Origin of the sequence: Jiangella muralis, from assembly GCF_001270745.1 — a bacterium.
GTDB classification, from domain to species: Bacteria; Actinomycetota; Actinomycetes; order Jiangellales; family Jiangellaceae; genus Jiangella; species Jiangella muralis.
The window spans coordinates 227,156-274,905 of the sequence record NZ_KQ434756.1 but is presented as its reverse complement, the minus strand read 5'-3'; the positions used below and the strand labels follow the sequence as shown (position 1 = coordinate 274,905).

44 protein-coding genes, 1 tRNA gene and 1 pseudogene (1 of these 46 cut by a window edge) are annotated in these 47,750 nt (G+C 72.2%); 23 read left to right on the top strand and 23 right to left on the bottom strand.

All coding sequences use genetic code 11. From position 1 onward, the window contains the following. The 3 genes from ACW62_RS13195 to rhaI all read right to left on the bottom strand — a co-directional run. The coding region (locus tag ACW62_RS13195) for a class II aldolase/adducin family protein (protein WP_205629317.1) at window positions 1-864 on the bottom strand (864 nt) is incomplete at its 3' end. Beyond that, window positions 861-1,211: an L-rhamnose mutarotase gene (locus tag ACW62_RS13190; protein ID WP_053204554.1), complete on the bottom strand. Its 351-nt coding sequence runs from the start codon at window positions 1,209-1,211 to the stop codon at window positions 861-863. The genes ACW62_RS13190 and ACW62_RS13195, both read right to left, overlap by 4 nt. 2 nt (window positions 1,212-1,213) lie before the next feature. Beyond that, window positions 1,214-2,380: an L-rhamnose isomerase gene (rhaI, locus tag ACW62_RS13185; protein ID WP_053204553.1), complete on the bottom strand. Its 1,167-nt coding sequence runs from the start codon at window positions 2,378-2,380 to the stop codon at window positions 1,214-1,216. Between the two features lie 125 nt (window positions 2,381-2,505). Between rhaI and ACW62_RS13180 the strand changes: the two genes are divergently transcribed. Continuing rightward, window positions 2,506-3,510, top strand: coding sequence for a LacI family DNA-binding transcriptional regulator (locus ACW62_RS13180; RefSeq protein WP_053204552.1), 1,005 nt, complete (start codon window positions 2,506-2,508; stop codon window positions 3,508-3,510). Window positions 3,511-3,544: 34 nt separating this feature from the next. Here ACW62_RS13180 and ACW62_RS13175 read toward each other — a convergent pair whose 3' ends face one another. The 4 genes from ACW62_RS13175 to ACW62_RS13160 all read right to left on the bottom strand — a co-directional run bounded on the left by ACW62_RS13175 (window position 3,545) and on the right by ACW62_RS13160 (window position 6,833). After that, window positions 3,545-3,925 (bottom strand): RidA family protein, encoded by a 381-nt coding sequence (locus ACW62_RS13175; protein WP_083459710.1) that lies wholly within the window; start codon window positions 3,923-3,925, stop codon window positions 3,545-3,547. A 16-nt stretch (window positions 3,926-3,941) separates the two neighbouring features. After that, window positions 3,942-4,820, bottom strand: a complete 879-nt coding sequence (locus ACW62_RS13170) for a threonine ammonia-lyase (protein ID WP_169792049.1) — start codon at window positions 4,818-4,820, stop codon at window positions 3,942-3,944. Between the two features lie 532 nt (window positions 4,821-5,352). Continuing rightward, window positions 5,353-6,282, bottom strand: coding sequence for a hypothetical protein (locus ACW62_RS13165; protein WP_053204549.1), 930 nt, complete (start codon window positions 6,280-6,282; stop codon window positions 5,353-5,355). Then, on the bottom strand, window positions 6,276-6,833 hold the full coding sequence (locus ACW62_RS13160) for a hypothetical protein (RefSeq protein ID WP_157574721.1): 558 nt from the start codon (window positions 6,831-6,833) through the stop codon (window positions 6,276-6,278). Before ACW62_RS13160 ends, ACW62_RS13165 begins: the two co-directional genes overlap by 7 nt. A 171-nt stretch (window positions 6,834-7,004) precedes the next feature. On the opposite strand from ACW62_RS13160, the gene ACW62_RS13155 reads away from it, so the two are divergent. The 5 genes from ACW62_RS13155 (at window position 7,005) to ACW62_RS13135 (ending at window position 14,433) form a co-directional block, all read left to right on the top strand. After that, on the top strand, window positions 7,005-9,281 hold the full coding sequence (locus tag ACW62_RS13155; protein WP_053204547.1) for a 5'-nucleotidase C-terminal domain-containing protein: 2,277 nt from the start codon (window positions 7,005-7,007) through the stop codon (window positions 9,279-9,281). Window positions 9,282-9,382: 101 nt separating this feature from the next. After that, window positions 9,383-11,986, top strand: a complete 2,604-nt coding sequence (locus ACW62_RS13150; RefSeq protein ID WP_053204546.1) for an ExeM/NucH family extracellular endonuclease — start codon at window positions 9,383-9,385, stop codon at window positions 11,984-11,986. An 80-nt stretch (window positions 11,987-12,066) separates the two neighbouring features. Further along, entirely contained in the window at window positions 12,067-13,407 is a 1,341-nt protein-coding gene (locus ACW62_RS13145) for a dipeptidase (RefSeq protein ID WP_053204545.1), read from the top strand. A 10-nt stretch (window positions 13,408-13,417) separates the two neighbouring features. Next, window positions 13,418-13,975, top strand: a complete 558-nt coding sequence (locus tag ACW62_RS13140; RefSeq protein WP_053204544.1) for a DUF1697 domain-containing protein — start codon at window positions 13,418-13,420, stop codon at window positions 13,973-13,975. A 32-nt stretch (window positions 13,976-14,007) separates the two neighbouring features. Then, window positions 14,008-14,433: a hypothetical protein gene (locus ACW62_RS13135; protein WP_053204543.1), complete on the top strand. Its 426-nt coding sequence runs from the start codon at window positions 14,008-14,010 to the stop codon at window positions 14,431-14,433. A 35-nt stretch (window positions 14,434-14,468) separates the two neighbouring features. On the opposite strand, the pseudogene ACW62_RS36515 reads toward ACW62_RS13135, so the two are convergent. Further along, window positions 14,469-14,603: pseudogene (locus tag ACW62_RS36515) on the bottom strand (MerR family transcriptional regulator); the annotation flags it as partial. Between the two features lie 29 nt (window positions 14,604-14,632). Next, window positions 14,633-15,466 (bottom strand): SDR family NAD(P)-dependent oxidoreductase, encoded by an 834-nt coding sequence (locus ACW62_RS13130; protein ID WP_053204542.1) that lies wholly within the window; start codon window positions 15,464-15,466, stop codon window positions 14,633-14,635. A 78-nt stretch (window positions 15,467-15,544) separates the two neighbouring features. Between ACW62_RS13130 and purF the strand changes: the two genes are divergently transcribed. Together purF and ACW62_RS13120 are read left to right on the top strand one after the other, a co-directional pair. Next, window positions 15,545-17,125: an amidophosphoribosyltransferase gene (gene purF / locus ACW62_RS13125; protein WP_053204541.1), complete on the top strand. Its 1,581-nt coding sequence runs from the start codon at window positions 15,545-15,547 to the stop codon at window positions 17,123-17,125. A gap of 136 nt (window positions 17,126-17,261) precedes the next feature. Beyond that, window positions 17,262-18,185 carry an SH3 domain-containing protein gene (locus ACW62_RS13120; RefSeq protein ID WP_053204540.1) on the top strand — a complete coding sequence of 308 codons (924 nt, stop codon included), beginning with the start codon at window positions 17,262-17,264 and terminating at the stop codon, window positions 18,183-18,185. A gap of 65 nt (window positions 18,186-18,250) precedes the next feature. On the opposite strand, the gene ACW62_RS13115 is transcribed toward ACW62_RS13120, so the two are convergent. Further along, window positions 18,251-19,204: a GNAT family N-acetyltransferase gene (locus ACW62_RS13115; RefSeq protein ID WP_053204539.1), complete on the bottom strand. Its 954-nt coding sequence runs from the start codon at window positions 19,202-19,204 to the stop codon at window positions 18,251-18,253. 144 nt (window positions 19,205-19,348) lie between these two features. Between ACW62_RS13115 and purM the strand changes: the two genes are divergently transcribed. Beyond that, a complete protein-coding gene (gene purM / locus ACW62_RS13110) occupies window positions 19,349-20,419 on the top strand; it encodes a phosphoribosylformylglycinamidine cyclo-ligase (RefSeq protein WP_205629316.1) in 1,071 nt (356 codons plus the stop codon). Between the two features lie 83 nt (window positions 20,420-20,502). Here the strand turns inward: purM and ACW62_RS13105 are convergent, their stop codons facing one another. Together ACW62_RS13105 and ACW62_RS13100 are read right to left on the bottom strand one after the other, a co-directional pair. Beyond that, window positions 20,503-20,724, bottom strand: a complete 222-nt coding sequence (locus ACW62_RS13105; protein ID WP_053204538.1) for a DUF3073 domain-containing protein — start codon at window positions 20,722-20,724, stop codon at window positions 20,503-20,505. A 144-nt stretch (window positions 20,725-20,868) separates the two neighbouring features. Further along, a complete protein-coding gene (locus ACW62_RS13100) occupies window positions 20,869-21,963 on the bottom strand; it encodes a Glu/Leu/Phe/Val dehydrogenase dimerization domain-containing protein (RefSeq protein WP_053204537.1) in 1,095 nt (364 codons plus the stop codon). Window positions 21,964-22,055: 92 nt separating this feature from the next. On the opposite strand from ACW62_RS13100, the gene ACW62_RS13095 reads away from it, so the two are divergent. Further along, entirely contained in the window at window positions 22,056-23,693 is a 1,638-nt protein-coding gene (locus tag ACW62_RS13095) for a DHA2 family efflux MFS transporter permease subunit (RefSeq protein ID WP_053204536.1), read from the top strand. 192 nt (window positions 23,694-23,885) lie between these two features. Next, on the top strand, window positions 23,886-24,107 hold the full coding sequence (locus tag ACW62_RS13090; RefSeq protein WP_026874431.1) for a BldC family transcriptional regulator: 222 nt from the start codon (window positions 23,886-23,888) through the stop codon (window positions 24,105-24,107). A 442-nt stretch (window positions 24,108-24,549) separates the two neighbouring features. On the opposite strand, the gene ACW62_RS13085 is transcribed toward ACW62_RS13090, so the two are convergent. The 6 genes from ACW62_RS13085 to ACW62_RS13060 form a co-directional block, all read right to left on the bottom strand. Further along, on the bottom strand, window positions 24,550-25,617 hold the full coding sequence (locus ACW62_RS13085; RefSeq protein ID WP_053204535.1) for an aldo/keto reductase: 1,068 nt from the start codon (window positions 25,615-25,617) through the stop codon (window positions 24,550-24,552). Between the two features lie 398 nt (window positions 25,618-26,015). Beyond that, window positions 26,016-26,088: transfer RNA gene (locus ACW62_RS13080), tRNA-Phe, on the bottom strand. A 61-nt stretch (window positions 26,089-26,149) separates the two neighbouring features. Next, window positions 26,150-28,159 (bottom strand): bifunctional copper resistance protein CopD/cytochrome c oxidase assembly protein, encoded by a 2,010-nt coding sequence (locus tag ACW62_RS13075; protein WP_053204534.1) that lies wholly within the window; start codon window positions 28,157-28,159, stop codon window positions 26,150-26,152. Further along, a complete protein-coding gene (locus tag ACW62_RS13070; RefSeq protein WP_053204533.1) occupies window positions 28,159-28,794 on the bottom strand; it encodes a copper resistance CopC family protein in 636 nt (211 codons plus the stop codon). The genes ACW62_RS13075 and ACW62_RS13070 overlap by 1 nt, the downstream gene beginning before the upstream one ends. Continuing rightward, window positions 28,787-29,524 carry a YcnI family copper-binding membrane protein gene (locus tag ACW62_RS13065; protein WP_053204532.1) on the bottom strand — a complete coding sequence of 246 codons (738 nt, stop codon included), beginning with the start codon at window positions 29,522-29,524 and terminating at the stop codon, window positions 28,787-28,789. The genes ACW62_RS13070 and ACW62_RS13065 overlap by 8 nt, the downstream gene beginning before the upstream one ends. An 80-nt stretch (window positions 29,525-29,604) precedes the next feature. Continuing rightward, window positions 29,605-30,156: a hypothetical protein gene (locus ACW62_RS13060; RefSeq protein ID WP_157574719.1), complete on the bottom strand. Its 552-nt coding sequence runs from the start codon at window positions 30,154-30,156 to the stop codon at window positions 29,605-29,607. Window positions 30,157-30,295: 139 nt separating this feature from the next. On the opposite strand from ACW62_RS13060, the gene ACW62_RS13055 reads away from it, so the two are divergent. The 4 genes from ACW62_RS13055 (at window position 30,296) to ACW62_RS13040 (ending at window position 34,622) form a co-directional block, all read left to right on the top strand. Continuing rightward, window positions 30,296-31,075 (top strand): ABC transporter ATP-binding protein, encoded by a 780-nt coding sequence (locus tag ACW62_RS13055; RefSeq protein WP_053204530.1) that lies wholly within the window; start codon window positions 30,296-30,298, stop codon window positions 31,073-31,075. Next, on the top strand, window positions 31,068-32,438 hold the full coding sequence (locus ACW62_RS13050) for an FtsX-like permease family protein (protein ID WP_205629315.1): 1,371 nt from the start codon (window positions 31,068-31,070) through the stop codon (window positions 32,436-32,438). Before ACW62_RS13055 ends, ACW62_RS13050 begins: the two co-directional genes overlap by 8 nt. Window positions 32,439-33,106: 668 nt before the next feature. Further along, window positions 33,107-33,850, top strand: a complete 744-nt coding sequence (locus ACW62_RS13045) for a DUF72 domain-containing protein (protein ID WP_053204628.1) — start codon at window positions 33,107-33,109, stop codon at window positions 33,848-33,850. Window positions 33,851-33,866: 16 nt separating this feature from the next. Continuing rightward, window positions 33,867-34,622, top strand: a complete 756-nt coding sequence (locus tag ACW62_RS13040; protein ID WP_053204528.1) for an endonuclease/exonuclease/phosphatase family protein — start codon at window positions 33,867-33,869, stop codon at window positions 34,620-34,622. On the opposite strand, the gene ACW62_RS13035 is transcribed toward ACW62_RS13040, so the two are convergent. Continuing rightward, window positions 34,623-35,072: a Fur family transcriptional regulator gene (locus tag ACW62_RS13035; RefSeq protein WP_053204527.1), complete on the bottom strand. Its 450-nt coding sequence runs from the start codon at window positions 35,070-35,072 to the stop codon at window positions 34,623-34,625. It lies immediately after the preceding gene. A gap of 52 nt (window positions 35,073-35,124) precedes the next feature. Continuing rightward, entirely contained in the window at window positions 35,125-35,835 is a 711-nt protein-coding gene (locus tag ACW62_RS13030; protein ID WP_205629314.1) for a TetR/AcrR family transcriptional regulator, read from the bottom strand. 126 nt (window positions 35,836-35,961) lie between these two features. Between ACW62_RS13030 and ACW62_RS13025 the strand changes: the two genes are divergently transcribed. Both ACW62_RS13025 and ACW62_RS13020 read left to right on the top strand, forming a co-directional pair. Beyond that, window positions 35,962-36,354, top strand: coding sequence for a VOC family protein (locus ACW62_RS13025; RefSeq protein ID WP_053204626.1), 393 nt, complete (start codon window positions 35,962-35,964; stop codon window positions 36,352-36,354). Between the two features lie 73 nt (window positions 36,355-36,427). After that, on the top strand, window positions 36,428-37,837 hold the full coding sequence (locus tag ACW62_RS13020) for an MFS transporter (RefSeq protein ID WP_083459709.1): 1,410 nt from the start codon (window positions 36,428-36,430) through the stop codon (window positions 37,835-37,837). Between the two features lie 105 nt (window positions 37,838-37,942). Here the strand turns inward: ACW62_RS13020 and ACW62_RS13015 are convergent, their stop codons facing one another. Beyond that, the gene (locus ACW62_RS13015; RefSeq protein WP_053204526.1) at window positions 37,943-38,773 is read right to left on the bottom strand and encodes a PP2C family protein-serine/threonine phosphatase; all 831 of its coding nucleotides are present in this window, start codon (window positions 38,771-38,773) and stop codon (window positions 37,943-37,945) included. Between the two features lie 192 nt (window positions 38,774-38,965). On the opposite strand from ACW62_RS13015, the gene ACW62_RS13010 reads away from it, so the two are divergent. The 6 genes from ACW62_RS13010 to ACW62_RS12985 all read left to right on the top strand — a co-directional run bounded on the left by ACW62_RS13010 (window position 38,966) and on the right by ACW62_RS12985 (window position 46,178). Next, window positions 38,966-39,799, top strand: coding sequence for an IclR family transcriptional regulator (locus ACW62_RS13010; protein WP_053204525.1), 834 nt, complete (start codon window positions 38,966-38,968; stop codon window positions 39,797-39,799). Then, window positions 39,796-41,091: an FAD-dependent oxidoreductase gene (locus ACW62_RS13005; RefSeq protein ID WP_053204524.1), complete on the top strand. Its 1,296-nt coding sequence runs from the start codon at window positions 39,796-39,798 to the stop codon at window positions 41,089-41,091. The genes ACW62_RS13010 and ACW62_RS13005 overlap by 4 nt, the downstream gene beginning before the upstream one ends. Further along, on the top strand, window positions 41,088-42,398 hold the full coding sequence (locus ACW62_RS13000; protein ID WP_053204523.1) for an ABC transporter substrate-binding protein: 1,311 nt from the start codon (window positions 41,088-41,090) through the stop codon (window positions 42,396-42,398). Before ACW62_RS13005 ends, ACW62_RS13000 begins: the two co-directional genes overlap by 4 nt. Continuing rightward, window positions 42,395-43,324: a carbohydrate ABC transporter permease gene (locus tag ACW62_RS12995; RefSeq protein WP_053204522.1), complete on the top strand. Its 930-nt coding sequence runs from the start codon at window positions 42,395-42,397 to the stop codon at window positions 43,322-43,324. Before ACW62_RS13000 ends, ACW62_RS12995 begins: the two co-directional genes overlap by 4 nt. Before the next feature lie 68 nt (window positions 43,325-43,392). Next, a complete protein-coding gene (locus ACW62_RS12990) occupies window positions 43,393-44,175 on the top strand; it encodes a carbohydrate ABC transporter permease (RefSeq protein ID WP_053204625.1) in 783 nt (260 codons plus the stop codon). Window positions 44,176-44,219: 44 nt separating this feature from the next. Then, the gene (locus tag ACW62_RS12985) at window positions 44,220-46,178 is read left to right on the top strand and encodes a hypothetical protein (RefSeq protein WP_157574718.1); all 1,959 of its coding nucleotides are present in this window, start codon (window positions 44,220-44,222) and stop codon (window positions 46,176-46,178) included. Between the two features lie 165 nt (window positions 46,179-46,343). Here ACW62_RS12985 and ACW62_RS12980 read toward each other — a convergent pair whose 3' ends face one another. Further along, window positions 46,344-47,192 carry a ChbG/HpnK family deacetylase gene (locus tag ACW62_RS12980; protein ID WP_053204520.1) on the bottom strand — a complete coding sequence of 283 codons (849 nt, stop codon included), beginning with the start codon at window positions 47,190-47,192 and terminating at the stop codon, window positions 46,344-46,346. Between the two features lie 232 nt (window positions 47,193-47,424). Further along, window positions 47,425-47,750, bottom strand: the 3' portion of a protein-coding gene (locus ACW62_RS12975) for a LysR family transcriptional regulator (protein WP_053204519.1). Its footprint extends 568 nt past the window's final position; the window shows 326 of its 894 coding nt (coding positions 569-894); its start codon lies off the right edge, out of view — the gene reads right to left on this strand; its stop codon occupies window positions 47,425-47,427.

Sequence of the window (47,750 nt, the reverse complement as noted above, 5' to 3'; positions counted from 1 at the left end):
GAAATGATCCGGGCACGACGTCCCCCGCCCGGCCAGGTCGGGGTGCTTCTCCCGGGCCAGGAAGTCCAGCACGGTGTCGGTGTCGGTGAAGTGCCCGACCTGCGGCCGGTCCGTCGACACCAGGCCACGGATCAGCGGCGCGAGCGCGGCCGCCCGCGCCCTGCGTTCGGTCTCGGGCAGCGCCGCGTACCCGTCGACGACCGGGCCGAACGGGTCCGGCTTCCCGCGGGTGGCCAGGAAGTCTTCGGCGGTGCGGATCATCCACAACGAATTCTGTTCGCACTCGCCGGAGGTGGCGCCCCACGCGGTGATCCCGTGCCCGCCCAGCACGCAGCCGATCGCGTCCGGGTTCGCCTGCTTGATCGCGGCGATGTCGAGGCCCAACTGGAACCCCGGGCGCCGCCACCCCACCCACACCACCCGGTCGCCGAAACACTCCTTCGTCAACGCCTCCCCATCGGCCGCCGTCGCCAACGCGATCCCCGAATCCGGGTGCAGATGATCCACATGCGCCGCGTCCACCAGACCGTGCATCGCGGTGTCGATCGACGGGGCGGCGCCGCCCTTGCCGTGCAGGCAGTAGTCGAACGCGGCGACCATGTCGTCCTCCCGCTCCACCCCCGGATACACGTCCACCACCGCCCGCAGCCGATCCAGCCTGAGCACCGCCAACCCCGGCCCGGTCAGGGTGCCGAGGTCACCACCGGACCCCTTCACCCACAACAGCTCGACCTCACCACCGGTCACCGGATCCACCCCGGCACCCTTCGCCGACGTGTTCCCACCGGCATAATTCGTGTTCCGCGGATCCGACCCCAGCCGGTGACTCCGCCCGATCAACTCGGTGACGACAGGGTGGTTCATCGGTCCTCTTCTCGGGCGGCGGCGGCCAGTTGGTCGTCGAGGTTGAAGGCTTCGTCGAGGTACTGCCAGTTCTCGTCCGGACGGGCGCCGTGGGCGAACAGCCGCGCCATCTCGTCCTGCCAGCGGCGGTTGACGTCGGTGGCCTGGACGGCGGCCTGAGCCGCGTCGAGATCGTCGACCTCGGCGTAGCCGACCAGCAGGCCGTCGTCGCCGACGAAGATCGAGTAGTGGCGCCAGCCGGCGTCGCGCAGTGTCTCCAGCAGCTCCGGCCAGACCGCCGCGTGCCGGCGTCGGTACTCGTCGAGCTGGTCGGGGCGGACCTGCGACACGAAGCAGTACCGCGGCATCGTCAGGCTCCCCAGCCGGCCTGGGCACCGCCGACCCGCTCGGCGCTGATCGACGCGAAGTAGCCGGAGCGCTGGTAGGCGGCGATGGGGTCGGGGTCGAGGCCCTGCTCTTCGCGGAGCGTGGCGAGGAGCGGGCGGACGTCGGTGTTGTAGGCGTCCATCAGCACCGCGTTGGCGCCGAGCACGTCGCCGTCGGCCTGCGCCTTGGCCAGCGCGTCGGCGTCGACCAGCAGCGCCTTGGCCAGCGCCTCCTGGACGTTGAGCACCGAGCGGATGACCGCCGGGATCTTCGGCTCGATGTTGTGGCACTGGTCGAGCATGAAGTTGACGTGCGACTCGGGCCGGTGCGCGTCCTGCGCGACGATCTCGTGCAGGATGCGGAACAGCTGGAACGGGTCGGCGGCGCCGACCATGAGGTCGTCGTCGGCGTAGAACCGGGAGTTGAAGTCGAACGCCCCGAGCCGCCCGGCCCGCAGCAGCATCATCACGATGAACTCGATGTTCGTGCCGGGCGCGTGGTGGCCGGTGTCGAGCACGACGGTCGCGCGGTCGCCGAGCGCGAGGCAGTGCGTCAACGACGTGCCCCAGTCGGGGATGTCGGTGGCATAGAACGCCGGCTCGAAGAACTTGTATTCGAGCAGGATGCGGTGGTCGTCGTCGAGGGCGGCGTAGATGGTGGCCAGGGACTCGGCCAGCCGTTCCTGCCGGTCGCGCAGGGAGTCCTGGCCGGGGTAGTTGAGGCCGTCGGCGAGCCAGATCTTCAGGTCCGTCGAGCCGGTGGCGCGCAGGACGTCGATGCAGCGCAGGTGGTGGTCGACGGCCTTGGCGCGGACGCCGGGGTCGGGGTTGGCCAGCGAGCCGAGCTTGTAGTCGTCGTCCTGGAAGACGTTGCTGTTGATGGCGCCGATCTCGACGCCGAGGTCGTGGGCGTGCGCGGCCAGCTCGCCGAAGTCGTCGACGAGGTCCCACGGGATGTGCAGGGACACCCGCGGCGCCGAGCCGGTGTAGCGGTGCACCTGCGCGGCGTCGGCGATCTTCTCGAACGGGTCGCGCGGCACGCCCGGCTGGCCGAACACCTTGAACCGGGTGCCGGAGTTGGCGAACGCCCAGGAGGCGGTCTCGACCCCCAGGCCGCGGACGGCCGACCTGACCTCGTCGTGGGTTCTCATCTGCTGCCTCCAGCGGCCGTCTTTGAACCGATTCAGTGCTTCCGCCAAGCTACGTGATCCGGCGTCGGTGCGTCAACCGAGTGGGACGCCCCTTCGGGCCGCTGGCCAGCCGGTAAGCTGCGGCGATGGCTGGAGCCCCGAACATCCGCGAGGTGGCGCTGCGGGCCGGCGTGTCGGTGGGCACGGTGTCGAACGTCCTCAACCGGCCGGAGCTGGTCGCCGAGCCGACCCGCGAGCGGGTCCACGCCGCCATCGCCGAGCTGGGCTTCGTCCGCAACGACTCCGCCCGGCAGCTGCGGGTCGGCCGCAGCCGCACCCTCGGCCTCGTCGTGCTGGACGTCGCGAACCCGTTCTTCACCGACGTCGCCCGCGGCGTCGAGGACACCGCGAACCAGCACGGGCTCGCCGTCATCCTCTGCAACACCGACGAGGACCCGCTCAAGGAGGCATCCCACCTCGACCTGCTCGCCGAGATGCGGGTGCAGGGCGTGCTGATCAACCCGATCGACACCGACGGCCGCATCGCCGCGCTGCGCGACCGCGGCATCCCGGTCGTGCTGTTCGACCGGCGCGGCGACCCCGCGCTGGAGTGCTCCGTCGCCGTCGATGACGTGCTCGGCGGACGGCTCGCCGCGACCCACCTGATCGAGACCGGCCACCGCACCATCCAGTTCGTCGGCGGGCCGCTGACGCTGCAGCAGGTGCAGGAACGGTACGAGGGTGCGTCCGCGGTCGTGGCGGCGCACGACGACGTCGAGCTGACCGTCCTGACAACGACGGGGCTCAACGTGGCGGCCGGACGCGCGGCCGGCGACCGGCTGGCCGCCGCGGGCCGCGACGCGCTGCCGTCGGCGGTGTTCTGCGCCAACGACCTGGTGGCGCTCGGCGTGCTGCAGGCGCTGACCCACGCCGGGCTACGGGTGCCGCACGACGTCGCGATCGTCGGCTACGACGACATCGACTTCGCCGCCGCCGCGGCCGTCCCGTTGTCGTCGGTGCGCCAGCCCCGGCAACAACTCGGCCGGACGGCGGCTGAGCTGCTGCTCGCGGAGACCACGGAGGCCGAGCACGAGCATCGGCAGGTCGTGTTCGAGCCGGAACTGATCGTCCGCGACTCGTCGGCGCGCTAGCCCGTTCGCCGGTGTCCGTCCTCGATAGCGGGGGTCACGTTTCGGCGACCACGGCGATGCACTCGATCTCCACCTTGACACCCAGGGGGAGGGCGCCTGCCTGCACCGTGGTGCGCGCGGGGTAGGGGGTACTGAAGAAGGACGCGTAGATCTCGTTGACGGCGGCGAAGTCGTCGATGTCGCTGAGGAAGATCCGGCAATGTGTCACCGAGTTCCGGTCGGTGCCGGCCTGCTCGAGGAGATCGGCGATGTTCTCCAGCGTCATCCGCGTCTCGTCCTCGATGGTGCCGGGGTGGTAGGCGCCGTTCCGGATCGCGCCCTGGCCGGAGATGAAGACGAAGCGTCCAGTGGCGACGGTGGCGGGTGAGTAGGGCCCGACCGTTGCGGCGGTCTGGATGGCTGTCACTGGGCTCATGGTGGTGTTCCTCCTGTTACGCGTCGGCGCCCGTCAGGATTCGAGCGACGACGTCGTGGTCGATGTTGCCGCCCGAGCCGACGACGACGATCCGGGCGTGGGTGTCCTGGAGCTTCCTCGCGGCGGCGACCGCTGCCGCTGCCGCGCCTTCCACCAGCAGCTTGGTCTCCCGGGCAACGAGCCGCAGAGCAGCCGCGGTCTCGGCGATGCTGACGACGACCGAACCGGCCAGGTTCTGCTCGGCATGTGGCCAGATCTGGGCGAACACGGCGCGGCCGCCGATGCCGTCGACGAAGCTGCGAGCGCGGTCCGGCTCCACGGGGTGACCAGCCGCCCGTGCGAGGGCGAAGGGCGCGGCCGTCTCGACCTCGGCTGCGTACACCGGAGCCGTGCACCCGGCGGCCCGCAGACCCAGGTACACCCCCAGCACCAGGCCGCCACCGCCGAAGGGGACGACAACGGCGTCGACGCCGGGCTCCTGAGCGGCGATCTCCAGGCCGATCACCGCGTTGCCGGCGATCACCGCCGGATCGCAGAAGGGGTGGACGAACAGTCCGTCGGCGAACGCGGCGGACCCGCCGTCCACCATCGCCTGCCACCACGCGTCGAACGGAACCGAGACGACCTCTGCCCCCAGGTCGGCGATCCGGGCGGTCTTGGCCGCCGGCGCGGTCTCGGGAACGATGGCGACCGCTCGAATGCCGAGGCGCTCGGCATGCCAGGCCATCGCGAGTGCCATGTTGCCCGCGCTCGCGGTGTAGACGAACGGCGGCCGATCGCCCGGCAGGTGGGACAGGAGGTTGCCCGCCCCCCGGACCTTGAACGAGCCGGTGGGCTGCAGGCACTCGGCCTTGATGGCGATGGACGAATCGGGGGCACTGGCGAGGCGGAGCATCGGGGTGTGGTCGGCGACTCCGGCCAGCCGGTCGGCGGCACGTCGTATCTCGGCCACACCCGGCAGCCCGAGTGCTTCCATGGAGATCCTCCCATTGGTTGCCCGCAGACGCTAAGCCCTAGGTGATGCCGCCGTCCGCTTCACTACGTTGAGATCTGCCGCCCGCAGCCTCGACAAATGTCGAACCGGCGGGTGGCTGTCGCGCTGCTGCACGGGTTCCCGGGATGGGAACGCAGCGGCGACATCGCGCAGGCGCTGCGCCGGGCCGGATTCGGCGTGCTCGTGTTCCACTAGCGCGGGTGCTGGGGCATGCCCGGCGCGTGGTCGTGGGCGAACACGCTCGCCGACACCGTGGCGGTGCTCGACGCGGTGCTCGGCTCCGACGCGACCGGCTATCCGCGTCGTCGCCTCGATCGCCGGATTCGACTTCGGCGCGGTCGCCGCCCGACTCCGCGCCGACCGCTGGAGCCTGCGGGCGCTCTCACCCGTCTACGCCGGCCGGCACGTCCTGCTGGTCGGAACCGGCCGTTGGTCAGTCCTCGACGATGGCCTGGATCTCGGCTACCGGGATGGGGGTCGCCTGCCACGGCGTCTCGAACACGGCCGGTACGCCGGGGATGTCCATGACCGTGCCGTTGAACTCGAACCGCACCGTGTAGACCAGCCGCGCCTGACCCTCGTACGCCGGCTGTCCGTCGACCGTCGCGGTGCCGTCGACCGACGCCTTGGGGTAGACGTAGCTGCAGGCGTCGCTCTGGGCGACCGTGAACGGGCAGGTCAGCATCGCCGAGCCGTCGCCGGGCTGCACTTCGAGCCGTTCCGGCGTCGCGATGGCGACCAGCCCGGCCGCCGACGTGCCGGTGATCTCGCCGTCGGTGGCGCCCTCGGCCCAGTACCAGGTGTCGAGCGTGACGTACGCGCGCTGCGGCGGGTTGAAGGCGAGGTCGAAGTCGGGCGCCACCAGCGCGCCGAAGGCCTGGATGGCCTCCTGCTCCCAGTTGATGACGTCCTCGGGTGGGTCGAGCCAGAGGTACTCGTTGCTGACGAGGGCCTCCTCGGGGGGCTGCGTGAAGCAGGCCTGGTTGGCGTAGACCGCGTCCTCGGGCGCGTCGGCCGGCTTCTCCGGCCAGTCCTCCTCCTCGGGCGCCGACGGCGGCGGGCTGAAGACGTAGCAGCTCAGCTCGCCGTCGCAGAAGGACCAGTCGTAGTTGAACTGCTCTTCGCGGCCGAGATAGCACTCGGGCTCGGTGTTGCCGTCGCCGCCGCCATCGCCGTCGTCCTCTTCTTCACCACCGTCGTCGCCGGTGCAGGTGTTGATGTACTCCCAGACACCGGGACTGGTCTCGACGTGCTGCATGCAGTCGTCGGCGGCCGCGGGGGTCACTTGTACGGCGGTGATCACCATGGTCCCCACCACGGTGACGGCCGCCAGCAGCAGGCCGGTGAGCCGGCGGGTCAGCATGAGACGTCGCCCTCCACTTCGATCGGGTCGCCGATCAGCCATGAGTCGTCGAGGAACAGCACCTGGAACTGCACGGGATACACCGTCGGCTTGTCCGGGTTGGCGGGCAGCGGCTCGCCGTTCTGTGACCCCACCCACGCGCTGTCGTCGACGCACGAGGTGACGGTGCCCGTCTCGCCGTCGATCGAAACCGTGGTGTCGTACACACGCGGCTCGCCGGAGAAGACGATGCCCTCCTGCTCGTACGTGCGCGCGGTCTGCTGGTGCAGCGCGATGGTCGACTCGGTGGCGACGCCGGCGAACGCGGCGGGGCTGTCGTCGGGGCCGTTGACCGACTGGATGCGGGCGTCCCAGTACCGCTCGTACGCGTCGACGACGGCGGCCTCGGCGTCGCCGCCCGCGGGGGGATCGCCGGACGGCTGGTCCGTCGGCGCCGCCGTGGGGGTGTCGTCGAGACCGGCCGGCTCGTCGCCGCCGGACGAACACGCGGCGAGCACCGCGACGGCGGCCGCGGCGGCCAGCGTGCGGGCGAGGATCGGGGACGTCGTCACGACCCCGACCATAACGGAGCCGACCGACAGCTTGTCACGAATACATCTCGAAGGCCGGACCTGTTGACGGGTGGCCGGGGTCACGACCAGCCTGTGCCGTGGTGTATGCCCTCCGTTCACCCTGCGGAGATAGCGTCACCGCCGTCAAACTGCCATGTAGGGGGTAGAAATATGCGCCTGAACAGGCGTTTCCACCGTGCCCTTGGTGCTGCTGCCGCTCTGGGGCTGGCGGGGGTCGGGCTCACCGCCGTCCCCGCCCAGGCTGCCGAGGTCCAGATCGACGTTCTCGGCATCAACGACTTCCACGGCCGCATCAGCGCCGACGGACAGGCCGCGGGCGCCGCAGTGCTCGCGGGCGCCGTCGCCGAGGTGAGCGGCCCGAACACCGTCTTCGCCGCCGCGGGCGACCTCATCGGCGCGTCGACGTTCACCTCGTTCATCCAGCAGGACAACCCGACCATCGACGCGTTGAGCGACGCCGGGCTGGACGTCAGTGCCGTCGGCAACCACGAGTTCGACCAGGGCTACTGCGACCTCATCGACCGCGTCATCCCGCGCGCGGGATGGGAGTACATCGGCGCCAACGTGACGGTCGCCGACGGCGCCGCCACCGGCTGCGAGACGGCCAACGAGATCGCGCCGACCTGGACCGAGACGTTCGACGGCGTCACCGTCGGCTTCGTCGGCGCGGTCACCGAGCACCTGCCCGAGCTGGTCAGCCCGAGCGGCATCGAGGCGCTCGAGGTCGGCGACATCGTCGAGGCGACGAACGCCTCCGCGGCCGAGCTGAAGGCCGGCGGCGCCGACATCGTCGTGCTGCTCGTCCACGAGGGCGCGGCCACGACGTCCGTCGAGTCCGCCACCGACCCGGCCAGCGACTTCGGCGCGATCGTCACCGGCGTGAGCGCCGACGTCGACGCCATCGTCTCCGGCCACACCCACCTCGCGTACAACCACGCGATCGAGGTGCCGGAGTGGGCCGACCGTGAGGTCACCACCCGCCCGGTCGTGAGCGCCGGCCAGTACGGCTACAACCTCAACAAGCTCAGCTTCACCTACGACACCGACGCGGGCGCGGTCATGGCTGTCAGCTCCGACATCATCCCGCTGACCGAGCAGAACGAGGACGGCTCGTGGAGCCCGCTGTTCCCGGCGGACCAGGCGATCGCCGAGGACGTCGCGGCGGCTGAGGACGCGGCGGCGGAACTGGGCGCGCAGCCGCTCGGCGACATCACCGCCGACTTCAACCGCGCCGTCCAGAACACGCCCGAGGGTGAGGACGAGGCGCCGGAGAACCGCGGCGGCGAGTCGACGCTCGGCAACTTCGTCGCCGACGTCCAGCTGGCCGCGGCCCGCGTGACCGACCTCGACGCGCAGATCGCGTTCATGAACCCGGGCGGCCTGCGCGCGGACATGGAGTTCGCGAGCACCGGCGAGAACGACCCGGACGGCAACGTCACCTACCAGGAGGCGGCGCTGGTCCAGCCGTTCGCCAACACGCTCGTCACCACGACGCTCACGGGCGAGCAGATCGCCCAGGTGCTGGAGGAGCAGTGGCAGCCCGCGGGCGCGTCGCGTCCGTTCCTCAAGCTGGGCGTCTCGCGGGAGCTCACCTACACCTACGACCCGGCCGCGGCGCCGGGCGAGCGCATCACGTCGATGTCGTTGGTCGGCAACCCGGTCGAGCCCGACGGGGAGTACCGCGTCGTCGTCAACTCGTTCCTGGCCTCCGGCGGCGACAACTTCGCCACCCTGGCGCAGGGCAGCAACCCGACCGACACCGGCCAGGTCGACCTGCAGGCGATGGTGTCCTACCTGGGCGAGAACTCGCCGGCCTCGCCGGACCTCGCCCAGCGGGCCGTCGGCGTCAGCTGGGTGTCCGACCCCGAGGCCGTCTACGAGACCGGCGACGAGATCGCCGTCGACCTGTCGTCGCTGCTGTTCAGCAACGGCGAGCCGGTCGACGCGACGGCGACGGTGACGCTGGCCGGCCAGGAAGTGGGCAAGGTCGACGTCGACCCGGCCATCGTCGACACCACCGACGAGGTCGGCCGGGCGCAGGTTCGCGTCACGGTCCCGGCGATCACGGCCGACTCCGCCAAGGAGGCGGCCGAGACGACCCTCGTGGTCGAGCTGGCCGAGACCGGTACGACGGTCACCCTGCCCGTGACGGTCGACTTCGGCGACGACCCCGGCACCGATGACGGTGACGAGAACGGCGACGAGAACGGCGCCGAGAACGGCGATGAGAACGGCACCGACAACGGCGCCGACGAGAACGGCACCGAGGACGGCACCGAGAACGGCGAGGAACTGCCCGACACCGGTTCGTCCGGCGTGCTCTGGTGGGTCATCGGCGGCGTCGTGGTGCTCGCGCTGGGTGGCGGCCTGTTCGCCCTCTCGCGGCGCAAGAGCGCCGGCACCGGCTCCGGCGACCCCGAGGCCTGACGGCCGCACCGGCCGAGCCACACCGATCGTGGCGCCCCGCACACCCCGGCGGGGCGCCACGTCATCCGAGGTCCGATCCCTCGACCCGAAAGGTGCGATCGATGCACTCGACCCGACGCCCTCTCCGCTGGCTCGCGGCGGTCGCCGCGGCCGGCCTGGCCGGCGCGAGCCTGGCCGCGGTGCCCCTCCTCCCGGCCGGCGCGGCCGAAGGCGACCCGTTCATCAGCGAGCTCCACTACGACAACGCCGGCGCCGACACCGGTGAGGCGATCGAGATCCAGGCCGACCCGGGCGCCGACCTCTCCGGCTGGCAGCTCGTCCTCTACAACGGCAACGGCGGCGCGCCGTACAACACCCGCACGCTCAGCGGCGCCGTCCCGGCGGCCGGGGTGGTCGTCGCGACGTACCCCACCGACGGCATCCAGAACGGCTCGCCCGACGGCATCGCGCTGGTCCGGCCGGACGGCAGCGTCGCGGAGTTCCTCTCCTACGAGGGCGGCATGACGGCGGTCGGCGGCCCGGCGAACGGCATGGCCGCCGTCGACATCGGCGTGTCCGAGGCCAGCTCGACGCCGGTCGGCCAGTCGCTGCAGCAGGTCCAGGGCGCCTGGACCGGGCCGCTGGCGCACACGTTCGGCGCGCTCAACAGCGGCGGCGGCGACCCGGATCCGGACCCGGAGCCGGCCACGATCGCGCAGATCCAGGGCACCGGCGCCGCCTCCCCGCTGGCCGGAACGACCGTCGTCACCAGCGGCGTCGTCACGGCCACGTACCCGAGCGGCGGGTTCGGCGGCTACTACGTCCAGACGCCGGGCAGCGGCGGCGACGCGGCGCGGACGGCGTCCGACGCGGTGTTCGTCTTCTCGCCGTCGACCGCGGGCCAGGTCGAGATCGGCGACCACGTTCGGGTCACCGGCGAGGTCACCGAGTACTTCGGGCTGACCGAGATCGAGCTGGCCGCCGACGGGCTGGAGACGCTCACCGAGCCGGCCGAGGCGGTCAAGCCGGTGCCGTTCACGCTGCCCACGACGGACGCCGGCCGCGAGGTCTACGAGGGCATGCTGGTCCGCCCGGCCGACGGCTACGTCGTCTCCGACACGTTCCAGCTGGGCGGCTTCGGCAGCACCGCGTTCGGCTCGATCGGCCTGGGCTTCGGCGGCCCGCTGGTGCAGGAAACCGAGATCGCCGCCCCCGGGACGCCCGAGTTCGACGAGGCGGCCGCCGACAACGCCGCCCGCGCCGTCACGCTCGACGACGGCCAGTCCAACCGGACGGCGACCAGCAGCCAGGTGCCGTACCTCACGAACGCGGACCCGGCCCGCACCGGGGCCGGGGTCGCGTTCCAGGACGACGTGATCTTCGACTTCCGGTTCCAGTGGAACTTCCAGCCCACGTCGCCGGTGAACGGCCCGGCGCCGGACGTGGTGAGCTTCGGCACCGGCAACACCCGCGAGGCGAACGCCGCCCCGCAGGAGGTCGGCGGCGACCTGAAGATCTCCGCGTTCAACGTGCTGAACTACTTCACCACCCTGGGCGTCGACGTGCCCGGCTGCCAGGCGTTCACCGACCGCGCCGGCACCCCGATCACCGTCTCCGGCGGCTGCGACGCCCGCGGCGCCTGGGACGAGACGAACCTGGAGCGGCAGGAGGCGAAGATCGTCGCGGCCATCAACGGTCTCGGCGCCGACGTCGTCTCGCTGCAGGAGATCGAGAACTCGGCCGTGTTCGGCCAGGACCGTGACGTCGCGCTGGCCACGCTGGTCGACGCGCTCAACGCCGACGCCGGCGCGGACACCTGGGCGTTCGTGCCGTCGCCGGCCGCACTGCCGAGCGACGAGGACGTCATCCGCACCGCGTTCATCTACCGGACGGCCGTGGTCGAGCCGGTCGGCGAGTCGGTGATCCTCATCGACGACCCGGCCTTCCACAACGCCCGCGAGCCGCTGGCGCAGGAGTTCCGGGCGCTCGGCACCGGCTACGAGTTCAACGCGATCGTCAACCACTTCAAGTCCAAGGGCGGCGACTGCGGCGACCTGCCGGAGGGCTGCTTCGACGCCGACCGGACGGCGCAGGCAGCGGCCCTGGTGGCGTTCGCCGGCGAGCGGGCCGCGGCGACGGGGACGGACGACGCGTTCCTGCTCGGCGACTTCAACTCCTACAGCGGTGAGAACCCGATGCGGGCGCTGTACGACGCCGGTTACACCGACCTCAACAACGAGTTCGCCGGCGAGCACACCTACGTGTTCGACGGCAGGGTCGGCTCGCTGGACCACGTGCTGGCCAGCCCGTCGGTCACCGACGCGGGGCTGGTCACCGGCGCCGACGTGTGGAACATCAACTCGGTGGAGTCGGTGCTGTTCGAGTACTCGCGGTTCAACTACTTCGCCAGCGAGCTGTTCCAGCCGGGCGCCGTCTACCGGGCCAGCGACCACGACCCGATCCTGGTCGGCGTCCAGACGCCGGTCACGTTCGACGGTGTCCGCTCGGTGGTGGAGGACTACGCCGAGGACGGCGTCGTCAACCGGTCGCTGGCGGCCCAGTTGCTCGCGCACCTGGCGACCGCCGAGCGGCTGGCCGGCCGCGGCCTGACCGGGGCCGCCGGCACGTCGCTGGACCGGTTCGTCGCGGTGGCCGAGCGGGTGAGCGACGCGGACGCCCGCGCCGCGCTCGTCGCGGCCGCCGAGGAGCTGCGCGACCAGCTCTGACGCACGCGCACGACCGGGGCCGTCCTTCCGTCTGGGAGGGCGGCCCCGGCCTGTCGGTGACGGCACCTAGGGTGTGTGGCATGACCGATCTCCGTGCCGCCGTCGAGGCCGTCCTCCCGTCCGTGCGCGCCGACCTCGAGCGGCTGGTGCGCATCCCCAGCGTCAGCGCCGACCCGGCCCGGGCCGGCGACGTCCTCGCCAGCGCCGAGGCCGTGGCCGAGCTGGCCCGCGGCGCCGGAGCCGCGCAGGCCGACGTCGTCAGCGCGGCCGGTGGGCGACCCGCCGTCATCGCCAGCTGGCCGGCACCGGAGGGCGCGCCCACCGTCCTGCTGTACGCCCACCACGACGTGCAGCCCACGGGCCCCCGCGACGGCTGGACCAGCGACCCGTTCGAGCCGGTCGAGCACGACGGCCGGCTCTTCGGCCGCGGCGTCTCCGACGACAAGGCCGGCGTCGCCACCCACATCGCGGCGCTGCGCGCGTTCGCCGCCCCCCCGCCGGTCGGTGTCGTGCTGTTCGTCGAGGGCGAGGAGGAGATCGGCTCGCCCACGTTCACGCCGTTTCTCGAGGCCCACCGCGACCGCCTGTCCGCCGACGTCATCGTGGTCGCCGACTCCGCCAACTGGACCGCCGAGGTCCCCGCACTCACCACCAGCCTGCGCGGCGGCGTCGACTGCCTGGTCACGCTGCGGGTGCTGGAGAAGTCGGTGCACTCCGGCGCGTTCGGCGGCCCGGTCATCGACGCGCTCACCGCGCTGACCCGGCTGCTGGCCACGCTGCACGACGACAAGGGCGACGTCGCCATCGCCGGGCTGCTCACCACCGACGCGGCCGACGTCGACTACCCCGAGCAGCGCTTCCGCGCCGACGCCGGTGTCCTCGACGGCGTCCAGTTGATGGGCAGCGGCTCGCTGCTCGACCGGCTCTGGACCCGGCCCACCGCGTCGGTGCTGGCCATCGATGCGCCGGCGGTCGCCGACGCCGCGAACATCCTGGTGCACGAGGCGCGCGCCAAGGTCAGCGTCCGCATCGCACCCGACCAGGACCCGCGGGCCGCGCTCGACGCGCTGGAGGCGCACCTGCGCGAGCACGTCGAGTTCGGCGTCCAGATCGAGATCACCGAGGGCATGGTCGGCGGCGGCTGCGCCCTGCCGACGGAGGGGCCGGTCGTCGAGGCGGCCGAGGCGGCGCTCACCGAGGCGTTCGGCGTCACGTCGGTGCGCACCGGCATGGGTGGCTCCATCCCGTTCATCGCCGAGTTCGAGCAGACCTTCCCCGACGCCACCGTCCTGGTCACCGGCATGGGCGACCCCCTCAGCGGCCCGCACGGCCTGAACGAGAGCCTCGACCTCGCGATGTTCGCCAAGGGCTGCCTGGCCGAGACGCTGCTGCTCGACCGGCTGGCCCGGCTGCCGCGGTAGGGCCGAGCCGGTGTCGCGGCACGTCGCGCTGCTCCGGGGCATCAACGTCGGAGGCCGGAACAAGGTGGTGATGGCCGAGCTGCACGCGCTCGTCGCGGGGCTCGGCCACACCGACGTCGCCACCTACATCAACAGCGGCAACGTCGTCTTCGCCAGCGGTACGCCCGGCGCCGAACGCGACGAGCTGGAGGCGGCCATCGAGGGCGCCATCCGGGACCGGCTGGGCCTCGACATCGCCGTCCTCGTCCGCACCCACGACGAGCTGGTGGCCGCCGTCGACGCCAACCCGTTCCCCGGCGCCGAGCCCAACCGGCTGCTGCTGAGCTTCCTGCGCACGCAGCCCGACGCGGAGCGGTACGCGGCCGCCGGACGGGTCGACTCCGGCGCCGACGAGTTCCGCCTCGTCGGCACGACGCTGTACCTGCACGTTCCCGGCGGCGCCGGACGCAGCAAGCTGGCCGCCGCGCTGAGCCGGCCGGCGCTCGGCGTGGCGACGTCGCGAAATCTGGCCACTGTCCGCACGCTCGTGCAACTGTCACAAGATTCGGAAAACCGTCGTTCGAACTGAACGACGGGCGCCCCCGCTGTCAGACTGCGGCCATGGAGAACGAGGCCATCCTGCTGCAGGTGCGCGACGGCGATCTGGTCGGCGTCGGCTCCTGGGTCTACGTGTGGCTGCGGGCGGGCGCCGACCGCCCGGTCGTCTACGTCGGCAGCACGGGCGTGCCGCCGGTGGTGCGCACCTGGCTGCACCTGCACGACAGCGACCCCGACGTCGGCCGGCTGCTGGCGCGCTATCCCGATGTCGCGCGCGACCCGCTGGATGTGCTCGCGTTCCCTGTACCGCCCCGCTTGGACCGTGCTGCGGTGAAGGCGGCGCTGGTCGACCGGCTGGAGTCGCGCGGGCTGCTGTCCGAGCGGTACGTCGGCGACCCGCCGGGCCTGCTCACAGCGAACGGCGCCGTCGCGCCCGCCGTCGAGTGGATGGTCGGGCAGGTGGCCGCGCACGCCGACGTCGGCGGCTGACTCTTGGTGCGGCCATGGGAGCAGAAAGAGCGCCATCACCGCTGAGTGCGGTAGCGGCGCTGCCGGCAGGCGGGCGAGCAGTACCGACGGGGCCGGCCGCGGGCCGGCTGGGTGAGCGGCGCCGCGCAGACGACACACCGGCCCGCTGCCGCGGCAGTTTCGTCACGCGCGTCGTTCCGTGGTCATGGCGCGGCGCCAGTCAGTTGCGCTGGGTCAGCGCCTGCGCGACCAGCAGGTCGGACAGCTCGCGCAGCCGCCGCCGGGCGTCCGGGTCGAGCGCCTGCGCGTGCGGCGCCGTCGCCATGGTCTGGTCGAAGTAGACGCCGCTGACGTCGGCCAGCTCCGGGTCGGCGACCAGCCGCAGCGTCGCCTCGCCGCCGTCGTGCAGCGTGCTCAGCGGCGTCAACTCGGCCTCGCGCACCATCGACGTCGCCATCAGCGTGGCCGGGTGCAGCGTGTTCGCCGTGACGCCGGTGCCGCGCAGTTCGTCGGCGAGGTCGAGGGTGAACATGATCTGCGCGAGCTTGCTCTGCCGGTACGCGCGGTAACCGTCGTAGCCGTGGTCGAGCATGGGGTCGTCGAAGTCGATCGGGGCCTGGCCGATCGAGGCGACGTTGACGATGCGCGCGGGCGCCGCCGCGACCAGCGCCGGCAGCAGCCGGCGGGTCAGGTGGTAGCCGGCCAGGTAGTTGACCGCGAACCGCAGCTCGACGCCGTCAGGGCTCAGTTCGCGCCCGCCGCCCGGCTCGCCGAACCCGACCGCCGCGTTGTTGACCAGCACGTCCAGGCCGGCAAAGCGGCCGAGCACCTCGTCGGCCAGCCGGTCGACCTGGCCGAGGTCGGCGAGGTCGGCCCGCACGACGCCGAGCGGCTCGCGTCCGCCCTCGGCCCGGATCTCGCGGGCGGTGTCGTCCAGACGCGCCGGGTTTCGCCCGTGCAGGACGACGCCGACGCCCGACGTCGCCAGCCGCAGTGCGAGCCATCGGCCCAGGCCATCGGTCGCGCCGGTGATCAATACCGTCGTGGGGCTCATGTCCTTAGGCAACCACCTTGCGCCCCGGTGTTCTTCCCTCGGCTCGCAATCCCGGTCCCGCTCCGTACACTGGGTGCCGTGGCCCGGGGCGATGGACGACTCACGCACGACATCAACCCACAGGAGAAGGGTCCGCAGGACGCCTGCGGCATCTTCGGGGTGTGGGCACCCGACGAAGAGGTCGCCAAGCTCACCTACTTCGCGCTGTACGCGCTGCAGCACCGGGGCCAGGAGTCGGCCGGCATCGCCGTCGGCAACGGCGAGCAGATCCTCGTCTACAAGGACATGGGCCTGGTCAGCCAGGTCTTCGACGAGTCCACGCTGAACACCCTGGTTGGCCACGTCGCCGTCGGGCACACCCGCTACTCCACCACCGGCGGCAGCCACTGGCAGAACGCGCAGCCGACCCTCGGCGCCACGCCGGCCGGCACCGTCGCGCTCGCCCACAACGGCAACCTCACCAACACCGCCGAGCTGCTCGAGCTCGTGCACGAGCGGGTGGGCGCCGCCAGCGGCGAGCTGCGTTACGGCAACACCACCGACACCGCGCTGATCACCGCGCTGATGGGCTCGTACGCCGACCGCACGCTCGAAGAGAGCGCAGGCGAGGTGCTGGCGCAGGCGCGCGGCGCGTTCTCGCTGGTGTTCTCCGACGAAGACACCCTCTACGCCGCGCGCGACCCGCAGGGCGTCCGTCCGCTCGTCCTGGGCCGGCTGGAGCGCGGCTGGGTGGTGGCCAGCGAGACCGCCGCGCTCGACATCGTCGGCGCCTCGTTCATCCGCGAGGTCGAGCCCGGCGAGCTGGTGGCCATCGACGCCGACGGCCTGCGTTCGCACCGCTTCGCCGCGGCGGCGCCGAAGGGCTGCCTGTTCGAGTTCGTCTACCTCGCCCGGCCCGACACCCACATCTCCGGCCGTTCGGTGCACGAGACCCGCGTCGAGGTGGGCCGGCGGCTGGCCGGTGAGCACCCGGCCGACGCCGACCTCGTCATCCCGGTGCCCGAGTCCGGCACCCCGGCCGCCGTCGGCTACGCCGAGGCCTCCGGCATCCCGTACGGCATGGGGCTGGTCAAGAACGCCTACGTCGGCCGCACCTTCATCCAGCCGTCGCAGACGCTGCGCCAGCTGGGCATCCGGCTCAAGCTGAACCCGTTGCGCGAGATCGTGGCCGGCAAGCGGCTGGTCGTCGTCGACGACTCCATCGTGCGCGGCAACACCCAGCGGGCGCTGGTGCGCATGCTGCGCGAGGCCGGCGCCGCCGAGGTGCACGTGCGCATCTCCAGCCCGCCGGTCAGCTGGCCGTGCTTCTACGGCATCGACTTCGCGTCCCGGGCCGAACTGATCGCCACCGGCCTGTCCACCGACGAGATCTGCCGGTCCATCGGCGCCGACTCGCTCGGCTACGTGTCGCTGGACGCGCTGATCGAGGCATCGACGGTGCCGAAGAACGACCTCTGCCGCGCCTGCTTCGACGGCGTCTACCCGATCGAGCCGCCGGCCCGCGCCGGGAAGGACCTCCTGGAGCAGGACCCCATCCCCGGCTGCGAGACCCCCGACCGCGACGGCCTGGCGCGAGCCGCGTCACTCGGCGATCCCGCCGACGGCCTGAACTCCCTGCTCAGCGCCGGTGGAGCCGCCGATGCACTGCGGCGTCCGTGAGGCGGGGTTGTGACAAAACGCCCGAAATGTGGTTGCCTGCTCCTCGGTCACGAAATGGTATCGAGCTGAGGATGGGGGAGAAGTAGTGTCGCAGCCGCGTCACGGTCGGTCTCGTCGTAGACGGGCCAAGCTGCCGGTGCTCACCCGCCTGCCCGCCCTCACCCGGCGTCGCGTCGCCCTGCTGGCCGCGCCGGTGGTGCTGGCCGGTGCCGCCGTCGCCGGAGTCACGCTGTGGCCCGACGACGCCGCCGTCGGCGACAACGCCACCGCGTCGATGGACATGCCGGAGCGCGAGGAGTCCACGAGCCGCGGCGAGGACCGTCCGGAGCTGCCGTCGGTGACGCCGAACGCAGCCCCGACGCCCACCGCCACGCCGACCCCGACACCGACGCCGACTCCCACCCCGACGCCGACCCCCACGCCGACCCCGACACCGACGCCGACTCCCACCCCGGAGCCGACGGTGGCCGGGCAGCTGTTCGTGACGGCCGGCCTGAACGTGCGCACCAGCCCCGACCTCGACGCCGAGGTCGTGACCGTGCTCGGGTCCGGTGTCGAGGTCGACATCACCGGCGCCACCGAGGGCACCTGGTCGCAGATCCTGCTCGACGGCGACCCGTTCTGGGTGGCCACCGAGTACCTGGCCGACGAGCCGCCCGCCGAGGAGCCGTCCGGTGGCATCTCCGCCGCCGAGTGCGAGTCCGGCTCCGGCGTGGAGGACGGCCTCACCCAGGACGCCATCCGCGTGCACCGGGCCGTCTGCGCGCTGTTCCCGCAGGTGTCGTCGTACGGCGGCCTGCGCTCCGGCGACGGCGGCGAGCACGGCAGCGGCCGCGCCCTGGACATCATGATCAGCAGCTCCGTCGGCGACGACATCGCGGCCTACGTCCGCGAGAACTACCGCGAGCTGGGCGTCAGCGAGGTCATCTGGCAGCAGCGCATCTGGACCGTCGAGCGGTCCTCGGACGGCTGGCGCTGGATGGAGGACCGCGGCGACGCGACCGCGAACCACTACGACCACGTCCACGTGACCGTCTACGGCAACGAGGGCACCACCTGACGCGGGATGGCTGGCGGTCTGGTGGTGCCATAGCGCCAGCAGACCGCCAGCCATCGCCAGTGACGTCAGCCTGACACGAGGTCGATCCGGGCGCTCTCCTGGACGAACCCGACGGCTTCGAACGCGTTCGCCATGGGGACGTTCGCGTCGTCCGTCTCGCCGACGACCTTCTCCGCACCCTGCTCGGCCTGCCAGCGCGTCATCCACGCCAGCAGCTCGCGGGCGTACCCGTGGCCACGCTGCTCCGGCACGACGCCGACGTAGCCGGTGAACACCTTCGTGCCGGGGTCGCCGGTGACGAGCCCGGCCAGCGCGCCGTCGACGTCGTACGCGACCCGCCAGCCGTCGACCGGGCCGGCGTAGTTCACCATGTCGGCCAGTTCCTCGGCGGCCAGCTCGGCCGCGTCGCGGGTGCGCAGCGACCGCTGCGTGTGCGCGTCGAGGCTGCCCTCGAACGTGCGCCGGTACGCGTCGGCCAGCACGGGGTCGTCCGGCCCGCTGACCGGCTCGAACCGCAGCCGGTCACCGACGGACGGGACACCGGCGTCCGGCGTCCAGCGGAACCGGCGCCGGGTCACCAGGATCTCGAACCTGGCCGCCTTCGCCGCGGCCAGCAGGTCGGTCAGCGCCGGCGGCGGATCGTCGCGCCAGCCGGCCGGCGGGTGCAGGTTCAGCTCGACCTGCTCGAGCCCGTCCGCGCGCAGGTCCGCGACCGCCTGCCGGAGCAGCTCCGTCATGGTCTCGACGCGGTCCGGCTCGGCGCCGAGCTCGAACAGGTCGACGATCCAGGGGTGGTCGTTGGCCGGTGCGCCCCAGGCGGCCAGCCGGCCGACGGTGCGGCCATCGCGGTGGGCCGTCCAGACCCACTCGGGCCGCCGCTTGCGGGCCGCGAACGCGGTGGTGAGGTGGTCGTCGGTGACGACGAGATCGGCAATGTAGGTGCCCAGCTCGGACCGGGCGCCGCGCAGCAGCGCGAGCGCCTGTTCGGGCGTGTTGGGACGGGTGATGCTGAGGTGCATGTCTCTCCTTCGGAGAGTCAGCCGCCCTCACCGTGGAGGGCGGCGCGGAAACCATGGCGGTACATCGCGACCTCCTCTCCTGTCGGGCCGGGCCGGCTCACGGCCCGGACACTGGACCCCAGCCTACCGGATACGCTTCTGTCCGTGTCGAGCAGTGAGAATGCGCCCTCGGGCGCCACCTATGCCAGTGCCGGGGTCGACATCGAGGCCGGCGACCGCGCCGTCGAGCTGATGAAGGAGTGGGTCGCCAAGACCCGCCGCCCCGAGGTCGTCGGCGGTCTCGGCGGCTTCGCCGGGCTGTTCGACGCCAGCGCGCTCAAGGCGTACCGGCGGCCGCTGCTGGCCACCAGCACCGACGGCGTCGGCACCAAGGTCGCGGTGGCGCAGCGGATGGACGTCCACGACACCATCGGCTTCGACCTCGTCGGCATGGTCGTCGACGACATCGTCGTGTGCGGCGCCGAGCCGCTGTTCATGACCGACTACATCGCCTGCGGCCGCGTGGTCCCGGAGCGCACCGCCGCCATCGTCAAGGGCATCGCGCAGGCCTGCGTCACGGCGGGCTGCGCGCTCAGCGGCGGCGAGACGGCCGAACACCCCGGCCTGCTGGGCCCGGACGAGTACGACGTCGCGGGCGCCGTCACGGGCGTCGTGGAGGCCGACGCCCTGCTCGGCGCGGAGCGGGTGCGCGCCGGTGACGTCGTCGTCGCGATGGCGTCGTCGGGGCTGCACTCCAACGGCTACTCGCTGGTGCGGCACGTCCTGCTCGAGCGGGCCGGCTGGGCGCTGGACCGGGACGTGCCCGAACTGGGCCGCACACTGGGCGAGGAACTGCTCGAGCCGACCCGCATCTACGCGCAGGACTGCCTGGCGCTCGCGGCCGCCGTCGAGGTGCACGCGATGTCGCACGTCACCGGCGGCGGGCTGGCCGCCAACCTGGCCCGCGTGCTGCCCGGCACCGTGACGGCCCGGCTGGACCGCGCGACGTGGGCGCCGCAGCCGGTGTTCGGGCTGGTCGGCGCCGTCGGCGAGGTGGCGGAGCCGGAGCTGGAGAAGACCCTCAACATGGGTGTCGGCATGGTGGCCGTCGTGGCGGCGGACGCGGCCGACGCGGCGGTGCGGCTGCTCACGGACCGTGGGGTGACGGCGTGGATCGCCGGCGAGGTGGTCGGTGGCGACGGATCGGCGACGCTGCACGGCGCCTATCGCGGCTGATCGAACGGCTCAGGCGGTCTGCTGGCCCCGGCGACCCGAGGCCGGCAGACCGCCCGGACGAAACGTTGCGCTATCGGACCCGGTCAACCCGCGTGACGACGGGGTTCGTCGTCATCGTCGTCGAGGTAGCGCGAGTACTCGTCGTACTCCTCGCCGTCGTTCTCCTCGTCGAGGTCCGTGTGACTATCGTCATTGCCGTCGGTGCCCAACTCACGCTGCAAAGCGCCGAAGTCGGTGTCCAGCTGCTGGTACTTCAACCGACGGGCGACCTTTGTCTGCTTGGCCTTGGCCCGGCCGCGCCCCATAGGGTCGACCCCCTCGCACAAACCGGGGCGACCAGCTCACTGGACGCCCTCGTTTCCGTTCGAATGACATCTACTCGTAGGGTCAACGGTACAGGGTCGGAGGCTGTTCCGCCTCATCCGGTACCAACAAGCGGGCCCCGTGCGTCATCGGCCCAGGTAGACATCACGCAATCGGCTGACGGCGGCGATTCGGCGCTCGGCCAGGCGGTCGGCGGCGACGGCCGGGGGCACACCGTCGTCGGCGGCCAGCTGGAAGATCGCGCGGGTGGTGTCGAAGATCTTCGTGGCCTTCGTCTTGGCCCGGTCGAACGAGAATACGTGCAGCTCATCGGCGACCTGGATGACGCCGCCGGAGTTCACGACGTAGTCGGGCGCGTACAGGACGCCGGCGTCGTCGAGGCTCTTCTCGATGCCGGCGTGGGCGAGCTGGTTGTTGGCGCCGCCGCAGACGGCGGCCACCTTGCCCTCGGTGAGCAACGTCATGGTGTCGTCGTCGAGGGCGCCGCCCAGCGCGCACGGCGCGTACACGTCGATGCCGGCGCCCAGCAGCGCGGTGGCGTCGTCGACGACGTCGACCTGCGGGTGTGCGGCGCGCAGCTGGTCGAGCGCATGCTCGGACACGTCGGTGACGACGACCGAGGCGCCCTCGTCGAGCAGCAGGCCGGTCAGCTTGGAGCCGACCTTGCCGACGCCGGCGATGCCGACCCGCCGTCCGGCCAGGCTGGTGCCGCCCCACAACCGCTCGGCGACCGCGCGCATGCCCTGGAACACGCCGAACGCGGTGAGCACGCTGGAGTCGCCGGCGCCGCCCTCGGCCGGCGAGCGGCCGGTGACCCACCGGCTCTCGCGGGCCACGACGTCCATGTCGGCGACATAGGTGCCGACGTCGCAGGCGGTGATGTAGCGGCCGCCGAGGGACTGGACGAACCGGCCGTAGGCGCGCAGCTGCGTCTCGGACTTGTCCAGCTCCGGGTCGCCGATGATGACCGCCTTGCCGCCGCCGTGGTCGAGGCCGGCGAGGGCGTTCTTGTAGGTCATGCCACGGGAGAGATGCAGGACGTCCTCGAGTGCGGCGTCCTCGGATTCATACGGATAGAACCGGGTACCGCCCAGGGCGGGTCCGAGGGCGGTGGAGTGGAGCGCGATGATGGCTCGTAGGCCGCTTCCGGCATCGTGGCAGAAAACGACTTGCTCGTGTCCGGTGTGTCGACCGAACACCAGCGGCGACGCCTTGGTCATGGTGGTGACCCTTTCACGTCAGAGCCCGCGGGGTGTGCGGGCTGGTGTCAAGCTCACTCTAGGACGACCGGCGGTACCGAGGAGGCAGCACGGTGAGGCGATGGCACGGGAACCCGTGGGCGATCCTGCTCACGTTGTGTCTCGGCTTCTTCATGACGCTGCTCGACGTGACGATCGTCAACATCGCCATCCCGAGCATGATGACCGAGCTCGGCGCGTCGCTGGACGAGATCCTCTGGGTGATCAACGCCTACGTGATCATGCTGGCGGTGCTGGTCATCACGGCCGGCCGCCTCGGCGACCTGCGCGGCCAGCGGATGATGTTCATCCTCGGCGTCTCGGTCTTCACGCTGGCCTCGCTGGCCTGCGGGCTGTCGCAGGGGCCGGCCATGCTGATCGCCTGCCGTGTCGTGCAGGGCATCGGCGCGGCGATCCTCATGCCGCAGACGTCCGCGCTGCTCATCATGACGTTCCCGCCGGAGAAACGCGGCACGGCGTTCGGCATCTGGGGCGCGGTGGCCGGTGTCGCCACCGTCGCCGGGCCGACGCTGGGCGGGCTGCTGGTGACGGTGTTCGACTGGCGGTGGATCTTCTTCGTCAACGTGCCGGTGGGCGTCGTCGTGCTGGCCATGGCGTGGTCGATCATCCCGGAGTCGCCCCGTCGCGAGCGGCACTCGCTCGACCTGCCGGGCGTGGCGCTGGCCAGCGTGGCGCTGGTCTGCCTGACGTTCGGGCTGGTCGAGGGTGAGCGGTTCGGGTGGGGGCAGGTGTGGGAGTTCGTGTCGATCCCCGCGCTGCTGGTGGTGGGCGCCGTCCTGCTGGCCGTGTTCCTCGTGCTGCAGGCGATGCGTCAGGACCGCGAGCCGCTGATCCCGTTCGGCCTGTTCCGCGACCGCAACTACTCGGTGATGAACGGCGTGGCGGGGCTGGTCGCGATCGGGATGGTGGGAACGTTCCTGCCGATCACCATCTACCTGCAGACGGTGCTCGGCCACACCGCGCTGGAGGCCGGGCTGACGCTCGCGCCGATGTCCGTCGTCGCGATGTTCGTGGCGCCGTTCGCCGGCCGGTTCACCGACCGCGTCGGCGGCAAGTACATCCTGATCACGGGCCTCTTGCTCTATGGCGGCGGCGTGCTGTCCTTCGCCATGGTGGCCACCGACTCCGCGCAGTGGTGGCACTTCCTGCCGTCGCTGCTGGTTGCGGGGCTGGGGCTGGGGTGCGTTTTCGCCCCCATGAACACCGTGGCGATGCGCGACGTGTCCGGACGGGTGGCCGGCGCGGCGTCCGGGGTGCTGAACACGAACCGTCAGCTGGGTCAGGTGGTGGGCAGCGCGGTCATCGGGGCGGTCCTGCAAGGGCTGCTCTCGAGCCGTCTGCATTCCGAGGCGGTTGCGGCCGCAACGGCTTTGCCACCCGACGCGCGGCAACCATTCATCGACGGCTTCGCCGGGGCCGCAGAGGGAGGTCTGCAGGTCAGCGGCGCACAAGATGGAATTGACATGGCACTGCCACCGGGAGTTTCTCAAGAAGTCGCGGGAAAGATCGCCGAAATGGCCCACGATGTGTTCATACAGGGCTATGTTGATGCAATGAAGCCGACGCTGATCGTTCCGGTCGCCGCCGTGGCATGTGGGGCACTGCTGTGTCTCGCAGTCAAGGGTGGACGAACGGCGCGAGAAGCGGAGGTGGGTGGTGCCGGCACGCGGACGATCTCCGATGCCGGGTAGGCCGGCCCCGCACGAGTTGGGTCGGTTCGCGGCTTACGTGAACCTTACGTAGGCTAGAGACACCCTGGGTGGACATCATCCGAATGGCTGGCTTGAGTCGAGCCGTACGGGCGGTGTCGTTCCAGGGGGTCGGCAAGGTGGAATATCCGGTGTGGCGGGAAACCTCCCGCTATGGGATCTAAGGAGGTGACGATGGCGACCAGGACACAAGACGCCGAGCCCCTCCTCACTCCTGCCGAGGTGGCGGCCATGTTCCGGGTGGATCCGAAGACGGTGACCCGGTGGGCCAAGGCCGGCAAGCTCACGTCGATCCGGACGCTCGGTGGCCACCGGCGGTACCGCGAGTCCGAGGTGCGTGCGCTGCTCAACGGGCAAGGGTCCGCAGTGGAGCGCGTCGAGGTCGGCGAGCTCTAAGGGGTGAGAATCGTCCCACCATACGCTCGACCTTGCTGAGCGGGGGCGGTAACGGGGAAGTCAAGGCTGGGCCCGTAGGCGGCGGGCCAGGCCTGCGGCGGGGGCTGCGCGGGAACGCGTAACTAGAAGTCGTGTGACCTGTGGTGCAGGATCACGCGAGATCGGGTCGGCGTCGCGAGTGTGACGGAGTCAGCCCCGGGTGGGGTATGGCTGCACTGTCGCATCGCACAAGCCGCCAGGCGTCGACACGGGCGGTGGGCAACCGGCCGCCCGTGTCCGCTACTTTCGACGGTCGCTTTCTTTTTTCGCACACCTTCTTTCTTATCGGCCATTCGGCCAGAATGTGCGGGGCCTTTCGGCGGCCACGAATGCTTCAAGGCTCAATTGTCCGGCCGGTGCTTTGTGACGCATGCGCCGCACTGATGTCGTCGCCCTGACACATTTATCCGACGGCGCCGCGGTCACTGAATGGACGACGCCGGTGCGCCGGGTCGGACAGCGAGACCGGCGTCCACGCGCCGTCCGGGTGGTAGGCGTTGCTGCCGGGCGGCACGATCGCGTCGATACGGTCCAGCGTCGCGTCGTCAAGGGTGACCTCGGCGCCGTCGAGCAACGACTCCAGCTGCTCCATCGTGCGCGGCCCGATGATCGTCGACGTGACCGCCGGGTGCGCCAGGGTGAACGCGATGGCCAGCTGCGGCAACGTGCACCCCGCGTCGTCGGCCACCTCGACGAGGCGCTCGACCAGCTCTAGCTTGGCCGCGTTCACCGGCAGCGCCGGGTCGAATCGCCCGGGCGTCAGCCGTGCCCGTCCCTTCGTCAGGTCGACCGGGCTGCCCTTGCGCTGCTGGCCGGAGAGGAAACCGGAGGCGAGCGGGCTCCACGTCAGGACGCCCAGGCCGTAACGCCGGCAGGTCGGCAGCACCGACGTCTCGATGCCGCGGGCGAGTAGCGAGTACGGCGGCTGCTCGGTGCGGAAGCGCAGCAGCCCGCGCCGCTCGGACACGTACTGCGCCTCGACGATCTCCTCGGCCGGGAACGTGGAGTGGCCGAACGCGCGGATCTTGCCCTGGTGGACGAGGTCGGTCAGCGCCGACAACGTCTCCTCGATGTCCGTGGTGGGGTCGGGCCGGTGCACCTGGTAGACGTCGATCCAGTCGGTCTGCAGCCGGCGCAGGCTATCCTCGACGGCGGTGATGATCCAGCGGCGCGAGTTGCCGCCCCGGTTCGGTCCTTCGGTCAACGGCCTGTCACCCAAAGGAAAGTGCACCTTCGTCGCCAGCACGACGTCGTCGCGGCGGCCCTGCAGCGCCTTCCCCACGATCTCCTCGGACTCACCGGCCGAGTACATGTCCGCCGTGTCGACGAAGTTGATCCCACGGTCCAGCGCGGCGTGGATGATGCGGGCACTGTCGTCGTGGTCGGGGTTGCCGGCCGCGCCGAACATCATGGTGCCGAGGCAGTAGGGGCTGACGTGGATGCCGGTGCCGCCGAGGGGTCGATAGCGCATCTCTCGACGCTACGGTTTCGAGCGCACTCGAAGTCAACCCGCCGACGGACGAGCGGATCGACGCGTCCGTCCTTGCGCACCGGGCGGCCGTTCTTCCGCCGAGCCGGTTTCGGTGCCGCTCGGGTGCGGTATGGTCTCGCGCGATGTGCGCTTTGTCGCTTCTGCGCCGACGAGAACGGTGGCGAGGAGCTGCACCGCTCGGTGACCGGCTGAGCAGCGGCCCTGAGCTGGCCTCGCGCCCGTCGGTCCCTCCCGGCCGGTGGGCGCGGGGTCATCCCTCGTCCGCCCGCCATGATCATGTCCGCTCGCGGCGGGTCAGCGACCGCCAGTGAACATGATCATGAAACTCGCGACGCCGGGCGATGTACCAGCGACCAAGGAACGTGCTGGTGAAGGGGTGGACAGGGGCGGGTTCGATCCGCCGACCTTCCGCTTTTCAGGCGGACGCTCTTCCAACTGAGCTACCTGTCCTTGCGTTGGCGGGACGAGTTTAGCCGACGCTGACGCGCGGGCGAAATCGTGCCCGCCGGGGTCAGGCCTGCTCGCGCTTTGACCGCTCGTCGAGTTGGGCGAGGTAGGCGTTGTAGGCCGCGCGCTCGGCCTCGTCCTCGCCTTCGCGGCGGTCGAAGCGGCGCGCTTCGCGTTCGTCGGAGCGGTACCACTGGACGAACAGGGCGCCGATGACGATCAGGCCGGGCAGCTCGCCGAAGCCCCACGTGATCTGCCCGGCGAGGATCTGGTCGTCCAATGGCGCCGGCAGCCAGGGCATCTCGGTAGCGATCTCACGGTAGTAGTCGCCGGCGATGAGGCGGGACGATTCCATGAGGGCGAGGCCGAACACGGCGTGGAAGGACATGGCCAGCAGCTGCAGGACGACGCGGGCGGGGAAGGGCGGGCGCTTGGGCAGCGGGTCGATGCCGATGAGCATCTCGTAGAACAGGTACCCGACCACGAGGAAGTGGGCGCTCATCAGCATGTGGCCGGTGTGCGAGCGCATCGCCGTCTCGAACAGGCCGGTGAAGTAGACGGTGAACGAGCCGGACACGAACAGCGCGAGCGCGACCAGCGGGTGCGTCAGCACCTGGGCGACCGGGCTGTTGACGGCGGCGGTGATGGCCTCGCGGGGGCCGAACTGGCCCCGCCGGGCCGGCTTGAGCGCGCGCAGGGCCAGCGTGACGGGGCCGCCGAGGACCAGCAGGATGGGGCTCACCATCATGAGGATCATGTGCTGCACCATGTGCACCGACAGCATGACCATGCCGTAGGTCTGCAGCCCGCTCAGCCCGACGACGGCGACGGTGGCGAGGCCGGTCAGCCAGGCGAGGGTTCGCCCGACGGGCCACTTGTCGCCGCGACGGTGCAGGCGCCACACGCCGCCGAGGTAGAGCAGGAGGGCGGCGAGGATGCCGAGCGCGAACATCGCGTCGGGGTAGTACTCGGTCAGCAGCCGGCGCGGACTGATCTCGGGCGGGACCTGGAAACCGATGAGCGTGCGGACGACGGTGCGCACCTCGGGGATCTCGGGGCCGGGCGGCTCCGTGCGGCTGAGCGCGACGGCCAGACCCAGCGCCACGGCCATGATGATGACCTCGCCGACGGCGAGCCGGCGGAACGCGCCCGGACGGCCGGACTCGAGCTGCGGCAGGGTGTGGCCGCGGTGCCGCCAGCCGAGCCAGCCCAGCGCGATCAGCGCGAGCACCTTCCCGAACAGGATCAGCCCGTACGCGGACGTGAACACCTCGGCCAGCGATTCCAGCCGCACCCAGGCGTTCAGCACGCCGCTCGCCGCCACCATGACGAAGCAGCCCAGCGCGACGGCGGAGAAGGCGCGGGCCGCGCGTGGCAGCTCCTTCCCCCGCCGTCCCGCGTACCACGACAGCGCGACCAGCCCGCCGACCCACAGCGCCATCCCGACGAGGTGCACGAGCAGCGACACCCGCGCCGAGTGGTGGTAGTCGCCGGACGACGAGTGCCCGATCAGGCTGATCGGGACGAGCGTCGCGATGCCGAGGCAGAGCAGCGCGATCGCGCCGCCGTGCCCCAGCGTCAGCCGGGCAGCCGGGATGATCGCCAGCGCCAGCACGACCATCGCCGCGTATGCCCGGCCCTGCTCGACCGTCGACGTGTAGGAGACGAACGAGTCGCCGGCCAGTGCGTCCGGGAGCGGCCGCCCGACCAGGTCGGACAGCGTCAGCAGGTGGACGACGGCGGCGGCGACGGCCAGCACGAGCGCCGACAGCGACGCCGCCCGCAGTGCGTGCAGCGCCTCGCCGCCGAGCTGGCCCTTGCGGGTCGACAGCACGACCGCCAGGCCGAGCAGCCCGATGGTGACCGCGCCGGCGCCGTCGAGCATGGCCCGGGCGATCGGCAGCCCCCACTTGGTGACCTCGCCGGGGTCGCCCAGGCCGGGGATGCCGGACGTGGCGTCGCCGCCGCCGAGCACGAGCGCGACGACCAGCGTGACCAGGGCGACGCCGGCCGCCGCCACCCCCCATTGGCGGGTGGGCGGGACGACGTCGGCGGCCGGAGTCGTGGTGTTCATCAGCTGTCAGTGTCCTCCGGGGCGCCGCGCCGCCGGCCACCGGCCGCCACGAACGCGAGGACGGCGACGACCAGCGCGCCGCCGGCGATCAGGAGAACGGTCGCCGTCGAGCCCAGTCCGCCGTCGTCGTCGGAGGACGACGAGCCGGCGGCCGGCGTGGCGTCGTCGGACGGCTGCTCGGCCGGCGTCGACGCGGACGCCGAGGGAGGCTCCGACGGCGTCTCCGCGGGAGTCGACGCCGGATCGGCCGGCCCGGCCCCGGTGACGGTGAACTCGATGACGCCGTCGATCGGGTGGCCGTCGGACGAGACCACGCGCCACGCGATCGTGTACGCGCCGTCCGGCAGCTGGCGGACGGCCTGCGTCACGGTGTCGCCGACGACGTCGGGGTCGCCGTCCTGGTACTCGGTGCCGTCGGCGCCGGTGACCGCGACCTGCGTGAACTCGGCCGAGATGGAGTTGCTGTAGACCAGCTCGATCGCAGTGAGCGGCGTGCTGACGGTGTCGCCGTCCTCCGGCGTGCTGGCGACCAGCTGGTCGTGCGCGACGGCGGCGGGCGCGGCGTAGAGGGAGAGCCCGGCGACCGGGGCCGCGGCCAGCGCCGCGACCCCGATCAGGCGGCGGATGCTACGCACGACGCCGCCGCAGGGCCGCAGCGCCGATGCCCAGGCCGGTCGCCCCGACGACGATGCCGCCGATGCCGACCCCTCGGGCGAGGTCGTCGGTGCCGTCGCCGGACGCGGCGGTGGCGGACGAGTCCTCGGCGCCGCCCTCGTCGGACACGTTCTCGGCCGCCGGCGCGCCGCCGTGGCCGTCGTCGCCGGTCGCCTCGACGATCTCCAGCGACGGCGCCGGGCGCTCCGGCTCCTCCTGGCCCTCGACCGTCTCCTCGGCCCACGCGACGACCTCGCCGTCGTCGTAGGTCTGGGTGGCGGGGAGGAAGTAGGTGCCGGCCTCGGGGAGCGGGCCGACGGAGATGGCGAACTCGTCGAACTCGCCCGGGCCGATGCGCACGCCGGGATCGGCGGTCCAGGTGACGGCCGTGACCGCCTCCTCGAGCGTCCGGTCGCCGACCTGCACCGGCTCCGGGAACTGCGTGGTGGTCAGTTCGGCGGTCCAGCCGGCGTGTGGCTGCACACGCACCGACGGGATCGGGGTGTCGGCCGGGAGGTCCAGCCGCACCTGAATGGTGCCGGCGGTGTCCGACTCGTTCGGCACCCGGACGGTGACCTTGGCGTAGGAGCCGGCGGTGTCGACGTCCGGCCGGATGGTGACGTGCGCCGCCGCACCTGCCGCGAGCACCACCCCCAGCGTGACGGCCCCACCGGCGGCGAGCGCCGCCCGGGCGAGGGTACGTGTGATCATGAAATGCGTCCTTTGTCTCAGTCGTGGAGATGCACGGAAGCCCCGCGGCGCCCATGCGGCACCGCGTCCCCCGTGGTCGATCAGCCCAGAACCGGCAGCGCCGGCGGGCCTCTCCACGGCGTCGACCGGACCAGCCGGACGCTGCGCGGCGCGGCCGCGACGACCTCGCCGCCGGTCGGCCACACTCGCGCGACCGCGAGGACGGGCGACGCGAGCAGCTCGCGCACCCGCGTGAGCAGCACCGTCGCGGACAACGAGGCCAGCGACCACGCTACGTTCTCGGCGCCGGCCAGCAAGAACGTCAGCACGACGGCGGACAGCACGTGCGCCAGCGCCATGCCGCCCGACGGGACGACGGACGACGCGCCGTCGTGGTGGCCGTCGAGCGTCAGCAGGACGTGCAGCACCGGCTGGGTGAGCACCAGCAGCGCCGCGATCTCGACCACCGAGCGGCGCCGGTCGGCCAGCGCCACGCACGCGACGCACAGCAGCAGCGCGACCGCGACGAAGCCGGGCTGGGTCGTGACGTCGCCGCCGGCGGCCGCGTGGGCCAGCGTCGGCAGCAGCAGGCAGGCCGCGGACATGACCAGGCCGCGCGCGAAGCGCGCTCGACCGCGTCCGAAACCTGGCACGTCGTCACTGTACCGAGCAGGTCAAGACGGGGGGTTAGCCCCACCCCGACTGGGGAGTCAACTCCATCGTGCCCGGCCAGGGCGGATTCCAAGATTGTCAGTAGGCGCAGTCGAGCGCCTCCCGAGAACGGAGAGAGACATGGCTGGGCATGACATCACGAGGGCCGCGGAGGCACTGCGGCTGGTGCAGGTCAGCAAGACCTACGGCACCGGCGACAACCCGGTCCGGGCGCTGGACGACGTGTCCGTCAGCCTGGCCGCCGGCACGTTCACCGCGATCATGGGCCCGTCCGGGTCGGGCAAGAGCACGTTCCTGCAGTGCGCCGCCGGGCTCGACCAGCCCACCGACGGCCGGGTGTTCATCGACGGCTCCGAGTTGACCGGCGGCAGCGAGACCGCGCTGACGAAGTTCCGCCGGCAGCGCATCGGCTTCATCTTCCAGCAGTTCAACCTGCTCCCGACGCTCACCGTCCTGCAGAACGTGACGCTGCCGCTGCGGCTGGCCGGCAAGCGGGCCGACCGCAAGCGGGCGGTGGCGATCCTGGAGCGGGTCGGACTGGGCGAGCGGATCAACCACCGTCCGGCCGAGCTGTCCGGCGGCCAGCAGCAGCGGGTCGCCATCGCCCGCGCGCTGGTCACGAACCCCAGCGCGATCTTCGCCGACGAGCCCACCGGCGCCCTCGACAGCCGCAGCGCCCGCACGGTGCTGACGCTGCTGGCCGAGGCGGTGCGCGAGTTCGGCCAGACGGTCGTCATGGTGACGCACGACCCGGTCGCCGCGGCGTACGCGGACTCGGTGATCTTCCTGGCCGACGGCCGCATCGCCGGCTCGCTGGACCGTCCGACGGCCGAGGCGGTCGCCGAGCGGATGACCCACCTCGGCGACGCGGCCGACCTGCGCGCGGCTGTGGGTGAGTGACGTGTTCGGGCTGGCCGTCCGCTCGCTGCGGCACCGCACCGGCGGGTTCGTCGCGAGCTTCCTGTCGATGTTCCTCGGCGCGGTCGTCGTCATGTCGTTCGCCGCCCTGCTCGACACCGCCGCCGGCCCCGGCGTCGACGCCGTCAGCGAGGAGACGCTGTTCACGATGGCGCTGGTCGTCGGCGGCTGGGGCCTGATCATCGTGCTGTTCGCGGTGATCTCGACCATGACGCTGTCGGTGCGCCAGCGGGCGTCGGAGATGGCGCTGCTGAAGAGCATCGGCGCGACGCCCTTCCAGGTCGGCCGGATGATCGTCGGCGAGGCCGCGGTCGTGGCCGTCGTGGCGGCGGCGCTGGCGATCCTGCCGGCGCTGGCCGCCGGCCGGCTGCTGCTGGACACGCTGCAGAACACCGGTCAGGTGGCTGAGGGGATCTCGTACGGCTTCGGCTCAGCGGCGCTGTCCATCGGCGTCGGCGTGACCTTCCTGGCCGCGGTCGGCGGCGCGGTCATCACCGCTCGCCGGTCGACCCGCATGCGGGCGAAGGAGGCCATGACGGCGGTGACGATCGAGCAGACGCGGATGACCCGCAAGCGCACGATCGCCGCCATCGCGTTCCTCGCCATCGGTCTGAACTGCGCGGTCCTCACCGTCGCGCTCTTCGAGGACAAGGGCATCGACGCGATGCAGACCGCCGGTCAGGCGTCCATCTGGTTCTCCATCGGGCTGGCGCTGTTCGCGCCGGTGCTGGTGCGGGCCGTGACGGCGGTGCTGGCCGGCCCCATGCGGCTGCTCGGCGGCACCAGCGGCTACCTCGCCGTCGAGAACGTCCGCCGCCGGACGCAGCACATGGCCGGCGCGCTGATGCCGATCATCCTGTTCACCGGCATCGCCACCGGCACGCTGTACATGCAGAGCATCGAGAACTCGGCGCCGCCGGCGGTCGGCACGTCGATCCCGCCGGACGAGGCGCAGGCGATCGAGACGCTGAACCTCGTCGTGGTCGGCATGCTGTCGGTGTTCGCGGCGATCCTGGTGATCAACACGCTGGTCGCGGCCACCACGTACCGGCGCCGCGAGTTCGGCCAGCAGCGGCTGGTCGGCTCCACCCCGCCCCAGGTGCTCGGCATGGTCGGTATGGAGGGCATGGTGCTCGCGGCGGCCGGCGTGCTGTTCGGCTCGATCGGCTCCATCGTGACGGTGTTCCCGTACAGCCTGGCGCGCACCGGCGACCTGCTGCCGGACGCCACCATCGGCATCTACGTCGGCATCGTCTCGACCGCCGCCGTGCTCACGCTGGCGTCCTGCCTCGGCGCGGCCCGGAAGGCGATCAGGATGCCCGCGGTGCAGGCAGTCGCCGTGTGACGTGACCGCGGGAGGGGCGGGGCGGGGCGACGGCGCGGGTGACCGGGCGGTCGCCCCGCCCGTGCGTGCGTGGTGCCGCCGAGCCGCCCGCGCTGACGCGAGAGCCCCACTCGCCGACGATCGGCTCGCCTGCGGCCGCCATCCGTTGCGGCTGCTCGACCTTGAACCAGCCGACCCAGTTCCCGTCCAATGGCGGATGGCGGCGCTGGTGTCGGCCAGTTGGCTGAGTCCTGTTGCGGTAGCCGGTGAGCGGGTCGCGCCGGAAGGTTCAGTCGGGAGCTCGGGCGGCGGGGACCATGATCATCCACGTTTCGTGACGTGATAGCAGCCCAAAACGTGGATGATCATGACGACCGAGGTGCGCATCGGCGCACGACTAACCCGGCGACGGTACGCGGCCAGGTGTACCCAGTCTCCCGTCACCGCGCCGCTGAGCCGAATAGTGAGACGTGCTCCGCTGGTAGCGGCCAACTGTTGACCTCGTGCGCGGATCACGGCAGCGGTGCCGTGAGACATCACCGCCGCGGCGGGCTCGCTCCAGTCCATGTCAGCACCGACCTCGTTCGCAGATGGGGCACGCTCAACTCTTGATAGGAACACTCGAGCCTATTGAAGGCGCAGACGACGCCGCGCGTTCGAACCGGCCGCGAATGGGCACGGAACCGGCCATGGTGGTGCGCGTGGGGACGTCGGGCTGGCAGTACGACTCCTGGCGCGGCGTGCTGTATCCGCCCGGGCTGGCCCAACGGCGCTGGCTGGAGCGGTACGCCGAGGAGTTCGCGACGGTCGAGAACAACGGCGCGTTCTACCGGCTGCCGCGGCGCGAGACGTTCGAGTCGTGGCGCGAGCGGTTGCCCGCCGGCTTCGTCATGGCGGTGAAGGCGAGCCGGTACCTGACGCACATCCGGCGGCTGCGCGACCCGGAGGAGCCGGTGCGCCGGCTCCTCGACGTCGCCTCGGGACTGGGCGACCGGCTCGGGCCGGTCCTGCTGCAGCTGCCGCCGAACGTGCCCGCCGAGCCGGACCGGTTGGACCGCTGCCTGACGGGGTTCCCGCGCGGCGTGCGGGTGGCGGTCGAGCCGCGACACGAGTCGTGGTGGTCCGACGAGGTCCGGGCACTGCTGGAGCGGCACGGCGCGGCGTTGTGCTGGGCCGACCGGCGGGGCCGGCCGGTCACGCCGCTGTGGCGGACGGCCTGCTGGGGCTACCTGCGGATGCACGAGGGCGCGGCGCGGCCATGGCCGGCGTACGGCGGGCAGGCGCTGCGCGGCTGGGCGGACCGGCTGGCCAGGACGTGGCCCGGCGGCGAGGACGTCTTCGTCTACTTCAACAACGACCCCGGCGGCGCGGCCGTGCGCGACGCCGTCCGGTTCGCCGGGCTGCTGCGGCGGACCGGCGCCGTCCGCACGTGACCGCTACGCTGCCGCCGTGGAGCCGGGTCTGCAGCTGCGTGTCGCGACGTTCAACATCCGCAACGGCCGTGCCCTCGACGGGTGGAACTCGTGGTGGTTCCGGCGCGGCGCCACGGCCGCGGCCATCGGCGGGCTGGGCGCGGACGTGCTGGGCCTGCAGGAGGTCTACGAGTTCCAGCGCGCGTACCTCGCCCGGCGGCTGCCCGGCCTGCAGTGGTTCACACAGGGCCGTGGCGGCGGCCGGTCCGGCGAGCACAGCCCGGTCGCCGTCAGCGGCGGGTTCATCCGCGTCCTCGACCACCGCACCCGCTGGTACGGCGACACCCCCGACGTGCCCGCGACGGCGCTGCCGGACGCGTCGTTCCCGCGCATCGCGACCCTGCTGCGCTGCCGCGACCAGCGCACCGCCCGCGAGTTCACCGTCGTCAACACCCACCTCGACGAACGGCACACCGCCAACCGGGTCGCGTCGACCCGGCAGCTGGCCGGCTGGCTGGACCCTGACGTCCCCGTCGTCGTCATGGGCGACTTCAACGCCGGGCCCCGCGACCAAGCTCTGCAGCCGCTGCTGGACGCCGGGCTCCGGCCCGCGCCCCTGACCGGCGGGACGATGCACCACTTCACCGGCGCGACGGACGGACGGCGCATCGACCACATCCTGGCCAGCCCGCACTGGACGTTCGAGGACGCCGAGGTCGTGCAGGAGCGGCCGGGCGGCCGGCTGCCGTCGGACCACTGGCCGGTCCGTGCGACGCTGCGGCTGGACGCCTGACTACTGGCAGCGCCGGCAGGTGCCGGACAACGCGATGTGCGGCGGGTCGAGCTGGAAGTCGTTCTCGTCGGCCAGCCGCCGTTCGATCGGGTCGAGCAGGTCGCTCGGGAGGTCGATGATGCGGCCGCAGACCCGGCAGCTCGCGTGCAGGTGGTCGTCGTGCCCGGTGGCGTCGGCGCCCAGATGGTAGGTGGTGGCGCCGCCGCCGACGTGCACCTGTGTGACGACGCCGAGCGTGGCCAGCGTCTCGAGCGTGCGGTAGACGGTGGCGCGGTGCACCGTCGGGTGCAGCTCGCGGACCTGCCCGGACAGCTGCTCGGCGCTCGGATGGCCGTCGACGGTCGCCAGCGCCTCGATGACCGCGTGCCGGGCGCCGGTGATGCGGTGGCCGCGGGCGCGCAGGCGGTCGAGTGCACGCTCGACGGCGGCGACGTCGTCGTCGACATTCACGCCTCTAGTGTCACGGCTGAGCACGGGAATCGCCACCCTGGCCGGCCGGGGGTCAGCCGGCCCGATCGGCGACGAGGCGCTCGACGCCGTCGAGGATGAGGCGCAGGCCGAAGTCGCGGCCGTTGTCCGGTGGCGCCCCCTCGCTGTCGAGCATGGCGCACAGCGTCGGGTAGCGATCGGCGTGCTCGCGCAGCAGCGCCGCCTGGCGCCGGTTGACCCACGGCTGGGTGCCGGCGGTCAACACGGACATGGTGGTGCGGACGTGGCCGCCGAGCATGCGGGCGAGGCTCATGCGCTCCGGGACGGTCAGCCCGGTCTCGGCGAGCGCGGCCGCCGACAGCTCCGTCCAGCCGGTCTCGTGGGGGCCCATGACGCGGTCGCCCATGGTGACCCAGGGCAGCCAGGGGTGCGCCTCCCACGTCTGCGCGAGCAGCCGCACCCACGCCTCGATGCGCGGCCGCCAGCTCGGCCCGGGCAGGTCGGCGAGCGTGGGCGGCGTGCCGACGGCGAGGTCGATCATGGCCGCGACCAGCTCGTCCTTGCCGGTGACGTAGCGGTAGAGCGACATCTTGGTGAAGTCGAGGTCGGCGGCGACGCGTTGCATGGAGACCGCCCCGAGCCCTTCGGCGTCGGCGAGATCGACCGCCGCCTGAGCGATGCGCTCGAGGCTGAGCACCGGCTTCGGCCCTCGCGTCGGTCCCTCTCGCAGCCCCCAGAGCAGCTGGATCGTGCCATCGGCGGCCGTGTCCTCGTCCATCACCATGTGCCCTCGCTTCCGTTGGCGAGAACTGTATCAAAATAGAGTCTTGCGGAAACAGTATCGGTAGGACACTGTTGTCCTCAGCCGGAAACAGTTGACCGGCGGACACAGATCAGGAAGGTGGGCAGCATGTCCCGCAAGCTCTTCGTCAACGTGCGCACCCAGGACGTCTCCCGCGCCGCTGACTTCTACACGGCGATCGGCTTCACCCTCGTGGAGGAGTTCTCCAACGAGCAGGCCGCCTGCGTCGCCGTCACCGACACGATCTACGTCATGGCCCTGACCGAGAGCTTCTTCGCCGAGTCGGTGGTGAACGGCGTCTCGACGTCCGGCACCCAGGCGATCCTCGCGGTCAACGTCGACTCTCGCGAGGAGGTCGACGAGCTGGCCGAGAAGGCGCTGGCGGCCGGCGGCGAGAAGGCCAAGGACCCGTTCGACGAGGGCTTCATGTACGGCCGCAGCTTCCTCGACCCGGACGGTCACCACTGGGAGCTGGTCTGGATGGACCCCGACGCCGCCTGAGCCCGGCCCGCGGCGATGAATTCGAGCGACTTTGTCAGTCGGTATCGGCACAATCATTCGCGGAGGACCCACGATGACTGACACACCACCCGTCGCCACCGGCCGGCAACTGCCGCGCGCGCTGACGCCGTTCCGCACCCCGGCCTACCGCCGCCTGGCGGTGGCCCTGGTGCTGTCGACGTTCGCCTCGGGTGTCTGGATCGTCGCGCAGGTGTGGGAGGTCATCCGCCTCGGCGGCGGGCCGGCCCAGCTCTCGGTCGTCTCCACGGCGTCGGCCCTCGGCGTGCTGCTGCCGGCGCTGCTGGCCGGCGTCGTCGCCGACCGCGTGCCGCAGAAGACCATCCTGATGTGCGTCGCCGGCATCGAACTGGGCGGCATGTCGCTGGTGGCGCTGCTCTCGCTCACCGACGTCACGCGGCTGTGGCACCTGGCCGTGGTCGCGTTCGTCACCGGCGTCGGCATGGCGTTCTACTACCCGGCCTACTCCGCGTGGCTGCCGGCGCTGGTGCCCGAGTCCGACCTCATGGCGGTCAACGGGTTCGAGGGCATGGTCCGGCCCACCATCGGCCAGGCGCTCGGACCGGCCGTCGCCGGCGCCGTCGTGGGCATGGCCAACCCCGGGTCGGCCGTGCTGGTCGCGGCCGGCGCGGCGGCGCTGGGCCTGCTGGCGCTGACGACGGTCCCGAAGACGGCGGTCCGCCGCGAGCTGCCGGCCGAGGCCGTCGCGCACCCCGTCCGCACCGCGCTCGCCGACATGCGCGAGGGGCTCGCGTACATGTGGCGCACGCCGTGGCTGCTGGCGACGCTGCTGTTCGCCAGCATGATGATCCTGGTGCTCATGGGCCCGCTCGAGGTGCTGACGCCGTTCATCATCAAAGACCGCCTCGGCGGTGGCCCCGGCGACCACGCATGGGTGCTGGGCGCGTTCGGCATCGGCGGCGCGGTCGGCTCGCTGATCATGGCGTCCATGCGCATGCCGCGCCGCTACCTCACCTGGATGAACCTGCTCTGGGGCGTCGGCTGCCTGCCGATGATCATCATCGGGTTCGCCGGGTCGGTCTGGGTGGTCATCGGGTCGGCGTTCCTGCTCGGGGCCATGTTCTCCGCGCCCATGGTCATCTGGGGGACGCTGCTGCAGCGACGGGTGCCGCCGGCGCTGCTCGGCCGGGTCGCCAGCCTCGACTTCTTCGTGTCCATCTCGCTCATGCCGGTGTCCATGGCACTGGCGGGCCCGATCTCCCAGGTCATCGGGTTGCGGGCGACGTTCGTCATCGCGGGCGTGGTGCCGGCGCTGGTGGCCGTCGTGGCGATCATCTGGGCGAAGCTCCCGGCCGACGAGCTGGCCCACCCGCTGCGCGACGAGCCGGGCGGCGACCCCGGCGGCGACCGCGACGGCGGTCCCGGCAGTGGCCCCGACGGCGACCTCCGCGTCGTCCTGCCCGGGCCCGACGGCGATCACGAGCGGGTGCCCGACCCGGCCTGACGGTCTCTGGCCGGCCGCAGCCAGCGGCCGGCCGTGCCCGCGACGGGGTGCGGGGCCGGTCAACCCGGGGGCCGGTCGCCCCGCGGCCGACCGGCCCGGGTCGGGTCAGCCGACGGTGGCGGCGCGGGCGAGGCTCTGCGCCAGCGCGGCCGCCGGGTCGATGAGGTTCACCGGGTTCCGGTGCGCGCCGACGAGGTGGCCGTTGCGGACGTGCGGGTTGCCCTCGTCGACGTCGCCGACGATGCAGGTGACGTTGTCGCGGCCGCCGGCCGCCAGCGCGGCGTCGACCAGCCGCTGCGCCGCGACGGTCGGCGTGCCGACGTCGAGCAGGTCGCCGATGACGTGCTCGGGGACGAAGTCGGTGAGGCCGTCGCTGCACAGCAGGACGCGGTCACCGGGCACGAGGGCGACCCGGGCGATGGTCACGTCCGGCGTCGTCCCGGCGGTGACCGACCGGACGACGACCGAGCGGTACGGGTGCGTCGGGATGTCCTGGCGCGTGATGCGGCCCTCGTCGACCAGTTCCTGCACGAGGGTGTCGTCGCGGGTGAGCTGCTGCAGAACCGGCCCGCGCAGCAGGTAGCCGCGGGAGTCGCCGACGTGCGCGAGGGTGAACCCGTCGCCGTCCGCGAGCAGCGCCGTCAGCGTCGTCGCCATGCCGGCGCGGGCGGGGTCACGCCGCACGCCGTCGCTGAGATGCGCGAACGCGAACCCGACGGCGTCGCTGAGCAACGCGACCGGGTCCTGCCGCTCCCGCGACCCGAGTACGAACGATGCGATGACGTGCGCGACGCTGGCCGACGCGACCTCGCCCGCCGCGTTGCCGCCCACGCCGTCGGCGACCAGCAGCAGCCCGGCGCTGGCGTAGCCGGAGTCCTCGTTGTTGTCGCGCACCAGGCCGCGGTCGGACGTCGCGGCCGGGCGGAATCGGAGCATCGGCACCTCGTTCCCTCGCCGGATCGGATCCCCACACCCTCCGCCGATCCGCCCGCCGTGCGCAAGCGCTGTCCCGGAACTGGGTCATTGACACGATTCAACGCGCGTCCTACGCTCGCCGCAATGTCGAACGTGCTTCGACATTGCCGAACGAATCGAGCGGCCGGATGGCGCGGCCGGAAACGGAACGACATGACTGACGACGACGTCGCGCGACCGAAGGCCGCCCCACGCCCGGAGCCGCGGACCGCCATCCAGGCGATCGACCGCACGGTGGGCCTGCTCGACGTCGTCGCCGGCGTCGGCTCGCACGGCATCGGCCTGGGCGACCTCGCCCAGCAGGTGGGGTTGCCGGCGTCGACCGCGCGGACGCTGCTGGCGTCGCTGGTGGCGCATGGGCTGGTCGCCCAGCACGCGACCAGCCGGCACTACCTGCTGGGCTCGCGGTTCTTCGAGCTCAACCGCCGGTTCGTCCTGCAGACCGACCTGTCCGCCGCGGCCGCGCCGGTGCTGCGGACGCTCTGGGAGCGCACCCAGGAGACGGTGCACCTGGCGGTGTTCCACGGCTACCGCCGGGTCGACATCGCCGTGCTGGTCGGCCCGCAGCTGCTCACCATCGACCCGACGACGGCCCGGTTCGTCGACGCCTCGGCGACCCCGCCCTACCGCACCGCGGCCGGCAAGGTGCTGTTCGCCGGGCAGCCGCGGCCGGACCGTCTGACCATGCTGCGCTCGGCGCCTTGGCGCGACGACAACCCGCCGGACGAAGCCGGGCTGATGGACGCCATGGACGACGTCGCCACGCACGGGTTCGCGACCAACCTCGAGGAGGAGGCGCCGGGCGTCTACGGCGTCGCGGCGCCGGTGCGCGATCACACCGGACGCACCATCGCGGCGGTCTGCGTCGGGTACCCGTCCGTCCGGCACACCGACGCCCACGCGGCCTCGCTGCGCGACGACGTCGTGGATGCCGCCGCCGAGCTGTCGCTGATGCTCGGCGCCGACCCGGGCCGGGTGAGCGCGTGACGCCCTACTACGACGTCGTCGTCGCGGGCGGCGGGACGGCGGGCGGGCCGGCGGCGACGCAGGCGGCCCGGCTCGGCGCCCGCACGCTGCTGGTCGAGAAGAACGGCGCGCTCGGCGGCACGACGACGGTGGCGGGGGTGTCGCTGCCGGGCCTGTTCCACGCGTGGGGCCGGCAGGTGATCGCCGGCATCGGCTGGGAGGCGGTCACGCGCTCGGTCCGCGAGGCCGGCCTGCGGCTGCCCGACTTCACCCAGTGGGAGCAGCCGCACCATCGGCTGCAGGTCCGGGTCTCGCCGGCGGTGCTGGCGGCCGTGCTCGACGACACGGTGGTCGGCTCGGGGGCGGAGCTGCTGCTGCACGCCATCGTGGCCGAGGCCGCGTGGGACGGCGCCGAGTGGCGGCTGACCCTCGCGACCAAGGACGGGCTGCACCGGATCCGGGCCGGCGCGGTCGTCGACTGCACCGGTGACGCCGACGTCGTCGCGCTCGCCGGGCTGCCCCGCTCGACCCGTCCGCGCCGCCAGCCGGGCACCATCATGGTCCGGCTCGGTGGCTACGACCTCGCCGCCATCGACGTCGACGCCGTGCAGGCCGCGCACGACGACGCGGTGCGCAGTGGTGACCTGCTGCCCGCCGACCTCGCGCACAACCCCGTCGCGAAGTTCCTGCGGGTCCGCGGCGAGAACGCCATCCACGTCACCGGCGTGCAGGGCGGCACCAGCCGCGACAAGACGGCGGCCGAGGTCGCCGGGCGCCGTACCCTGCTGCGGATCCTGCGGTTCCTGCTGCGGCAGCCGGGCCTGGAGCGGGTCGTCATCGAGTCGTGGGCGATCGAGACCGGCATCCGCGAGAGCTGGACCATCGACGGCCACGCCACCATCACGCTGGACGACTACGCCGGCGGCCGCGCGTGGCCCGACGCGCTCAGCTACAGCTTCTATCCGATCGACGTGCACCGGCCGGACGGCGACGGCATCGACATCAGGCCGCTCGCCTACGGCACCCTGCCCACCATCCCACGCGCGGCGATGATCCCCCGCGGATCGTCCCGGCTGGTCGTCGCCGGTCGCGCCATCAGCGGCGACCAGGAGGCGTCGTCCGCGTACCGGGTGCAGGCGTCGTCCATGGCCATGGGCCAGTCCGCCGGGGTCATGGCGGCGCGCGCCGTGGACCGCGGCGGCGACGTCCTGGACCTGCCGCTCGACCTGATCCGCGGCGACCTGCGCGCCCACGGTGCGATCCTGCCCGGCGACGTCGTCGTGCCACCCCTGCCCATCAAGGAGACCTCATGACCATCGACGCCGCTCGGTCCCGTCCCGCTCGGGCCCTGATCCAGCGCGCCACGCTCGGCACCGCCCTCGTCGTCGCGCTCGGCGCCTGCGGGTTCGTCAACTCCGGCGACGACTCGACCGAGGACGGCGGGTCGGGTGGCAGCCTCACGGCGTACGTCAACACCGAGCAGAACACCGGCCTCGCGCCGCTGATCGAGGCCTACGAGGAGGAGACCGGCGGCACCGTCGACATCTCCTCGGCCACCACCGACGAGCTGAACCAGCAGCTACGGGTCCAGCTGACGTCCGGGACGGCGGCGGACCTGATCAGGGTGTCGCCGGGGAACTCCAGCCCGGTCGCGGCCGGGGTGCTGGGCCGTGAGGGTGAGTTGACGGACCTGTCCGACGCGGCGTGGACGGACGAGCTGGGCGACGACACCCGCGCCCTCGCCGAGGTCGACGGCCAGGTGCTGGCCTTCCCGGTGAGCCGCAACGCCATCGTGATGGCCTACAACCGGCAGGTGTTCGAGGACGCCGGTATCGAGGTGCCGACCACCTGGCAGGAGTTCGTCGACGCCTGCGCGGCGCTGGACGCGGCCGGCGTCACGCCGATCGCGGCGCCGTTCCAGGGCGGCATCTTCTTCCAGTTCTGGGTCTACGCGCTGGCCGGGACGCTGGTCTACGCCGAGAACCCGGACATCGACGCGCAGCTGGCCGCGGGGGAGACGACGTTCGCCGAGAACCCGGAGTGGGGCGAGGTGTTCGCCCGCATCGCCGAGCTGCGCGACGCCGGCTACTTCTCCGACGGCATGCTGGGCATCCCCGCTGACCAGGGGATGCAGTCGGTCGCGACCGGTGACGCGGCGATGGTGCTGATGGTCTCCGCCGGCCTGCCGCAGCTGCACGGCTACTCCGAGGGCGGCGCCGACGCGTTCGGCGTCTTCGCGCTGCCGGGCAACGACGACCCGGAGGCGACGATGGTGCCCGTGGCGCCGGACTTCCTGGCCGTCAACGCGGCCGCCGACCCCGAGGCGGCGCTGGGCTTCCTCGACTTCCTCGCCGAGCCGGAGAACGTCGCGGCCTACGCGAACGAGATGGGCGTGCTGCCCGGCCTGGCCACCGACGTCGAGCTGGACAGCGACGTGCTGGCGCCGATCGCGCCGCTGCTCGCGGACGGGCGCTCCGTCGGCTACGCCAACTACCTGTGGCCCAACGGCGACGTCCAGCAGACCATGCTGCAGTCGGGCCAGGAGTGGCTCGACGGCGCCCTCGACACCACCGCGCTGCTCGGCCAGCTGGACGCCGAGTACGCCAAGGGCCAGTCGTGACCCTGACCGCCAGCCCGCCGTCGGTCGACGGCGGGCAGCAGGTCGGTCGCCGCCGGTCCCGACGGGCGAGTGTGCCGTACCTGCTGCTGGTGCCGGCGCTGCTCTTCTACGCGTTCGTGGTGCTGTGGCCGACCTTGCAGGGCGCCGGGTACGCGTTCACCGACTGGGCCGGACGGCGGGAGGCGCCGGGCTTCGTCGGACTGGACAACTTCACCGAGCTGTTCTCCGCACCGGCCGCCCGCTCCGCACTGCGGAACACCGTCGTCATCGCGGTCTCGACCACGATCGTGCAGACGCTGGTGGGCCTGGCGCTCGCGCTGGCGCTGCACTCGGCGCTGGCCAGCCGGAACCTGCTGCGGACCATGTTCTTCGCCCCGGCGCTGCTGCCGCCGGTGATCATCGGGTTCCTCTGGCAGTACATCCTGACCCCGGCCGGCCCGCTCAACGACGCCCTCGGCGCCGTCGGGCTGGGCGGGCTGACGCAGAACTGGCTCGGCGATCCCTCCGTCGCGCTGGCCAGCGTCATCGCCGTCATCATCTGGCAGAACGCCGGCCTCACGATGGTCATCTACCTCGCCGGGCTCGAGGGCGTGCCGCCCGAGCTGCACGAGGCCGCCACGATGGACGGCGCCGGGCGCTGGCAGCGGCTGCGGCACGTGACGCTCCCGCTGCTGGTGCCGGCCACCACGATCGCGCTGTCACTGACGCTCATCGGCAGCCTCAAGCTGTTCGACCAGGTCTACGTCATGACCGGCGGCGGCCCCGGCTACGCCACCGAGACGCTGTCCGTCGTCATGTACAAGGAGGCGTTCGTGTCGGGGCGGTACGGCTACTCCACGGCCATCGCGCTGGTCCTGACGATGATCGTCTTCGCGTTCGCACTGCTCCAGCTGCGGGCCCTGCGCCGGTTCGAGGTGCAGCGGTGAGCGCGGTGGCGGTGCGCCCGTCGACCCGGCGGCGGTGGACCCTCCCGCGGGTGGGCGCCGAGCTGGGCATGCTCGCCGTCGCCGCGATCTTCCTGTTCCCGTTCTACGTCTTCCTCACCGTGGCGCTCAAGACGCCGGCCGAGCTGGCCCGCTCGCCGCTGGCGCTGCCGTCCAACCCGGCGCTGGCCAACTTCACCGAGGCCTGGCAGCGCGGCGACCTCGGCACGGCGATGGTCAACTCCGTCGTGGTGACCAGCCTGTCGGTGGTGCTGCTGGTGACGTGCGGATCGCTGGCGGCGTACGTGCTGGCCCGGCGCGCGACCCGGTTGAGCTACGGGACGTACCTGCTGTTCCTGCTGGGCCTGATGATCCCGCTGCAACTCGGCATGGTGCCGCTGTACCAGCTGATGCGCGACCTGAACCTGCTGCAGACCTACACGTCGCTGATCATCTTCGAGATCGGGCACCAGCTGCCGCTGGCCGTGTTCCTCTACGCCGGGTTCCTGCGCGCCCTGCCCCGCGACTACGAGGAGGCGGCGCGCGTCGACGGCGCGGGGTCGCTGGCGGTGTTCCGGCGCATCGTCTTCCCGCTGCTGCGCCCGGTGACGGGCACCGTCGTGATCCTGTCGGCCATCAACATCTGGAACGACTTCCTGACCCCGCTGCTCTACGTCGGCGGCAGCCCGCAGCAGACGCTGCCGGTGGCGATCTTCGCCTTCCGCGGGGAGTTCGCCAGCCAGTGGCAGGTGATCTTCGCCGGAATGGGGATCGCGATCGTGCCGATCCTCGTCATCTACTTCCTGCTCCAGAAGTACATCATCAAGGGCTTCGCCAGCGGCATCAAAGGCTGACGGACCCCCGACCCGGCCGCGGTCGCGGCGGATACGGAGGCACCATGGCAGACGCAGGCGCACGTCCGAACCGGCGGACGGTGCTCATCGGCGGGGTAGCCGGGCTGGTGGGCGGGCTGGCCCTCACACGGCCGGCGTACGCGGACCCCGTCGCGATGACCGGTGGCGGCCCGCTGGCCCGGCTCGCGCCGCTTCCCGCCGACGCGCCCGCGCGGACGGCGTTCGCGGCGGCCGAACAGCGGTACGCGCCGTACCTGGTCACGCTGGCCGACATGGTCAACGACATCGACGACTCCGACGGCGACCTGCGCGGGTTCATGGCCGGCGGCTGGTGGCGCACCCCGGTCGAGCCGTTCAACGCGCGGATCATGGAGCACGTCGCCACGCTCGCCTGGTTCCACGGCGCCGACCGGCCGTGGAACCCGTACCGTCACGACCCCGTCCTGCTCGCCCGCCTGGACGCGGCCATCGGCTACTACCTGCGGCTGCAGCACGACGACGGCTCCTGGCCGGAGTACTCGCCGGACGAGCGGTCGCGGGCGGCCACGGCGTTCGCGCTCGGGTACCTGAGCAAGACGCTGCACGAGCTGCGCGCCGTGCGCGTCCTGCCGGAGCGCGGCGCCGAGATCAGCGCCGCGCTGCGCCGGGCCATGACGTGGTTCCTCGACCCCGCCAACACCGGCGTCTGGCAGGACGGCATGGTCGAGTTCGCGAACCAGCCCGCCGCCGGGCTGGCCGGCGCGGCCAAGGCGCTGAGCCTCGACCCGGACGCCGGACTGCGCCGGCTGCTCGACGATCGCATCGCCTTCTTCGCCGCGCACGCGCAGAGCCCGGCCGGGTTCCTCTACGAGCCGCGCGGCATGGACATCGCCTACAACCTCAATGTCACGCTCACCGAGCTGCACGAGCTCCACACCGAGATCGGCCGGCCGGTGTTCCTGCCCATGGTGCGCCGGCTCGCGGAGTGGCTCAGCTACACCGTCGTCCCCGAGCCGGACGGCGCCGGGCTGGTCTCGTTCGCCTCCGGCGCCGCGCGCACCCCCATGTACTTCCTCGACCCGGTGACGCCGGACCGGCAGCAGCGCGACCTCGGCTCGGTGTTCTCCCGCTCCGTGCCCGACCTGCGGGTCTTCTACCCCGCCCGGGAGGAGCGGGACGCGCAGCGGGCGGCGTGGGCGGCGGACCCGTCGCCGGTAGCCGCTCTGGCGCCGGGCGACACGAACCCGCGGATCCCCGCGAACATCCCGTACGGCGAGGCGTACGCGACCCGGCGGCAGCGCGACGTCGCGATCGCCGGGCTGCCCGCCGTGCGGTTCAGCCGGTTCACCGAACTGCGCGCCGACCCGCACGACCAGCACTACCTGTTCCTCCGGCGCCCCTCGTACTACCTGCAGGCGTTCCTCGGCACCCGGCCCAACGGCGTCGTGCGGGCGGGGCTCGGGCTGCTCTGGCACCCGGAGGCCGGCACCTTCGTCCACGGCGGGCAGAACTCCAACGCCGAATGCTGGGCGACGGTGCTCGCGAACGGTGGCACCGACGGCGCGTCGAACCTGACGCCGACGTATCACGACGGGCCGGTCGGCGCCGGCCCGGTCGTCGCGCCGGGCGGGGTCTCGGCGGTCCGCGGCGACCTCGGCCTGCGCTGGTCGACGACGGGCGGCAACGTGACCGTCGCGGCGCTGTTCACCGACGCCGGGCTGGTCCGGGAGATCACGACCAGCCAGGACGCGTCCGAGCAGATCCCGCTCGTCCTCCGGCCCGACGACGACGTGCGGTGGTCGACCGGCGCCGAGGTGGCCTTCGGCGCTCCGGCCGCCGCGTCGGCCACCTCGCTGGCGATCACCCGCGGCGACGTCACCCTGACGGTCGACTGGGGCGCCGCGTCCGACGCCACCCTCACGCCGTCGGCGCGGACCTACTTCCTGGACGCCTCCCGCCGGCTGCACGTCCTCCGGGTTCCGCACGGCCGCGCCGGCCGGATCGCCTACACGTTCACGTCCTAGCTGAGTGAGTCCGCTCGTTGGCTGGCCGACGTGCGCCGGGTCCGTAGCTGCCGACGATCAGGTGACGTATCGCCCAGGTTCGTCGCGGCTTTGTCACCTGATCGTTTTGTGTCCGCATCGTGGAGATGATCAGGTGACGCAACGCGCGAATGCCGGGCGGTTCCGTCACCTGATCGTTCTCGTCAGCTGGAGCGGCCGGTAGTCGATGACGGTGATGCCCTCGTCGGCGAGGACGGCGCCGGCGCGGGCCGACGTGAGGAACGCGTGGTCGGTGGCGCGCACCCGCCAGCCGCTGGGCTCGATCGTCCGCCATTCCGGGGTCGCGAGCCCCGGGTGGACGGCCCATTCGCTGAGGCCGGCGGGCAGGTCGCGCAGCAGCCGCTCGTACGTCGCCGGCTTGTCGTCGAGGTCGAGGGCGAAGCTGTCGACGAACGGGTGGTCGATGACGGGCAGGCCGCGGGCGCGCGCCGCAGCCCGTCCATCGTCGAGCCAGACGCGGGCGGCGAGGCCGTGTTCCGCGGCGAGCGCCAGGCCGAGCTCGAAGACGTCCGCGCGGCCGCCGTCGGCGAGGCAGTGCCAGTCCAGGTGGGTCGGCGCGAGCCCGGCCCGTAGCACGGTGTCCAGCTGGGCGCGCAGCTCCCGCTCGACGTCCTCGATGCGGGCCCGGGCGAGCAGCCGGTCGCGGCCGGCCGGGGTGTCGGCGTACAGCTCGCCGGTGGCCGGATCGAGCAGCGACGGCACCTGCTCCCGCGCCGCGACCGGCCCCCAGTCGAAGTCGTCGGCGTCGCGGATCAGGGTGAGGTGCACACCGAACGCCAGCCACGGCCGGTCCCGGAGCAGCCGCATCGCGTCGGCGGCGCCCGGCGGCGGCACCATGAGGCTGGCCGAGCCGGCGATCCCGTTTTCGACGGCGTCGACGACTGCCGCGTTGACGGCCGGGTGCAGGCCGAGGTCGTCGCAGTTGACGATCAGGACGCGGGCCGACGGCGCGAATCCCAGCGCCTCGATTGTCATGGACCCACGATGTCACCCGTCGCCGACGACGGAGGCCCACAGGTCCGGCGCGTCGGCGGCTGTGGCGAGCCGGCCGCCCGTGACGAAGTGCGTGACGAAACGGCCCGGCGGTACTGCTCGCCCGCCTGCCGGCAGCGCCGCTACCGATCTCAGCGGTGATGGCGCTCTTTCTGCTGCCATGGCCGCACAAAGAGCGCCATGGCTACGGCGCCGCCCGGCGCGCACGTTCCGGTCAGGTGGGTGGCAGCACCTGCGGGCCGTAGCGTTCGGCGCAGAACCGGCGCAGCCGGGCGGCGAACGACGCGAGGGTGGCGGAGGCGTGGTGGCTGGGCCGCCAGGCGGCCCAGAGGTGGATGCGCAACGCGGCGCCGTTATGGAGGATCTCCAGCGGGTGCAGGCCGAACCGGGGGTCGTCGGTGACGACGGCGGCGCCGCGGCCGGCGGCGGCGAGTGCCTGGGCGACCTGGGCGTTGGACGTCTCGACGGCCGTCTCCAGGGCGAGCCCGGCCTGGTGCAGTGCGCCGTCGAGGATCTGCCGCGTCTTGAGGTGCGGCGGCA

Bases quoted from the DNA above. Each gene is read 5' to 3' on its own strand.
- ACW62_RS13190 (WP_053204554.1), bottom strand. From the start codon at position 1,211: ATGCCGCGGTACTGCTTCGTGTCGCAGGTCCGCCCCGACCAGCTCGAC.
- rhaI (WP_053204553.1), bottom strand. From the start codon at position 2,380: ATGAGAACCCACGACGAGGTCAGGTCGGCCGTCCGCGGCCTGGGGGTC.
- ACW62_RS13180 (WP_053204552.1), top strand. From the start codon at position 2,506: ATGGCTGGAGCCCCGAACATCCGCGAGGTGGCGCTGCGGGCCGGCGTG.
- ACW62_RS13175 (WP_083459710.1), bottom strand. From the start codon at position 3,925: ATGAGCCCAGTGACAGCCATCCAGACCGCCGCAACGGTCGGGCCCTAC.
- ACW62_RS13170 (WP_169792049.1), bottom strand. From the start codon at position 4,820: ATGCTCCGCCTCGCCAGTGCCCCCGATTCGTCCATCGCCATCAAGGCC.
- ACW62_RS13165 (WP_053204549.1), bottom strand. From the start codon at position 6,282: ATGCTGACCCGCCGGCTCACCGGCCTGCTGCTGGCGGCCGTCACCGTG.
- ACW62_RS13155 (WP_053204547.1), top strand. From the start codon at position 7,005: ATGCGCCTGAACAGGCGTTTCCACCGTGCCCTTGGTGCTGCTGCCGCT.
- ACW62_RS13150 (WP_053204546.1), top strand. From the start codon at position 9,383: ATGCACTCGACCCGACGCCCTCTCCGCTGGCTCGCGGCGGTCGCCGCG.
- ACW62_RS13145 (WP_053204545.1), top strand. From the start codon at position 12,067: ATGACCGATCTCCGTGCCGCCGTCGAGGCCGTCCTCCCGTCCGTGCGC.
- ACW62_RS13135 (WP_053204543.1), top strand. From the start codon at position 14,008: ATGGAGAACGAGGCCATCCTGCTGCAGGTGCGCGACGGCGATCTGGTC.
- ACW62_RS13130 (WP_053204542.1), bottom strand. From the start codon at position 15,466: ATGAGCCCCACGACGGTATTGATCACCGGCGCGACCGATGGCCTGGGC.
- ACW62_RS13115 (WP_053204539.1), bottom strand. From the start codon at position 19,204: ATGCACCTCAGCATCACCCGTCCCAACACGCCCGAACAGGCGCTCGCG.
- ACW62_RS13105 (WP_053204538.1), bottom strand. From the start codon at position 20,724: ATGGGGCGCGGCCGGGCCAAGGCCAAGCAGACAAAGGTCGCCCGTCGG.
- ACW62_RS13100 (WP_053204537.1), bottom strand. From the start codon at position 21,963: ATGACCAAGGCGTCGCCGCTGGTGTTCGGTCGACACACCGGACACGAG.
- ACW62_RS13090 (WP_026874431.1), top strand. From the start codon at position 23,886: ATGGCGACCAGGACACAAGACGCCGAGCCCCTCCTCACTCCTGCCGAG.
- ACW62_RS13085 (WP_053204535.1), bottom strand. From the start codon at position 25,617: ATGCGCTATCGACCCCTCGGCGGCACCGGCATCCACGTCAGCCCCTAC.
- ACW62_RS13075 (WP_053204534.1), bottom strand. From the start codon at position 28,159: ATGAACACCACGACTCCGGCCGCCGACGTCGTCCCGCCCACCCGCCAA.
- ACW62_RS13065 (WP_053204532.1), bottom strand. From the start codon at position 29,524: ATGATCACACGTACCCTCGCCCGGGCGGCGCTCGCCGCCGGTGGGGCC.
- ACW62_RS13055 (WP_053204530.1), top strand. From the start codon at position 30,296: ATGGCTGGGCATGACATCACGAGGGCCGCGGAGGCACTGCGGCTGGTG.
- ACW62_RS13045 (WP_053204628.1), top strand. From the start codon at position 33,107: ATGGTGGTGCGCGTGGGGACGTCGGGCTGGCAGTACGACTCCTGGCGC.
- ACW62_RS13030 (WP_205629314.1), bottom strand. From the start codon at position 35,835: ATGGTGATGGACGAGGACACGGCCGCCGATGGCACGATCCAGCTGCTC.
- ACW62_RS13025 (WP_053204626.1), top strand. From the start codon at position 35,962: ATGTCCCGCAAGCTCTTCGTCAACGTGCGCACCCAGGACGTCTCCCGC.
- ACW62_RS13020 (WP_083459709.1), top strand. From the start codon at position 36,428: ATGACTGACACACCACCCGTCGCCACCGGCCGGCAACTGCCGCGCGCG.
- ACW62_RS13015 (WP_053204526.1), bottom strand. From the start codon at position 38,773: ATGCTCCGATTCCGCCCGGCCGCGACGTCCGACCGCGGCCTGGTGCGC.
- ACW62_RS13010 (WP_053204525.1), top strand. From the start codon at position 38,966: ATGACTGACGACGACGTCGCGCGACCGAAGGCCGCCCCACGCCCGGAG.
- ACW62_RS13000 (WP_053204523.1), top strand. From the start codon at position 41,088: ATGACCATCGACGCCGCTCGGTCCCGTCCCGCTCGGGCCCTGATCCAG.
- ACW62_RS12990 (WP_053204625.1), top strand. From the start codon at position 43,393: ATGCTCGCCGTCGCCGCGATCTTCCTGTTCCCGTTCTACGTCTTCCTC.
- ACW62_RS12985 (WP_157574718.1), top strand. From the start codon at position 44,220: ATGGCAGACGCAGGCGCACGTCCGAACCGGCGGACGGTGCTCATCGGC.
- ACW62_RS12980 (WP_053204520.1), bottom strand. From the start codon at position 47,192: ATGACAATCGAGGCGCTGGGATTCGCGCCGTCGGCCCGCGTCCTGATC.